51 protein-coding genes are annotated in these 51,757 nt (G+C 63.6%); 33 read left to right on the top strand and 18 right to left on the bottom strand.

Annotated elements, in window-relative coordinates; translation table 11 throughout:
* Nucleotides 1-483: 483 nt before the first annotated feature.
* The 15 genes from VSX60_RS14410 to VSX60_RS14480 all read right to left on the bottom strand — a co-directional run bounded on the left by VSX60_RS14410 (nt 484) and on the right by VSX60_RS14480 (nt 17,706).
* Nucleotides 484-2,418: a hypothetical protein gene (locus tag VSX60_RS14410; protein WP_327624919.1), complete on the bottom strand. Its 1,935-nt coding sequence runs from the start codon at nt 2,416-2,418 to the stop codon at nt 484-486.
* Nucleotides 2,419-2,448: 30 nt separating this feature from the next.
* Complete coding sequence (locus VSX60_RS14415) at nt 2,449-3,351, bottom strand: ABC transporter permease (RefSeq protein WP_327624920.1); 903 nt, start codon at nt 3,349-3,351, stop codon at nt 2,449-2,451.
* 112 nt (nt 3,352-3,463) lie between these two features.
* Nucleotides 3,464-5,362 (bottom strand): sugar ABC transporter ATP-binding protein, encoded by a 1,899-nt coding sequence (locus VSX60_RS14420; protein ID WP_327624922.1) that lies wholly within the window; start codon nt 5,360-5,362, stop codon nt 3,464-3,466.
* 89 nt (nt 5,363-5,451) lie between these two features.
* Entirely contained in the window at nt 5,452-6,438 is a 987-nt protein-coding gene (locus VSX60_RS14425) for a substrate-binding domain-containing protein (protein WP_327624923.1), read from the bottom strand.
* A gap of 49 nt (nt 6,439-6,487) precedes the next feature.
* Nucleotides 6,488-7,285, bottom strand: a complete 798-nt coding sequence (locus VSX60_RS14430) for a FadR/GntR family transcriptional regulator (protein ID WP_327624924.1) — start codon at nt 7,283-7,285, stop codon at nt 6,488-6,490.
* A gap of 130 nt (nt 7,286-7,415) precedes the next feature.
* Nucleotides 7,416-7,940, bottom strand: a complete 525-nt coding sequence (locus VSX60_RS14435; RefSeq protein ID WP_327624925.1) for a DUF4760 domain-containing protein — start codon at nt 7,938-7,940, stop codon at nt 7,416-7,418.
* 152 nt (nt 7,941-8,092) lie between these two features.
* Entirely contained in the window at nt 8,093-8,968 is an 876-nt protein-coding gene (locus VSX60_RS14440) for an IS1 family transposase (RefSeq protein WP_327624926.1), read from the bottom strand.
* A gap of 44 nt (nt 8,969-9,012) precedes the next feature.
* Entirely contained in the window at nt 9,013-10,086 is a 1,074-nt protein-coding gene (locus VSX60_RS14445) for an XRE family transcriptional regulator (protein ID WP_327624927.1), read from the bottom strand.
* A gap of 5 nt (nt 10,087-10,091) precedes the next feature.
* A complete protein-coding gene (locus tag VSX60_RS14450; RefSeq protein ID WP_327624928.1) occupies nt 10,092-10,736 on the bottom strand; it encodes a hypothetical protein in 645 nt (214 codons plus the stop codon).
* A gap of 61 nt (nt 10,737-10,797) precedes the next feature.
* Nucleotides 10,798-11,034 carry an RNA-binding protein gene (locus VSX60_RS14455; RefSeq protein WP_327624930.1) on the bottom strand — a complete coding sequence of 79 codons (237 nt, stop codon included), beginning with the start codon at nt 11,032-11,034 and terminating at the stop codon, nt 10,798-10,800.
* An 831-nt stretch (nt 11,035-11,865) separates the two neighbouring features.
* Nucleotides 11,866-13,809: a putative bifunctional diguanylate cyclase/phosphodiesterase gene (locus VSX60_RS14460; protein WP_327624931.1), complete on the bottom strand. Its 1,944-nt coding sequence runs from the start codon at nt 13,807-13,809 to the stop codon at nt 11,866-11,868.
* 24 nt (nt 13,810-13,833) lie between these two features.
* On the bottom strand, nt 13,834-14,304 hold the full coding sequence (locus VSX60_RS14465; RefSeq protein WP_327624980.1) for a molybdopterin-dependent oxidoreductase: 471 nt from the start codon (nt 14,302-14,304) through the stop codon (nt 13,834-13,836).
* Nucleotides 14,305-15,278: 974 nt separating this feature from the next.
* A complete protein-coding gene (locus VSX60_RS14470) occupies nt 15,279-15,668 on the bottom strand; it encodes a hypothetical protein (protein ID WP_327624933.1) in 390 nt (129 codons plus the stop codon).
* Between the two features lie 67 nt (nt 15,669-15,735).
* Nucleotides 15,736-17,184: a DUF6880 family protein gene (locus VSX60_RS14475; protein WP_327624935.1), complete on the bottom strand. Its 1,449-nt coding sequence runs from the start codon at nt 17,182-17,184 to the stop codon at nt 15,736-15,738.
* 183 nt (nt 17,185-17,367) lie between these two features.
* Nucleotides 17,368-17,706 carry a hypothetical protein gene (locus VSX60_RS14480; protein ID WP_327624937.1) on the bottom strand — a complete coding sequence of 113 codons (339 nt, stop codon included), beginning with the start codon at nt 17,704-17,706 and terminating at the stop codon, nt 17,368-17,370.
* A gap of 298 nt (nt 17,707-18,004) precedes the next feature.
* Between VSX60_RS14480 and VSX60_RS14485 the strand changes: the two genes are divergently transcribed.
* The 7 genes from VSX60_RS14485 to VSX60_RS14515 all read left to right on the top strand — a co-directional run bounded on the left by VSX60_RS14485 (nt 18,005) and on the right by VSX60_RS14515 (nt 25,366).
* Nucleotides 18,005-18,952 carry a PHP domain-containing protein gene (locus tag VSX60_RS14485; protein ID WP_327624938.1) on the top strand — a complete coding sequence of 316 codons (948 nt, stop codon included), beginning with the start codon at nt 18,005-18,007 and terminating at the stop codon, nt 18,950-18,952.
* Nucleotides 18,953-19,215: 263 nt separating this feature from the next.
* Entirely contained in the window at nt 19,216-20,349 is a 1,134-nt protein-coding gene (locus VSX60_RS14490; RefSeq protein ID WP_327624939.1) for an extracellular solute-binding protein, read from the top strand.
* Between the two features lie 54 nt (nt 20,350-20,403).
* A complete protein-coding gene (locus VSX60_RS14495) occupies nt 20,404-21,303 on the top strand; it encodes a lysophospholipid acyltransferase family protein (protein ID WP_327624940.1) in 900 nt (299 codons plus the stop codon).
* A gap of 75 nt (nt 21,304-21,378) precedes the next feature.
* Complete coding sequence (locus VSX60_RS14500; RefSeq protein WP_327624942.1) at nt 21,379-22,503, top strand: ABC transporter ATP-binding protein; 1,125 nt, start codon at nt 21,379-21,381, stop codon at nt 22,501-22,503.
* Nucleotides 22,504-22,528: 25 nt separating this feature from the next.
* Nucleotides 22,529-23,746, top strand: coding sequence for an ABC transporter permease (locus VSX60_RS14505; protein ID WP_327624943.1), 1,218 nt, complete (start codon nt 22,529-22,531; stop codon nt 23,744-23,746).
* Entirely contained in the window at nt 23,743-24,612 is an 870-nt protein-coding gene (locus VSX60_RS14510) for an ABC transporter permease (RefSeq protein WP_327624944.1), read from the top strand. The genes VSX60_RS14505 and VSX60_RS14510 overlap by 4 nt, the downstream gene beginning before the upstream one ends.
* Before the next feature lie 22 nt (nt 24,613-24,634).
* On the top strand, nt 24,635-25,366 hold the full coding sequence (locus tag VSX60_RS14515) for a hypothetical protein (RefSeq protein WP_327624945.1): 732 nt from the start codon (nt 24,635-24,637) through the stop codon (nt 25,364-25,366).
* Here the strand turns inward: VSX60_RS14515 and VSX60_RS14520 are convergent.
* On the bottom strand, nt 25,314-25,904 hold the full coding sequence (locus VSX60_RS14520; protein WP_327624946.1) for a tetratricopeptide repeat protein: 591 nt from the start codon (nt 25,902-25,904) through the stop codon (nt 25,314-25,316). The genes VSX60_RS14515 and VSX60_RS14520 overlap by 53 nt on opposite strands.
* Before the next feature lie 199 nt (nt 25,905-26,103).
* On the opposite strand from VSX60_RS14520, the gene VSX60_RS14525 reads away from it, so the two are divergent.
* The 9 genes from VSX60_RS14525 (at nt 26,104) to VSX60_RS14565 (ending at nt 35,339) form a co-directional block, all read left to right on the top strand.
* Entirely contained in the window at nt 26,104-27,645 is a 1,542-nt protein-coding gene (locus VSX60_RS14525) for a putative bifunctional diguanylate cyclase/phosphodiesterase (protein ID WP_327624947.1), read from the top strand.
* Nucleotides 27,646-27,663: 18 nt separating this feature from the next.
* A complete protein-coding gene (locus VSX60_RS14530; protein WP_327624948.1) occupies nt 27,664-27,819 on the top strand; it encodes a hypothetical protein in 156 nt (51 codons plus the stop codon).
* Between the two features lie 45 nt (nt 27,820-27,864).
* On the top strand, nt 27,865-29,445 hold the full coding sequence (locus VSX60_RS14535; protein ID WP_327624949.1) for an ABC transporter substrate-binding protein: 1,581 nt from the start codon (nt 27,865-27,867) through the stop codon (nt 29,443-29,445).
* Between the two features lie 154 nt (nt 29,446-29,599).
* Nucleotides 29,600-30,493 (top strand): ABC transporter ATP-binding protein, encoded by an 894-nt coding sequence (locus VSX60_RS14540; RefSeq protein WP_327624950.1) that lies wholly within the window; start codon nt 29,600-29,602, stop codon nt 30,491-30,493.
* A gap of 20 nt (nt 30,494-30,513) precedes the next feature.
* A complete protein-coding gene (locus VSX60_RS14545) occupies nt 30,514-31,350 on the top strand; it encodes an ATP-binding cassette domain-containing protein (RefSeq protein WP_327624951.1) in 837 nt (278 codons plus the stop codon).
* The gene (locus VSX60_RS14550; RefSeq protein ID WP_327624952.1) at nt 31,347-32,087 is read left to right on the top strand and encodes a glycerophosphodiester phosphodiesterase; all 741 of its coding nucleotides are present in this window, start codon (nt 31,347-31,349) and stop codon (nt 32,085-32,087) included. Before VSX60_RS14545 ends, VSX60_RS14550 begins: the two co-directional genes overlap by 4 nt.
* Nucleotides 32,084-33,505 (top strand): alkaline phosphatase family protein, encoded by a 1,422-nt coding sequence (locus VSX60_RS14555; protein WP_327624953.1) that lies wholly within the window; start codon nt 32,084-32,086, stop codon nt 33,503-33,505. Before VSX60_RS14550 ends, VSX60_RS14555 begins: the two co-directional genes overlap by 4 nt.
* The gene (locus VSX60_RS14560) at nt 33,502-34,440 is read left to right on the top strand and encodes an ABC transporter permease (RefSeq protein WP_327624954.1); all 939 of its coding nucleotides are present in this window, start codon (nt 33,502-33,504) and stop codon (nt 34,438-34,440) included. Before VSX60_RS14555 ends, VSX60_RS14560 begins: the two co-directional genes overlap by 4 nt.
* A gap of 77 nt (nt 34,441-34,517) precedes the next feature.
* On the top strand, nt 34,518-35,339 hold the full coding sequence (locus VSX60_RS14565) for an ABC transporter permease (RefSeq protein ID WP_327624955.1): 822 nt from the start codon (nt 34,518-34,520) through the stop codon (nt 35,337-35,339).
* A 107-nt stretch (nt 35,340-35,446) separates the two neighbouring features.
* On the opposite strand, the gene VSX60_RS14570 is transcribed toward VSX60_RS14565, so the two are convergent.
* Nucleotides 35,447-36,346, bottom strand: coding sequence for a MurR/RpiR family transcriptional regulator (locus tag VSX60_RS14570; RefSeq protein ID WP_327624956.1), 900 nt, complete (start codon nt 36,344-36,346; stop codon nt 35,447-35,449).
* Entirely contained in the window at nt 36,347-37,075 is a 729-nt protein-coding gene (locus tag VSX60_RS14575; RefSeq protein WP_327624981.1) for an HAD-IIA family hydrolase, read from the bottom strand.
* A 155-nt stretch (nt 37,076-37,230) separates the two neighbouring features.
* Here VSX60_RS14575 and VSX60_RS14580 point away from each other — a divergent pair, with 155 nt between their 5' ends.
* The 17 genes from VSX60_RS14580 to VSX60_RS14660 all read left to right on the top strand — a co-directional run bounded on the left by VSX60_RS14580 (nt 37,231) and on the right by VSX60_RS14660 (nt 51,642).
* The gene (locus tag VSX60_RS14580) at nt 37,231-38,157 is read left to right on the top strand and encodes an ABC transporter permease (protein ID WP_327624957.1); all 927 of its coding nucleotides are present in this window, start codon (nt 37,231-37,233) and stop codon (nt 38,155-38,157) included.
* Nucleotides 38,158-38,170: 13 nt separating this feature from the next.
* Nucleotides 38,171-39,088, top strand: a complete 918-nt coding sequence (locus VSX60_RS14585) for an ABC transporter permease (RefSeq protein WP_327624958.1) — start codon at nt 38,171-38,173, stop codon at nt 39,086-39,088.
* 99 nt (nt 39,089-39,187) lie between these two features.
* The gene (locus VSX60_RS14590) at nt 39,188-40,741 is read left to right on the top strand and encodes an ABC transporter substrate-binding protein (RefSeq protein WP_327624959.1); all 1,554 of its coding nucleotides are present in this window, start codon (nt 39,188-39,190) and stop codon (nt 40,739-40,741) included.
* Between the two features lie 69 nt (nt 40,742-40,810).
* Nucleotides 40,811-41,698: a metallophosphoesterase family protein gene (locus tag VSX60_RS14595; protein ID WP_327624960.1), complete on the top strand. Its 888-nt coding sequence runs from the start codon at nt 40,811-40,813 to the stop codon at nt 41,696-41,698.
* Nucleotides 41,695-43,500: an ABC transporter ATP-binding protein gene (locus VSX60_RS14600; RefSeq protein ID WP_327624961.1), complete on the top strand. Its 1,806-nt coding sequence runs from the start codon at nt 41,695-41,697 to the stop codon at nt 43,498-43,500. Before VSX60_RS14595 ends, VSX60_RS14600 begins: the two co-directional genes overlap by 4 nt.
* A 77-nt stretch (nt 43,501-43,577) precedes the next feature.
* Entirely contained in the window at nt 43,578-43,919 is a 342-nt protein-coding gene (locus VSX60_RS14605; RefSeq protein WP_327624982.1) for an ArsR/SmtB family transcription factor, read from the top strand.
* A complete protein-coding gene (locus VSX60_RS14610; RefSeq protein WP_327624962.1) occupies nt 43,916-44,440 on the top strand; it encodes an arsenate reductase ArsC in 525 nt (174 codons plus the stop codon). The genes VSX60_RS14605 and VSX60_RS14610 overlap by 4 nt, the downstream gene beginning before the upstream one ends.
* Nucleotides 44,441-44,451: 11 nt before the next feature.
* Nucleotides 44,452-45,138, top strand: coding sequence for an MIP/aquaporin family protein (locus VSX60_RS14615; protein WP_327624963.1), 687 nt, complete (start codon nt 44,452-44,454; stop codon nt 45,136-45,138).
* Nucleotides 45,139-45,160: 22 nt separating this feature from the next.
* Entirely contained in the window at nt 45,161-45,583 is a 423-nt protein-coding gene (gene arsC, locus VSX60_RS14620; RefSeq protein WP_327624964.1) for an arsenate reductase (glutaredoxin), read from the top strand.
* Nucleotides 45,576-46,310 (top strand): arsenical resistance protein ArsH, encoded by a 735-nt coding sequence (gene arsH / locus VSX60_RS14625; protein ID WP_327624965.1) that lies wholly within the window; start codon nt 45,576-45,578, stop codon nt 46,308-46,310. Before arsC ends, arsH begins: the two co-directional genes overlap by 8 nt.
* Before the next feature lie 187 nt (nt 46,311-46,497).
* A complete protein-coding gene (gene phnG, locus VSX60_RS14630) occupies nt 46,498-46,914 on the top strand; it encodes a phosphonate C-P lyase system protein PhnG (RefSeq protein ID WP_327624983.1) in 417 nt (138 codons plus the stop codon).
* Nucleotides 46,914-47,531, top strand: a complete 618-nt coding sequence (phnH, locus tag VSX60_RS14635) for a phosphonate C-P lyase system protein PhnH (RefSeq protein WP_327624966.1) — start codon at nt 46,914-46,916, stop codon at nt 47,529-47,531. The genes phnG and phnH overlap by 1 nt, the downstream gene beginning before the upstream one ends.
* Nucleotides 47,532-47,534: 3 nt before the next feature.
* Complete coding sequence (locus VSX60_RS14640; protein WP_327624967.1) at nt 47,535-48,647, top strand: carbon-phosphorus lyase complex subunit PhnI; 1,113 nt, start codon at nt 47,535-47,537, stop codon at nt 48,645-48,647.
* Nucleotides 48,644-49,519 (top strand): alpha-D-ribose 1-methylphosphonate 5-phosphate C-P-lyase PhnJ, encoded by an 876-nt coding sequence (locus VSX60_RS14645; RefSeq protein WP_327624968.1) that lies wholly within the window; start codon nt 48,644-48,646, stop codon nt 49,517-49,519. The genes VSX60_RS14640 and VSX60_RS14645 overlap by 4 nt, the downstream gene beginning before the upstream one ends.
* Nucleotides 49,516-50,292 (top strand): phosphonate C-P lyase system protein PhnK, encoded by a 777-nt coding sequence (phnK, locus tag VSX60_RS14650; protein ID WP_327624969.1) that lies wholly within the window; start codon nt 49,516-49,518, stop codon nt 50,290-50,292. The genes VSX60_RS14645 and phnK overlap by 4 nt, the downstream gene beginning before the upstream one ends.
* Before the next feature lie 4 nt (nt 50,293-50,296).
* Nucleotides 50,297-51,019, top strand: coding sequence for a phosphonate C-P lyase system protein PhnL (gene phnL, locus VSX60_RS14655; protein ID WP_327624970.1), 723 nt, complete (start codon nt 50,297-50,299; stop codon nt 51,017-51,019).
* A gap of 8 nt (nt 51,020-51,027) precedes the next feature.
* Nucleotides 51,028-51,642: a DapH/DapD/GlmU-related protein gene (locus VSX60_RS14660; RefSeq protein WP_327624971.1), complete on the top strand. Its 615-nt coding sequence runs from the start codon at nt 51,028-51,030 to the stop codon at nt 51,640-51,642.
* Nucleotides 51,643-51,757 lie beyond the last annotated feature (115 nt).

Consider the following 51,757-nt stretch of genomic DNA (forward strand, 5'->3'; position numbering starts at 1 on the left):
TTCCGCCTGGGTCTCTTGCTCATCGTCTCTCCTGATCTCGGCCATCCTGGCCGCCTTCAGGCAGACAATCCACTCAGCACGCTGTCCAATTTTCCCGAGCCACCTCTGAGTGCGGTCTGACGAAGGTCGCGTTCGAGCCTGAGCAGAGATTGGCGAGATGCAGCAGGCCGGAGTGGAGGCTCAAGTTTGAATATCCACCTGCACCGGCCGGCCTCGGCGATAAGCCGTCAGCTACACTACGCTACGGGACACGACCTCGGCACGGGGCTTTAGTGGGTCAGTTTGAAATCTGCACCCTGCTTTTTTATGAACCGTGCTTTTCCGGTTTATGAACCGTGCTTTTCCGAGCGCAGTTGCACGATCCGGTCCCTGGCCACACGATCGAACATGAGTACGAACGCTTGGTTTGGGCAGCATTCAATTGAGCCAATCCGAGTGCGGCATTGCCACGGGTCCGCCCGCCGGGGGCGAATGCGGCATGCGTCAGGCCGTCACGACCCGCGCGACAGCGAAGGCGCCAAGCCTCAGTTCCCGGCCCGAGGCCGGTCTCAATTCCGCCAGACATCCCGGTGATCCGGCCGCCTCCACAAACCGATCGGCATCCAGAAGCGCCACTTCAGCCATATCCGTCGGCAGTGCGACGATCTGTTCCTGTGCGGTCAGGTTCGCCAGGAGCATGTTTGTCCGACCGTCGACGATGGCGGCGACGGCTTCGACAGCCGTCGGTTCGGATGAGGTGACCGCTCGCATGGGCCAGGCGGACATGTCCGCCAGCGCACGCTGAACGTGAAACGCGGGAAACACGCCGCCGGATTCTTCGAAAAACGGTTGTGGCCAAGGCTGCTTCGCCGCAACGACGCCATGGGGGCCGGTCGTGCCACCGAACGCAACGGCGCTTGCGCCGCCCCTCGCAAACCGGGCGAAATAGCCGACGATGAAGGCTGCCCCCAACAGGCCGCGCTGGCGCGGGTCGGCCTCGTTCATCGCCCGGCGGATGTTCCGGGGGTTCTCCATGGGCGCTGCGCCATAGGGATTCATGCGCATACCGATGGCGCTTGGCCCAACGCTCACCGGTCTGTCGCCAGCGATCGCGCGCGCGCTCGCGACAACGAACGGCAGCGCCTCGAGGCTTTCCATCAGGGTCCGATCGTCGCCCGCATGGACGATGGCCGACGTCGTGAAGCCGACGAGATCGATATCCGTCAGCGGCGGACGCTTGCGATTGAGTTCGGTGAAGAAGGAGAACATGCCGCCGCCGATCCGGGCATTCGGAAACGCCTTGCGAGCAGCCTTGAACAACGCGTCGGCAGGCGGTGCCGGCGGCCACGGACTGCCAGGCAACGTGCCCTTCAGATCGGCGGCCGGCGAGAGCCGCACGACCTGGAAAGGCGAGCCGATCGCCGCCACCGCCCGGCCGAGCGCGGCGACTTCGTCGGCAAAGTCGTCAATTTCGGCGATCACTGTTTCCAGCCAGGGCTCCGCCCCCAGCGCCTTAGCGATGTCAGCAGCCGCCTTCAGGTCCGCCGCGTCACCGGTTCGCGGGTCGTGATGGTAGACGAGGTAGTTGGGTGAAAGCCCCGTCAGCTTGTCCAGTGCCTCACGCGTGGCGGCGATCTCCGCACGCTGGAGGCCCACTCCGACCTTCGGCAGCGTCGCGCCGCCTTCCCCGAAGACGATCGACACGTTCTTGTCGCCGCTGGCGGCGGCACTCCCGACGTCACCCTCGACGGTCAGCGTCACCGACTGTTCCAGGCGATCGCCCGGCGCCAATCTGTAGGGCCAGGGCCGGGCGAGCGGGCGCACATAGGTCTTGTAGGAAGCGTCCGTCCAGTTGCGCTGGTCCTCCATCTCAAAGGTGTCACCTTCCATGCGGCAGGTGACTTTAAGGCCGGACACCGGCTCGTGGGTCAGCGTCCGCAAATCCATCATCGACTGCAATGGGTCGATGATCTCGGGAAAGCGGCCCTCTTCGATCGTGCCGTCGACATGTTCGATGGTCACCGGCCGGCCGGCGACACCGTCGAGCGGATGCAGGACGACGAAGCCGGTCCGGTTGGTCAGGAAGTCGGACGCGGCCTCGCCTTCCCCTGAGAACGTCAGCGAGCGCGGCGTGCCGACGATGCGTGCCCGGTAGCGGAAGGTCTGGTCCGCATCGCCCACGCTCGCCGCGTATGTCACTTCGAAGCGATCGCCCGACACCTCGACCGCGAGATTCTCGATCGTGGCGTTATAGGTCCCCCAGTTGCGGTCGCGCACGATGAAGGAGATGGCTCGGATGATCTCGATTCCGGCAAAGCGGATATGACGCAGATTGCCGGCGTCGAGCTCCGCCGATAGTTCGCCCGCCTTCAGGATACGAGGCTCGGCAACGATCTCCTCGGTGCCGAAGAGGCGCACGCTGCGGCTGGGTTGCGTCATTGTTTCTCCCCTTCCCTTTCTTTGTCCGCATCAACGGTCCGCACGACTGCTCACCAGACGCTCGGCCAGTAGCGCGAGAATGATGATCGAGCCGATGGCCGATCCCTGCCAGAACGGCGAGACGCCGAGCAGGTTGAGGCCATTGCGGATCATTACCATGATGACCACGCCGATCAGCGTGCCGATGATCGAGCCACGGCCGCCGTAGAGGCTAGCACCACCGATGACGACCGCCGCGATGGCGTCGAGTTCCATGAGATTGCCGGCGAGCGGGTCGGCCGACAGCAGCTGGGCGATCGAGAACGTGATCGCCACGGCCGCGAAGGCGCCCGAGATCACGTAGGGAAGCACGGAATAGAACAGGACGCTGAGGCCGGCCGCTCTAGCGGCTTCGCGGTTCGAGCCGATCGCGTAGATCGTGCGCCCGCCCTTCGTGTAGGTCAGATACAGCCAGGCAAGAAGATACATCGCGGCCAGAAAAACCACGTTGGCCGGCACTCCCAGGATCGACGTGTAGACGATCGAAGAGAGATCGGAAGGAATGCCGGAGATCGCCGTCTGGCCGGACAGGATATACGCAAGGCTCCGGCCAATCGCCATGATGCCGAGAGTGACGACGAAGGCGGCGAGGCCGAAATAGGCGATAAGCAGACCGGATATGAGGCCAATGCCAGCCCCCGAAGCCACGGCCATGAGCATCGCGACCGGGATCGGATAGTCCTTGAGTGCCAGACCCAGCACAATGCCCGTCAAGCCAGCGACCGATCCGACGGAAAGGTCTATGCCGCCCGTCAGGATCACGAATGTCATGCCGATCGATACCAGGCCAATCACGACCGATTGGTCGAGAATATTGAAAATATTTGTCTGGGTGAGAAAGTAGGGCGACGCGAGCGACAAGCCGCCGGCAATCAGGAGGGCAAGCCCGAGCATGCGAAGCTCCAGTCGCTTGAATATCCGGGACGCGATCGCTCCCACGCCAATGGCGCGACGATCCGTTTTCGCCCTCATCGCCCGATCCGGGAGCGCCGCAGTTTTGACCTGCTCAGTCATTGAGACTTCCGATCCGTTGTCTGATGTCTTCGGTCGAATGGCCATCGGCCGATCCACCCACCGTGAGCCCGACCCAACCGAGATCGTGCCCCCGATGGCTTCGGATCGGCACTGTGAGCGTGGAACGCCGACCGTCGGCCTCGGTTACGAACCCTTGCCCTCGCATCTCGAGCCCCCTGGGAATGGCGCTCTGTGTGAGGCGTAGTGCCTCGCCCGATGAAAAGCCCGGCGATGCGTCGTCGTTCGCGACCACGGAATTGAGGCAGATTAGGCTATCGTCATCAATCAGGGCCCAGAAGCCGACACCGCCATGATCGGACGCGATCTCGTCCAGCAACGCCGTGTTGCGCCGCATGGAGGTGCGTGGAGCGGCGAGAAGGGTCAGCTTCTCCTCGTCGAGCATGGTGCTCGGCACGTCGGCGATGGAGTAACCGTCGCTGATCACGACGATCCGCGTCGAGACCCCAAGGAGTTCCTCGAAATCGGAGGATATGACCACAACGCCAACCCCCTCGGACGCGATCCGCTGCAACAACGCGTAGATGGCCTGGCGTGTGCCGATATCGACGCCCTTCGTCGGCTCGTCGAGGATCAGCACCTTCGGTTCCAGAAGCAGCCAGCGTGCGATGATGATCTTCTGCTGCATCCCTCCGGAGAAGTTGAGCATGCTGGCATCAAGCAAGCGGTGGGCCGGCAGGTCGAGCAGTCGCAGGAGCTCGTCGATCTTGTCCTGGCGCTTGGCATAGCCCAGCCCAAATCCGCGATGTGCGCCGAGATGGGCCAGAAGCAGGTTTTCACGGACCGATAGGTCCGGCACGATGTTCTGAACCCGGCGATCCTCCGGCACAAACCCTATTCCGGCGCGCACCGCCTGCGCCGGGCGGCGGAAATTCACCTTATTGCCCGCCAGCCACATCTCGCCGCCTGTACGCGCCCTCAGGCCGAAAATCGCCTCTGCCGCCTCCGAGCGGCCGGCGCCGACGAGGCCACCGAGACCGAGAATCTCACCCTTTCGCACGGCAAAGGAAACGCCGCGCACGACCGGCGGCGCGGCAATATTCTTCACCTCGAAGACAACCGATGCCGCCTCGGCGTCCGGCGAGGGGATCCGCTCCGCGTAAATGGCTCCAAGCTCGCGACCGACCATCAGGCGGATGATATCTGCCTGGCTGAGCGACGTGGTCTCGCGGCCGGAAGCCACCGTCGCGCCCTCTCGCATCACGGTGACGCGGTCCGTGACGGCGAGAACTTCCTCGAGCCGATGCGAAACGAAGATCAGCGAGCGGCCGCTCTCCTTCAGCCGCGCCATGACGTCGAAAAGACGTTCGACCTCCCCTGCGCTCAAGGAGGCGGTCGGCTCGTCGAAGATGATCAATTCCGCATCGAGCGCCAAGGCTTTGCCGATCTCGACAAGCTGGCGTTGCGCGGTCGAAAGCCGGCGAACTTCGGTGTCGAGCGGCAACGAGCCGCCTTGGCCGAGATCGTCCAGGATGGCAGCCGCCCGTTTCCGCATGCCGGCATGGGACAAGAAGCCGGCGGTGCCTAGTTCGGGCAGAAAGATGTTCTCCAGGACCGTTAGGTCCGCGGCGAGCGTCGTCTCCTGCATGACGATCGCGATCCCGGCGGTCAGGGCATCACGGGTCGAGCGGAGCGACAGCTGCCGGCCCTTGTAGGAAACGCGCCCGGCTTCCGGACGCACATGGCCCGAAATCACCTTCGACAGCGTCGACTTGCCGGCCCCGTTCGCGCCGAGCAGCGCGTGGATCTCGCCATAGCGCAGTTCGAACGAAGCTCCCGCGAGCGCACGGGTGCGGCCGAAGGCCTTCTCGATACCGGAGACCTCGAGAAGCGTCGCAGTAGCGGGGACGCTGGCGGTGGTTGGAAGAGTCATCGATTCATGGTCCCGCCGAGAACAGCTGGCCAGCGAGGGAGGACGATCTTTCCGCCCTCCCCCGATCGGCCATGAAACGCGCTATGCGATCATTCCATCTCGTTGGCGAACACGGTTTCCTTCACTGTCGGCAAGACCTCGTCGATGTTCTTCGAGGTCACGACGAGGATCGGCACGGTGATCTCCTTCTCGGGCGTGCCGCCATCCAGATGCTCAAACAGCGCTTCCGCGGACTTCTGGCCCATGAGGTAAGGCTGCTGCATGCCCGATGCGACGATATCGCCGGACTTCAGCAGGTCGACGAAATCGGGAATGCCGTCGAAAGCCGCGACGAGCACCTCGCCCTGCCGGCGGGCCGCCTTGATGGCACGTAAGGCGCCGATCGCCGGCTGATCCGTTTGAACGAAGAGCCCTCGCATCTCGGGATTGGCGGTTTGCATGTCCTGAACAAATCGGAAGGTCTCGTCGGCGGTGTAGGACTGCATCTGCTGGAGACCGGCTTCCTCGCCTGTGACGCCCCCCTCCTTCAGTCCATCCTTGAACCCTTTCGTGCGAGCCTGGCCATTCTTGCGGGCCTGCGAGATGGCGACGATTCCGACTGAATCGCCTTCCCAACCCTTTTCCTTCATCGCCTCGGCGAGCGCTTCCCCGACGCCCTTCGCGCCCTCGTAATTATCCGAGATGATGAAGGAAACGTATTCGCCTTCGTTCGTGCCGATGTCGGCGATCACGACGGGGATATTCTTGGATGCGGCCAGTTGCAGAACGCTCGGCGCGGTCGAGGAATCGGTCGGCGAGATCACGATGCCGGCGACGTCGCGGGCGATCGCGTCCTGAGCATTCTGGAGCTGGGTCTGCGCATTGTTGCGCGAGTCCAGCGCCTGGAACCCGTAGCCTTTCTCCTTGGCGACGGACTCCACTCCCTTCGATAGATAGCGCCAGAACGGCAGGTCGAGTCCCGGCGTCAAATAGACGATCTCCTTCGATTGCGCCGCTGCCGGCAGCGTCGAAGACAGGCCGGTCGTGGCAAGCAAGCCAAAGGCCGCGAGCGCCTTAATAAAATTCCGCTTCAGCATGATGTTCCTCCCTATCGACTCCACCTTTGCCGGGAGCCATCGGCTTTCGTCATCTCCTCCGCGACGAATTTTCCACGTCGGCAGAACCGGCGCGAGTACGTATCGTGCCGACAAGACCGGCAAGACTGTTCGCCGTCGTGCGATAGATTCGATCGAGGTGCACCTCGAAGGCGCTCACTACTGCGTCCCGATCCCGCGCGTGGAGCGCGGCGACGATCGCCTGATGGTCGGCGTAGCTCCGCAATATCGCGCCCTCTTCGGCGACAGCCTTGCGGCGATGCTCCATCATGTAACCGTAGAGATTGCCGACGAAATCGGCCAGAACCGGGTTCCCACAGCAGCGGTAGATCGCCAGATGAAACTCCCGATCGATGATCAGAAACCTGACCGGGTCATCCGCCGCTTTGCGCTGCGCTTTCAGAGATTCATCCAAAAACGACAGGGTTGTATCGTCGACACGCTCCGAAGCACTGGCGACGACGTGACGCTCGACGATCCAGCGCGAAGCGTGAATGTCCTCGACATTGTAGCTGTTGATCAGCTTCGCTTCCCGAAGGCCGACGAAATCGGTCCCGACATCGTCGGAAATGACCTTTGTCCGGGAGCCATGGACGACCGCCAACAATCCCTTTGTCGCCAGAATCTGGATCCCGCTCCGAACGGTTTCCCGGCTTACCTGCAACGCCGCGGCGAGATCGCGTTCGCTCGGAAGATCATCGCCGACCTTGAGGATGCCAGAGGCGATCAACGCTGCAATCTTGGCGGCGACGACGTCTCTCACGCTTTGGCGGACAATCGCCTCGCGCAGCTCGGGAGCATTTTCGAGAAGGAAGTCCGTCAGAGACATAATCGATCACACGACTGATTGTCTGGTCCGGTCACCAAACCAGTCTTCGACTGTCGCCTTTCACTGACATCCTGTCAAGGAATCGCGCTGATAGGTAGTGTCTCAGTTTGAAATTGGATGCGGTAATGGGTCAGTCACGTTCCGCATCTAGCTTCCCGTAGAACGGACGACCGCGAACCCGCTCGATGGCTCGGGTGAACTTATTCGGTGGCTTTTTGTGCCAGCGCCGATGAACCCACTCTAGATGCTCGTAAATCGTCATCCGTTTCCTCCCATCGCGGAGGTGCCATATGTAAGCTTCGCAACAGGTATAAAGGGAAATATACGTCCCACGCTCGCTGTCCTTTACGAGTTTTTCGTCGAAATCCCCGTTGCGGAGACCGGCGGAAACAAATTCGTAATGGTTCAAAATATCGCGGAAATTGGCACGGAGATCCTCATCTGCCCCATTCATAATGTCGGGTGGGCATGTGCCCGCTTTCAGGTGCGGCGCGATTTTCGCGCGCGCGTCAAGGAAACGTGCATTGAAATTAGTCTGCAGAATCACATTAATTGTATGTTGCTTTTTCGCTAGCGTGCGCGCACGCCGCGCCGCATAAAGCCAGCCTGTCGTCGCAAGAGCGGCACCGATGAGAATTGCGTATTCAGGTGTCATTAATTTTTTTTCAATGGCAATGATTTACGTGTTTGCATATGTGTAGGCGTGAACCTACGGTGATCATCAGACCGATGGAGGTCAATATGACAAGAGAAAACGATCCAGGTTTCTGATTTGCAAAACCCCGCCAATCGGCGGGGTTTTCGCTTTTAGTCCTTCTTCTTATAAGACCCGCGCCGTTCCGGCTTCGGAGCAACCGCGTCCATCGCTTCGGCAAAATCCGTCATCGACCACAGGGTATCGGAAATTCCAGCGGCCATCGCTGGCGACATTTTCAGCGTCTTGTGAATGCAGATGAAATTATACCAGACGGTGTAGAGCGAGACCATGTGCATGTGGTTCTCGAACTTTTTCGAGAAGGCGTTCGTCAGCCGCGTGAACCGGCGCATTTGCATCCGCATGGTGAGGTTCTGGCGTTCCACATAGGACGTGCTGACGTGGGCAATGTCGGGATCGCCTTCGATCCGGTCCTTGCGCGCTCCGATGCACTCGGCAGGGCTGTAGCGGCGTTGAGGGCCTTCCGGCGCCTTGCCGTACAGCTTCACCAGCATCGCGTAATCAACGTCGGCTCCGAATGCCCCTTCAACCGCCTCAAGGTACGCCCGATGGCCGTCCGTGGTGAGCTGGACGCGATTGGCGAGACGGTCGCGAAGATCGTCCATGAACGCCATTGCATATTCGCTGTCGCGACCGCCGACGAGATAGGACACGATCAGCTTGCTATCCGCGTCCAGCGCCGTCCACGTCCAAGTGTCGCCAGCCTCTTCCGGGGCCGACTTCGCCGTGCGGACGTTCTTCGCCTTGGCATAGGTGAAGGACCAAATCTCGTCGCACTGAATACGTGAGGCGGTGACACCCCGGACCTTTTCGTCATGGAAGGTCGCGGCGAATTTGCCCGCGTCCACAAGCAGCTTAGACACTGTGTTGATGGACACGTCGCAGACGCGAGAGATCGAACGCATGGACGATCCCTCGCACAGCATGTTGAGGATTTGGACTCGGGTTTTGAGGGGCAACTTGTTCATGCCCCTAATATGTGAACTTATATGCTTAGTGTCAAGCATATTGTTCATTTCACCGCGCGAAGTGGCGGGTTGACTCTTGCTGATTCTGGCGCGCTTTCCTTAGTCGCAATTCCGAATAACAAGCTGTTCAGTTCGCGCTCTGGAATATGCAACTTGCTTGCCAATCGAGCTAAGGGGATGCCGCGCTTCCACAAGTCAGTCAGCACTTTCTCCCAAATCTGCGAAGACTCCCGCTCCATTGGATTTGGTTCTTTGTCTCGCCCGTTTTTTGCTAGTGAGATGCAATAGCTACGGTAATGCCAATCCGTAATTCTCCCCATTTTGTGAAGCGTATAAGCCAGCGCTGCGGCGGAGACCCCCCAACGCCGCTTCTTATGTATGATGTCATGAAGAGACCTGACCCTCGGGATTTCTGCGAGTAGATCCTCTTTTGGCATGAGAAACGCGGATGCAAACGTGTCGGCTTCTGACTCTGCACTTGCGTGTGACGACCCCGTGTGACGATGCAGCAATAGGTGCCCCAACTCGTGAGCTGCATCAAACCTACTGCGTTCTGCCGTCTTCAACGTGTTGAGAAATATATATGGCTTATCGTTTCGCCAAAGTGAGTATGCGTCCAGATGACGAGTTCCCTCGGTCAGCGAAAAAACCCGAATCCCGTGTTGCTCCAAGAGGTTCAGAAAGTTCCCTATTGGGCGCAGCCCAATTCCCCAATCAGCGCGTAGACTTAGGGCAGCCTTCGCAGGCGAAACACTTTTGACTTCCGTTGTCAGATTGCTGCGGGGCACAGAGTATTCGCTCGTGATGAAATCATCCAACACAAATGCCAGCGCTCCCGCTGCCATTGCCGAATTACGCGAAGATGCTGTTAGTGACCGAAGCGATCTAAAGCTCACACCGTTTGGGTTTGGATATTCCAGCGATGTCTTGTCTTCAAAAAATTCTTCAGGATAGCCTGAAAATGCGAGCAATTTGTCGACGCTGGCAGTCGGCAAATCGTAATCGCCTTTCTCAAAGCGTTGAAGGGTTTTTCTATCTACCCCGAGTTCGTTTGCGAATCCAATTTTTGTCAGTCCATGCCGAAGCCGGACCAACTCCAATCTCTCTGGATTTAACATAGCGATTACGTGGTTTTACGAGTGATTGGAATATCGACAGTTTCCGTTGGCTCGCCACGGTTACTTTCGCCGGTTCGTTCTGACCAGTCTTCCGCACCTGTCAGCAAAACGATTCGTTTGCTGAACGATGTGTACTGGCTCTTCTCAAACCCTATCGGAAACGACAGTTCCGCACGCAAGGGCTCGCCGTCCTCTGAATAGATTCCGAGAACAAGCGTTGTGACCTCGCGATCATCCTGGAAAGCGGGCGCCACCAATCCGGGCAGCCATCCGGTTCCATTGCACCTAACTTTCGTGCCGGATGCAGCCCCCTTGCTGGTGCGATTAGTCGGCGTCTTCAACAGATTGCCCGCGTTCTCATCGAAATTGCACGGGATCACACGAAGTGAAAGAGCGGGGTTCATAATCCCAGGTTGGTTGTCGGTTTCATCGTAAACCCAATCTTCGCCGCAGAATTGCTCCCGTAAGCCACGAGCTGCCTTTGCGTTGACCGTTACCAGTTTGAAGCCTTTTGGATCGTTGCCCGTGCAAAGCGCCCGCTCGCTATCGGCGTATCTGACGACCTCAGCCAGCTTATCAAAATCAAGATGCAAGGCATCCAGTTCTGTCTTACGAGCCTCTTCAGCAACTATCAGGATTTCTTCGGCCATGATTCGTTTGTCCCATTTTCGCTCATCATATGATGCGGGAAAATGGGACAAAGATCAAGCCCTACTTGCTCCACCGTTTTGCCGCCGCCTTCCGCGCAATCTCCACCCGCCGCTCCGGCGTCATATTTTTCGCCCGAGCTGCGCCGCCCTTGCGGCCCATTTCCTGCGCGGCCTTATCCTTGCCGTCGTCGGTAGTGTCATAGTTTTCATTTTCCTCGCCAGTCGCGATCTGCATCACGCGAACAGCGTTGCCAATCACGTCGGCGGGGCGCTTTTCGCCTTTAGGTCCGGTCGGCATTAGTCATCCTTCAGTGCGCCGGCACATGAGGCGCACCCTTTCTGGTCAAAGGGAATCGGAGCCCCGCAATAACCGCAAACGCGGCCCTGCCGCTCTGCGGCAGCAATGCGCCTCTCTTCCTCGACAAGCCGACGTTCTTTTTCCTGTCCCATCGCGACCTCCTAACTGAATGCTTTACGGTAAGCATATAGGAGACGGGCGGCCGGCGCGATAAGGGGCGGCTCAAATTTCAGATTTCAAACTGAGACACTACCCGCTGATACCTCGGACGGTGCTGCTCGGTTACCGGAGGCTCGCCGATGTGCTTCCTTCCATCCCTACTGACACCAGGCCGTTCGTCATCGGGGGCGTCCCCCATGTCCACGGGCACTGGGAAGGCCGCCTGCCTGCCGGATTTCGACCGTTTTCCGTCCGGGATCCGCCGCTTGCCGGCACCCTGAACGGTCAGAAGACTAGCCTTCTCCGCCATCGATGATCTCCATCCTTGCGCCCTGGGTCCCTGCCCTGCGTGACCGTATCGGCCAGATCCCATGGTGGTCGTCGATCAAAAATGCATGGACATGTCTTGTCGACGCATGACGATGCGGATGGCGGCGCCGAGCCTGAGCCGCCTCCTTCGTTGCCTTCGCGACCTTCTCAGCGTTGGGCCGTCATAATCCGTGCGAAGGGGAACCTGTGCTTCCATGAGGAACCACCGTTTGCCATGATGGATTCAGACTTTCCGCGATTTTGGGAATCCCGGAAGAGTCAGCTTTCGCTCCCGTGGGCATCAGTTGATGCGTTTGTCACGTCTTCGATCTGATCGATCAGTTCGGCTTCGAAGCTGCGAAATCAAGCGGCAGATCGGCTGCCAGCCTGCGATCTCGGACGATCCAACTCGATTTGCGAGGCGGGCTTCGGTCGGCCGAAATAGTAGCCTTGAACCTCAATGCATCCTACGGCCTTGAGTGCCAAATACTCGTCTTCCGTCTCGACGCCCTCGGCGGTCGTGGTCATGCCGAGGCTGGAGCCGAGTCCGGCCACCAAACGGACGATGGCCAAGCTGTCAGCGGAGGTCGATAAGCCGCGCACGAACGACTGATCGATCTTGATCTTGTCGAAGGGGAAACTGTGCAGATAACTCAGCGAGGAATAGCCGGTGCCGAAATCATCCATCGCGATCCGGACGCCAAGTCCACGGAGCTGGTGCAGGATGGCGACATTCCGGTCACTACGATCGAGCAGCACGGTCTCGGTGATTTCCAGTTCAAGCCGGCTGGGGGCCAAGCCCGAGGCGGCAAGGGCGCTGACCACTGTTTGCACCAGGGCCCGATCGCGGAACTGCACCGGCGACAGATTAACGGCGATCCTGATCTCGGAAGGCCAGGAGGCCGCTTCGGCGCAGGCCTGCCGCAACACCCATTCGCCGAGCTGAACGATCAATCCGACATCCTCCGCAAGGGGAATGAACTCGGCAGGTGGAATCATGCCGCGTTCCGGATGACGCCAGCGCATCAGGGCCTCGAAGCCACAGATAGCGTCGCGGGCGACCTCAATGACCGGCTGGTAGAAAACCTCCAACTCGCCATTGCCGAGCGCATTACGCAGTTCCGCTTCAAGCGACTTGCGGGTGTGCAGGTCTTCTTCCATCTTCGGCTCGAAGAAGCGAAAGATTCCCCGGCCATCGCCCTTGGCTTGGTAAAGAGCGAGATCGGCCTGTTTGAGAAGTTGTCCCGGCTCGGCGGAACGGTCTCTTAATTCGGCGATGCCGATGCTTACCGCGATGGTGAACTCGACGCCGTCAATAGCGAAGGGCGCACTGATGGCGGCGATCAGGCGCGAGGCGAGACCGGCGCAGTCGCGGGTCTCGCGCGAGGGCGGCAAAAGGATCGCGAACTCGTCGCCACCGAGCCGAGCGACGAGATTGTCATCGCCAATGTTCCTTCGCAGCCGATCGGCCACCGCCTTCAGCACCTCGTCGCCGAAGAGGTGACCGTGCGTATCGTTGATGTCCTTGAAACAGTCGAGATCGAGGAACATGATCGTCAACGACGACGCACCACAATTGGCGTGGTTCAAACAGGCTTCCAGCTCGTCATTGAACCGAAGGCGGTTGGCGAGACCGGTCAGCGGATCATGACGCGCCATGTGGACGATCTTCAGTTGGTCCTGCCGGAGCTTGGTGTCGGAGCGTGCCAGCAGGCGGTTGCTCCATAAGAGCAAGAGGATCAGGGCGATGCCACAGAGGATCAGACCGGCAGCAAGGCCGGTGAACAAGCGGTGGAGGCGCCGAAGCTCGCCCTGATCCTCTGCAATGCGCCTGTCGCCGGTCTGCCGGGCATCGGAAGCAAGCGAGGCCAGTTCCGCATGGAGGGGTGTCAACAGCCGATTGAGCGCGAGGACCGTGCCGGGCTCGCCCAACCGACCCAGAATCGGCTCCGCCGCACTCAGCGTTTCTTCGAGCCGGCCCAGAACACGGACGTTCTCAGGGTCGCGTCGAATGAACCCTTCAGCCTCGCCATTATTGAGAATATCCAGGCGGCCGAGGAGGATGTCGGCGCGGAGTCTGACCTCGTCCGCGTCGATGCCGCTGCCAAGGATCGCGGACTCCGCAACGCGCTGTTGCAGACGCGTAAACTCGACGAGCGCCTGATTGACCGACCAGACGACGTTATAGCGAGAAACCTCTTGGAGCGCCCGCTGTCGTTCGGCAATCAGGTACGAGATGTAGGCGGTCGCCAGGACGAAGCAGCCGACCGTCACCGCCAGCAGCGCTTGGATGAGACGCAGCCTCATATTCCGACCTTCGAATATGATGATTTATTCGACAATGAGCTTGGCGAGTTGCCAGGCCGATCGGCCATAATAGGTCTGGCTCTGGAGTTCCTTGTCACTATCGTAGGGATAAACGATGAACAGCGGTCCCTTGTCCCGCACCGACATATATTCGCCGTCCCGCTTCAAGGCGAGAATGGCGCCATACTTTTCGAAGTCCTCCAGCGGGATGTCGGTGCTGTAGTCGTTCAACGCAACCGCTTTGACATTTGTACCCTCGGCACCGACCAGTTCCATCAGCTTTGCCAGCGGGACGCCCTCGAAGGTGACCGGCTGGGTGTACCAAGGCGTCATGGTTTTGAAGGAGACGGTGCCGAGCGTTTCCAGCATCGCACGATCAAAGACGGCGGTATCTCCTTTATTAGTCGTATCGATCTTGCCCGATATCCACAGGATCGCCTTGCCCGTTGGATCAGCGAGCTCGCCGGCGTGGGTGGTATGAGAGGTGAACGCCATCAAAACGCCGAGCAGGGTGGCGGACAAGAGCGAGGCGTTCTTTACAAGCGGAACCATGGTTCATCTCCGTAAATTGCATCGAACTCACAGTCGCCCAGCGCGCCTAATATCGGCTTAAGAAATTGCCTGTAATTTCAGAGACTTATTCCCGGCGACGCGTGATGTGACTGGTTGCGATTTTTTCATTGACAGGGCCTTACCCCGGTTCCCGGCAAAGAGCGATGGCGCGAAGATCAGCGAGCAAATGTCCGTAGGAGAGCTCAGGGCCTCGCGCGGTGAGCGACCAACGGGCGGGCGGCGCGCATTTGCTGGGGCTGGCCGGCTTTTGGGGCACCGATATCTCGCCGGATTTGCCAGCGTGCCCGACGAGGTCCATGTCGTCATGGCACTCGTCAGTGCGGATAGCACAGCGAGAAGCCCCTCTACGTGTGGCCACCCGTTGGTGTTTGATCGCGGAAGGCCTTTCACTGCCCGGCCTATCCAATGGCGCAGTCGCTAGCCAGCCAAAGCAATTTTGCGGAACTCAAGCGCGAGTGGCCCGCTATAGCACCTTCAGCTGCCGGCTTGAGCGTGAGGTGGACGATCGATGCGCGTATTCGATAGCTATGAGTGGACGGACGACGAGGCACACCGGATTTTCGAGGACATCAAGCAGACGGTAAACGAGATATGGCGTAAAGCGGCAAGCGACGCCCGAAATCAGCCATCAGAAAGGGTTGTCGAAATCGGACGTAAAGCCTTTAGAGCGGCAAAGCCGTATTTGGATGACGCGAATGCTTTGAGGAAGATCCATGCGCGGCCGAGATCCTAACCGGGCGCAGCCGGGGCAATGATAACGGATGGCTCCTTCTGTTCGCTCTTACATTATCGCCGCGGTCCGGCGGTATCGAAATGTTCGACGATCGCGCGGACGAAACGCGGGCGGTTCGCTTTCCCCAACCGGAAAAGCGCCGGCTCTCGAATAGGGTCGAAAATCAAGGATCCGCGATCTCGCCCAACATTAGGGAGCAAGAGAAAGGGTCGGGATGGCCGTGGTTTCGCGGCGGATCCGCGGCGAGTTGCGGGTCAGAATACCGCACAGCCAGCGCGCCTCGACCAAGATGCTGATTGTCGGCGCCTTGTCCGGCGGGGATGATTTTGCGGCGTGGCAGAAGAGAGATCTGCCGATTCCTATTGAGGATCGGCTGATCGGCCTGCAACGGCCCGATGGATACCGACCGCGATGAGCCAAGGCAGATTTCGACGATCTCGATAGCCCCGCAAGCCTGTTGTTCGGCGACTGCGAGACCACCCGCGTGTCGTCGGACGCTGGCAGGTTTGCCGGTGGCGGGCCGGACCATCGCGCCGATGTTGACAATCCCCATTCCTGCCGATCCTGCGCGTCCGGGAAGACAGAGGATCCACGGACCGCAGTCAGCTGCGAAGCGGCAGTCAGGGCATCTTTGTCCAGAACGACGTCTTGCGGCCATGCTCTGACTTCAGTCGCGCGACATAGGCCTCGTGAGTTTCGAGTTCGCCGAATGACTCGATCCCCGCCGCAAGGCCCGCGCATTCGGTTAGATGCCGCGCCGCATGCCGATATCGCTTCACCCTTGCCCGTTCGAGAGCAAAGTTGATCATCGCTCGCAGCAGCCTTGTTGCCGCCAGCGGATATTTTCCGGCCAGCGCATCCGCCGCCGGGGTCAAAAGCTCGTAGTGGTCCCCGTTCCACTCGCGCCCGGGCTGCAACACCAGCGCCGCGGCCGTGTCGAGCGCCGGCCAGTTGAGAAAGAACACCAGGGCCTCGTGGCCGTCGGGATGGGCGAGCGCATGCGCCAGAGCCCGGTCCTCGGCCTCGACGTCATCGAAGTCGGGCAGTTGCTTGAGATAAGCACGCAGATGCCTGACGCTGAGCCTGCGCTCGAAGCATGCCCATCGAAACGCTTGCGCCTCGTCGGCCCGGCCAAGCGCCTCCATCACGGCAAGGCGGGTTTCTTCCCATTCATACGGAATCCAGCCCAGCCGGTCCGATCGCCGATCGTCGACCCGATTGATCGCCGTCCATGCCTCGTTCGCTCGCCCGGCCTCAAGAAGACGTTGCGCGATCTCGGCGGCGACTGCCGGGACAGTCCGCGCCGCCTCGCTCTGCTGGGCGATAAACGCGTCGACGTCGCCCTGCGCGTCCGCGATCGCTTCCAGGGCAAGGCGAACGGTGCTGTCATGCCGGCGCGCTTCGATCTCGTCGGCATAGACCGGGCCACCACTCCCCCATCCGATCACCTGCCGTTCCAAATCATTCCCCGGCCGATCGGGCGGCGTCTGGGAGAACGCAACGAGGCGCGCCTTCAGATGATCGAGACCTGTCTGTCCAAGACTTGGCGCCAGCACCGCGATCAATTCGTCATATTGCCCGTAGTCGTTTTCGAGGAGCGCCTCGAAAGCCTGGTCGGCCAACCGTGTGGAATCGGCGCCAGCGGCTTTGGCGAGGTTGCCGAGATCGTCGCACGCCCCGTGGAATATCCCGATCACCGTCCCGCTGCTGTCGTCGCACCGGCCGAATACCGGGGTCGCCAACGCCAGAAACCGCCACATCAGGTCAAGGGCCTCGGCGGGATCGGATTTGCCGACCTCGTCGACGATGGCGCGTCGCTGTATTTCCAGGTCGCCGACCAGGGCCTTTCGCTGTTGCCAACCGACGAGGGACCGCGAGCGCGCGATTGTCATCAAGCGATTGCGCACTTGTCGCGCGACCTCGCCTGCTCCTTGCGCCCCGGCCAGTTCCAGGCGAAGCCGCCGCTTGGCGCTCGCGCTGCCGGTGCTGATCTCGATCAACAGGCTCGCGAGCCGCTCGGCACCGAGGGCTTCAAGGTTCTTTGCGTTCAGCGTGGTCTTCGATGCCATGTCGGTCTCGTCTTCTGGCTTGGCTTGCGGAATGACGTAACCCTGCGTCGATCGCAAGGCCGGATGCAGATCGCGCGGATCTCCCATCCAGCGACGAGCCCGCAACGCACGGCGATCGCATGTCCGATATGAATGGCAAAAGAAGGAAGTGCCCCAGACGTCCCCTTGATCATGTTCCGGAAGTCAGCGTCTCAAGCCGCTGTATTCATTTACACATGGCCGCAGGACCATCCCTTTGTTTTCAGTCGCTACGCCCTCCGCGTTACCGGCCGTTTCGGCCATGGGCAACCAACGGCGATGCCGCGTCCGCCTCACTACTGGCAGTGTCGATGGCACCTTGACGTCTCGGCGGAAGCCGAGCCGGCGTCTTTCAATAACAAAGTCATTGCCGGCGGGAAGCCGGTGGGCGGGGTCAGTTCCCGCGCTTTCGCAGGCATCTTCCGAGAAGGCCGTCGCCATCGCTGCGGCGAAGATCGTCTTCTTGTCGCCGCCGTGGTTGTTCGCCCACTGATTGTCGATCATCTCGCGGGCAACATCCGCCTACATTTCCTTCCAGACGCGGTCGAAATAACTCGCGGCCGTCGGGGCGCCAGCACGCCGTCACCATGCAGCATCCTGCCTGCTCGATCATCGGATACACCAAGGTCGACAGACAGTTGCTGAACCAAGCCGTCGCTCGTCGCATAGGGGAGCAGGCGCTACTTGCGCCATGGAACCAGATCATCGGCCTATCGCCGTGATCCTCGACGAGCGCAACCGTAGAAGATGTAGGACGCCATAAGCCAACAACCATCACCTGACTGTCATCTTGCTCTGCGAAATGGTCCTCACACTCTGGAGACCCCCAATGAGCAGCTTCTTTTCGGCCCCCGGCAAATTTTACCGCGGCAACCTGCATACCCATTCGAACAAATCCGATGGGGTGCTCGACCCGATAGAGGTCTGCCGCCGTTACAAGGCTGAGGGGTATGATTTCCTGGCACTGACCGATCATTTCGTCGGGACTTATGGCTATCCGATCACCGACACGACCGGGTTCCGCGACCAAGAATTCACCACCATCCTCGGGGCTGAGATTCATTCGGGTGCGATGCTGAACGGCGAGTTGTGGCATCTGGTGGCCGTGGGGTTGCCCGCGGATTTCACCCCACCCGACGCGCCGCATTTCCATCCGGTCGAGGGGATGGAAAGTGCTACGGATCTGGCTGCGCGTGCCCGCACCGCGGGGGCTTTTGTGGCCATCGCACATCCCCAATGGTCAGGTCTGACGATGGAAGACGCCCGCAGCATCGCGGCCGCCCATGCGGTCGAGGTCTATAACCACGGCTGCGCCGTGGGGTGCGACCGGCCGGACGGATTTCACATGCTGGACTTGTTACTGTCCGAGGGGCGCAAGCTGAACCTCATCGCGACCGATGACGCGCATTTCTCGGAACCCGACCATTTCGGCGGCTGGGTCATGGTCAAGGCCGCGGCAAACACGCCCGAGGCGCTGTTGACCGCGTTGAAGGACGGGAGCTTCTATTCCAGCCAGGGGCCCGAAATCCGCGACATCACTGTTGGCGCCGACGGGGTCGAGGTCGCCTGTTCGGCGGCGGCAGCCATCATTGTTCAGGGGCATGGGTCAGCGTCCTTGGCTTTGCACGGCAATACGATGACGCGCGGGGTGGTGCCGCTCGATCGCTTCCGAGCGTCGCCCTGGATTCGTGTGACGGTGACGGACCGCGCGGGCAAACGGGCCTGGTCGAACCCGATCTGGATATCATAGCGCGACGGGACTCTGTGGCAGTCATCCTAGAGGAGGCAACAATCCATCTGTTGCTGGCCTCCGGCATCTCGGGCCCCCGCCGTCTGATCCCAGACTATCAGCGGTGGAACGGCGCCCACGGCACGCCTATCCGTTCAAGCTGGCGATCATCGCGGACCAAGGCGCCGCCGGCTGTCGTCCAACTGTCATCGTTCCGTCGCGGGTCCTTCATGGGTGGGGACTATCACGGCGCCAGCTTCAACCATGGTAAGGATTGCCGTTCGATGATCACCCGTCGCTCCGTGCTCAAGAGCACCCTCGCCGCTTCGGCGGTGCTCGCCGCGCCCGCCGTCATGCGCTCTCCCGCCTTCGGCCAGTCGTCCGGCAGCGTGAACGTCTTCGTCTGGGGCGATTACATCCAGCCCAACATGATCGAGAAGTTCCAGGCCGACACCGGTATCACGATGAACGTGTCGACCTACGGCTCCAACGACGAAGCCGAACAGAAGCTGAAGGCCGCCGGCGGCAAGGGCTTCGACGTCATCTTCCCGAGCGTGACCAACGTCGCCAACTACCAGGACGGCGACCAGTTCATCCTGCAGCCGCTCGACGAGAGCCGCATCGAGACCGGAAACCTCATCCCCTCCATGTATCGCGATTCGATCCAGCTCGGCGCCGTGCAGCGTGGCGAGCGCGTGGCGATCCCCTTCAACTGGGGCACCGAGGCGGTCACGTTCGACGCTTCCGTCTTCACCGACGTCACTGACGCCGATGTCTCCTACGGTCAACTTTGGGACGAGCGTGCGAAGGACCGTGCCGCTTTCCGCCAGAAGTCGGTGATGGTCGGCACCGGGCTCTATCTCGACGCCATCGGCGAGGTTCAGTCGAACCGGATGCTCGACATGTACAAGTCCGAAGAGGACATGCGGCGGGTGCTCGACGCGGTCGCGGAATACGTCATCGCCAACAAGCAGAATTTCGGCGCCTTCTGGAACAATGCAACCGAAGCGCTCAACGCGTTCCAGCAGGCCGGCTGCGTCGTCGGCCAGACTTGGGATTCGACCGGCCTTCTCCTCAACCGCGACAATGCCAACCTGAAATACCGCATGCCCAAGGAAGGCGGCATCACCTGGATGGATTCCATGGCGATCCCGTCGGGCGCCGAGAACCTAGACCAGGCCTACGCCTTCCTCAACGCCATGCTCGAGCCCGAGATGGCCGGTCTGATGAGCATGAACACCGGCTACAACTCCTGCGTCGAGGGGGCGGCGGCCAACGCCGGCGAGGTTTATGCCCGCCAGTTCGCCGAGGTCTACAACGCGGACAATCTGGCCAACCTTTGGTGGTGGCAGGCCGACACACCCTACTTCGCGCCCGTGCGGCAGGAATATGTCGACCGCATTACCAATGCGGTCTGAGCCAGGATCGGAAGCCTCGTGGGCCCTTCCCGCCCGCGAGGCTTGCAACGCGCCATGACATCCGAATTCTCCTATGCCAGCAGCGTGCGAGGGCCTTTCAAGCGGGCCCTGGCGCACGGTGTGGAATATGTCAGCGGTCAACACCGGCTGGCGCGTATTTACGCGTTCTACCGCCGTGGCCCATCCGGCCGCAATTTTTGGGACGACGCGCTTCGGCACCTGAAGGTCAGCGTCGAGATCGGCGGACTGGGGTTGAGCGCCATTCCGCGCGAGGGGCCGGTCGTCTTCGTGGCCAATCATCCCTATGGTGCGCTCGACGGCATCGCGCTCGCCTGGGCGGCCGGCTGCGTGCGCTCAGACGCCAGGATCCTGGCGCACAATGCGCTCGTTCGCATCCCGGAAACGCGCGAGCACCTCTTCCCCATCGATTTCACCGGCACCCGTGAGGCCGAGCGGACGAACGTGGCCAGCCGCGGCGCCGCGCTGGCGCACCTGAAAGCCGGCGGCGCCGTCATCGTCTTTCCCGCCGGCGCGGTGATGACAACGCCGACGCCGCTCGCCACCCGGGCCGAGGATCTGCCCTGGGGACCGCTGACCGCGCGGTTGATCGCGCGTTCGGGCGCAACCGTCGTACCGGACTTCTTCCCGGGCCAGAACAGCAGACTGTTCCAGATCGCCAGCCACATCTCCGCGACGGTCCGTACGGCGCTGCTCTACCGCGAGACCCTGCGCCATCGTGGCAGGCGGATCGCGATGCATGTGGGTGCGCCGATCTCCGTAGCGGAGCTGCGTGCGGAGCCCCACGCCGGTGCGCTGATGGCGCTCCTGCGAGCTCGCACCTTCGCCCTGACCGATGCGTCGCGCGGGCGCCCCGCCGATCACGGTCCTGATGGCAACGCGGGCCGGCTCGCTGCTGCGCTTGCACCGCGCCGGATAGGAATCAGTAGCCCGTGATCAGAACGTCATATCCCTGTGTCAGGCTTCGCCGTCCGGCACCGCTACGAATGGAACCATGCTCGTGAGAGTTCAGTGAGCGATCTCAAGTCCGCCCGCGGACAAAGCGTCCGCCTTAAAGACGTGGCGATGGTGTTCGACGGTTTCACCGCCGTCCAATCCACGGATCTGACCATCGAGGCGGGCGAGTTCTTCTCGATCCTCGGGCCGTCGGGTTGCGGGAAGACGACTTTGCTGCGCATTGTCTCGGGCTTCCAGGCGGCGACGTCCGGCGCCGTCGAGATCGGCGGACGGCCGGTCGACCACCTCGCGGCCAACCGACGCCCCACGGCGATGATCTTCCAGAATCTCGCCCTCTTCCCTCTGATGTCCGTATGGGAAAATATCGCCTTCGGGCTGGCCGCGCGGGGCATCGGAAAGCGTGAGCAGCGGACCCGCGCCGAAGAACTCCTTGCGCTGGTCGCGCTTGAAGGCCAGGCCGACAAGCGTCCGGCGCAACTTTCCGGCGGTCAACGCCAGCGCGTCGCCGTGGCTCGTGCGCTGGCCGTCGAGCCCTCGGTGCTCTGTCTGGACGAGCCCTTGTCGGCGCTCGACCTGAAGCTGCGCCAGCACATGCGGGCCGAATTGCGTGCCATCCAGAAGCGCACCGGCGTCACATTCATCTATATCACCCACGATCAGGGGGAGGCGCTATCCATGTCCGACCGTCTGGCGGTGATGAACGCCGGGCGGATCGAACAGGTCGGCGCCGCCAGCGACATCTACGACCGGCCGGCCACGCCCTTCGTCGCGTCTTTTGTCGGCGAGCAGAACGTCTTTCGCGGTCGCGTGGCCGAGGTGCGGGACAATATGGCCTATGTCGAAGGCATCGAAGGGCGCTTCCTCGGACGCAACGTATCGGGGCTCAAGACTGGGGATGCGGCCATGCTGTTAGTGCGCCCGGAGCGGACCGGTCTCGTCAATGGCGGCCCCGCCCCCGGCAACCTGATCGAGGCGCGGATCGAGCGACGCGAGTTGGAAGGACCCTATCTCAACATCGTGGCGCGCGGACGCGGCGAGCGTTCGATCGTGCTGCATCTGGCCAATGACGGGCGCGTGGTCGACACGAACGGATCCGCCCGTATCGGCTTTGCGTGCGAGGACGCTTTGGTGATGGCCGACGACGCCGAGGCCTTGAGCGCCGCGCAGGTGGACGACTGATGCAAGCGCCGAGAAAGACCCGCTGATGCGCTCGCTCACCCGCTCCCTAGGTTGGCCGTTGACCACGCTCGTCGTCGGCCTCGTGGCGGTCTGGATCGCCGGCATGATCGCCTTGCCGCTCGCCACGATGGTCGAGCGCGCTTTCGTGTTTCAGGACCGGGCCGACGATCTGACCGTCATGGGCACGCGCATCAACCGCCTCACGCGAGACGTGGCGACCATCGAACTCGACGTCAAAATGCTGGAGCGCGAGGCAGCGAACGCCGCAACGGAGGAGGCTGCGGCGGATTCCGGCTTTCCGGCCCCCTCGATCTCCGGTCCATCGGCATTGGCGCCCACCCTGACGCCGAGCATCACCCCAACGCCGTCAGCGCCGGGGACAACCTCGGAACTCGGGCCAAAGGACATCGCCGCCGAAATCGCTTCGCTTAGTGCCCGGAAAAGGGAAATCGCGAACGACATCGCCACTTTGAAGCAGGAAGAGGAGCGGCTGCGGATCGAAAAGGCGAACGCGTCGCGCTATTCGCTCCAGAACTTCTCCACCATCAGCCCGATCCATGCCGAGGTCTTCTTCTCCACGCTCGGCTATGCGTCGCTCGTGACGGTGCTGGCTTTCCTGATCTGCTACCCCGTCGCCTATGCAGCCGCCACGGCGAAGACCGCCAACAAGCTCGCGTTGCTTCTTTTGCTGCTGGTGATCCCTTACGCGATCAACGAGTTGCTCCGCACCTTCGCCTGGGTGATGATCCTGGAGCGCGAGGGCGTTCTGAACACCCTCCTCTCAGCGCTCGGTCTCTTCGCACCCGGCGAAGGCCCGCGTTGGGTGGCCTCGAACGGCGCCGTGTTCACCGTCATGATCTACACCTACCTCCTCTTCATGGTCTTCCCGCTCTACAACACGCTCGACACGCTCGACAAAAACCAGGTCGAGGCCGCGCGGGATCTGGGTGCCTCGGCCTGGCAGCTTCATACGCGCGTGGTGATACCGCACGCCAAGCCGGGCATCGCGATGGGCGCGATCATGGTCTTCATGCTCTCGGCAGGCTCCATTGCCGTGCCGGACGTGATCGGGCGCGGCATGCATCCGGACTGGTTCACCCAGATCATCTATCGGCGCTTCTTCGAGTCGGCCAACTGGAACCAGGGATCGGCTTACTCGCTGATGCTGCTCGGCGCCTGCGTCGTCTTCGTCCTGACCGTGATGGCCACCTTCCGGGTGAACATCCGGGACGTAGCGCGATGACGACGGCCGAAACACTCCGTCCCGCCACACCGGTCGCCGGCGGGAGCCGCACGCGCAGGGACTGGTCCGACGCGGTGCTGAACGTCTATCTTCTCTTCTTCTTCGCGGTCCTGTTCGCGCCCTTGATCATCATGGTCGTCGCCGCGTTCAACGACTACCCCTCCCCTTCGATCGCGCCGTGGCGAGGCTTCACCTTGCGCTGGTTCGCGGCGGTGCCGCAAGACGCGCGAATCGTGCGCGGGCTTTGGCATTCGCTGCTCATCGCGAGCGGCGTCATCGCCATCGCGATCCCGCTCGGGCTGAGCGGCGCTTTGCTTCTGTCGCGTCTCCAATCGCGCGCCAGCGGCATCCTGTACACCGCGCTGGTCTCGCCGGTGATGACACCCGGCATCGTCCTCGGCATTACCACGATGGTCTTCTGGCGCGACGTCTTCGGCGTCGAAGCGGGGCTGTTCACGGCCATGATCGCGCAGGCCAGCTTCATCGCATCCTACTGCATGCTTTTGTTGATGGCCCGCCTGTCGCGCCAGGACCGCACGCTGGAGGACGCCGCCGCCGATCTCGGCGCCACGCCCTTCTATACCTTGCGGCGAATTACGCTGCCTTTCCTCGCGCCCACCATCGCGACCGCGGCGGTGATCGCCTTTCTGCAATCGATCGAGAACTATCCGACCACCTTCTTCTCGATCGGTTCCTCCTGGACGCTGGTGACGGAAATCGGCAGCCGTATGCGCTTCGGCCTGTCGCCGATGATCAACGCGATCGGCGTGATCTTCATCGTCGTTACCGTGGCCAGCGCTCTCGTCTGGGCCGCTCTGCGGGCGCGCGAATCTCGCGCCACGGTCCGGACGCCGGCGCGCAGCTGATGCCTGTGGTAGCGAGGCGTCCATGAAGATCGATCTGCGGTGCCTGCCGGGCTGGGAGGCGCGTCTGCCCAAGCCCGTGCTCGCCCGCTCCAATCTACCCGACTGGCTGAAGGCCATGCCGCGCGAAGCGCCGAGCGGCGTGCTCGGCGGGATGATGGTCCGCACGCTCAAGCAGTGCCCGCCCTTCATCGACGCCATGCAGGCCGGCATTCTTTTTCCACTGGTCGCGGATTTGCATGTGGTGGACGGCCAGTTCACCTGGGACAGCGGCCTGCCCGCCAGCCCCGTTTCGCGGCTCACCCGTTCGCCCATCGGCGTCCATGTGCCGGAACAGACGGTGGGCGCGCCCTTCCACGACCCCGACGCCTTCGCCGTCAAGTTCACCAACGCCTGGACGGTCACACTCCCGGAAGGCTGGTCGCTGCTGATCCAGCATCCGATCAACCGTGAGGAGCTGCCCTTCCGCACGCTGGCCGGCTGGGTCGATGCCTATCCGGGCGGCATGATCCACTTCCCGGCGTTGTGGACCGCCCCAGGGTTCACGGGCACGCTGCCCAAGGGCACGCCCGTCGCGCAGGCGATACCGGTGCGCCGCGAAGCCCTGGAGCTCGACTTCGGCGAGATGTCGGACGCGGACGTTGCGCGCCACGCCGCGCTGCAGGACGAGTTGCAGTCGCAGCCCGGCCTCTATCGCAAGCGGTTCAGAGCCGGGTCGGGTCCAGCGGCAGACGACCCCGAGGTCCTTGAGCCCTGAGCTTGAGCAGTTGCGGGCGAAGCGTCGGCCCGTCGAGCGCCGCCATCGCAGCCTCGAACGCCTCCATCGCACCGGCATCGCGCAAGGCCTCGGCGCGCAACAGACCGGCGCGCGCGCCATCGACGCCCTCAAGCACCGCGGCGGCTTCCTCGGCCAGCCCGAGCCGAAGACAGGCGGCGGCAAGATTCGTGGCAACGTCCGCGTCGCCGGGATGTCGCGACAGATAAAGGCGGGATGCATCGGCGGAGGTTGCCCATTCACCGGTCTCCAGCGTGCAGGCGGCAAGTTCGAAAAGCGCCTTCGTATCGTCGGGCCGCAGCGCAATGGCCCGTTTCGCCGCCGCCGCGCCCTCACCGGCCCGGCCCGCCAGCCGGCATACCAAGGCCAGATTGTAGTGCAGCGCGCGGTCCTCGGGATGGTCCCGCGCCGCGGCCCCGAGCGCATCGGCCGCGTCGCGCCAGTTGCCGGCCGCGATCGCGATCTGCGCGAGGCGTCTGGGATCCGTGCGTCTCGGCGCGGGCGTACGATTTGAAGTCATCGGGGGATAGTAAGCACCATGCGTGGCTTTGCCCAGTCGCCGTCCGGGTTCAGGCATCGGCCGATCTGCGACGCCGATCTCGCGCTGACGTGAGCCCCATCGAGAGCATACTGTCACTGAATCTTCATATTCCGTTCACGCGATCTTACCAATTGCCGCCGGAAAAGATGGGCATGGCCATTTCCGAGGATAGTTCGCCTTGACCAGCTTCAAAGATCCCCGTTCCACCATGCGTCTGAGCTATGTCTCTCTGGTCGCTTCGCTGCTGGCGACAATGTCTCTGGTCGGGTTGGGGCTGGCCAGTGCGTCGTTCCAGGAGGGATGGCTCCCTCAACTGCTCATGGCTGCGGTGCTCGCTGTCCTGACTGCCTTGTTCTGGGCCGGTCGGCTGCATCGCCTCGTCGTTAAGCTCTTCCGCCATATGCAAACAAGCGAGATCGAGCAGGCGCGCGCCCATGACCGGGATGTGGCGACCGGCGTTCTGACCCGGCGGGTCTTCATCGCCTCCTGCGAGCGGTGCTTGAAATCACTGGCGCCGGCGACCGGATACGCGCTGATCCTCGTCGACATGGACCATCTCAAGCAGATCAACGATGCCTATGGCCATGATATGGGCGACGCGGCCCTGCGCCATCTGACCACCGTGGCCGAACAGGTCGTGCCGTCGGCGATCCTCGGCCGGGTTGGCGGTGATGAATTCGCCCTTCTGACCGAATGCGGCAAGCCGGAAGCTGCCAGGCAATTGGCGGGACGTTTCCTCACCGAACTTGACCGCACCGTCTATCACGCGGGACGCCCGTTGAACCTGTCCGCGTCGATCGGCATCGCGTTCGCTCCTGACGACAGCTCGTTCTTTGGGGAATTGATGCATTTCGCCGATCTGGCGCTTTACGAAAGCAAGCGCAACGGCCGAGCCCAGGCAACGTTGTTCGAGACCGAAATGCTGCGCGATCAGAAGCAGAACCGGTTCATCGAACGCGAGCTTCGCGCCGCTATCCTGCTCAACGAACTCGAACTCGCCTATCAGCCCATCGTTACCGGAGACGGCGCGCTGTATGGCTGCGAGGCGCTGGTGCGCTGGCGCCACCCGGCGCGCGGGATCATCGCCCCGATGGACTTCATCCCGATCGCCGAACAATCGCTGCTCATCGATCTTCTCGGCGAATGGGTGTTCCGTCAGGCCTGCCGCGACGGGCTTGCCGCCGAACCGCTGATCATCGGGGTCAATTTCTCCGCCAGCCAGTTGAAACGCGACGACGTGGTGTCGATGGTGGAGCGGGTTCTGTTCGAAACAGGAATGCCGGCCCGCCGCGTCGTCATCGAGATCACCGAATCGGTCGCGATGAACGCCAACGAGAATGTCCTTCGACGACTGCGCGCCCTCCGCGCCCTGGGGCTACGGATATCCCTCGACGACTTCGGCACCGGCTATAGCGGCTTTTCCTACCTGCGTTCGTTTCCGATCGATTCGATCAAGATCGACCGCAGCTTCGTCACCAAGCTCGGCGCCAGCGAGGCCGACGACGTCCTCATCACCGCGCTGGCCAGCGTTGCCAACGCGATGGGCCTGAGCATCGTCGCCGAAGGCATCGAGACCGAAGAGCAGATGCTGCTCGCCCGCATGGCCGGCTGCAAACTCCTGCAAGGCTATCACATCGCCCGGCCGCAGTCCTGGTCCGCGATCGAAGGCATGCTGGCCGGTGCGCCGCCGACGGAGGCCGCGGACTCGGCCGCGGCCTGAGTTCACCGCGGAGTATCGATGAGCGTTGTCATCACGCCGTCGGTCAGCCTGCCGGGCGCCACCTTCCGGATCGGGTCGTTCCCACTCGGAAAAGCCCAGGCGGCGAAGCCGACGATTGCTTCCCATAATGCTCCCACGCTCACCCAGCACGTCACTGTCATCAAAGCTTTTTAGTCGCCGTCTATTTGGTCTCCATTCTCCAGAACCGAAGGACGCAGAATGGTTACCCGAACGATTTCCACGATTGTCGCCGCGGGGCTTGCTGCCGCCAGCATGTTCGCGCCGAATGCCCCGAAGGCCGAGGAACGCCCAGCCATCGTCGTCGCCGTCGCCGACAATCCGCCGACCCTCGAGCCCGGCAAGGAGATGTCGAACGTCGGCACCCGCGTCGTCTATTCCGTCTTCGATACGCTGATCCGGCGCGACTTCCTGTCGTCCGACGATGCGGGAGGCGCCAAGCTGGTTCCGTCGCTGGCGGCCAGTTGGAAGCGCATTGACGACCGCACGCTGGAAGTCAAACTGCGCGACGACGTCACCTTTCACAACGGCGCCAAGCTCACAGCCGACGACATCGTCTTCACCTTTTCTCCCGAGCGTCTGACCGGCCCAAAATCCCCGCTGCCGCAGGGTCGCGCCTATTTCGGCGTACTCGAAAAGGTCGAGGCGATCGATCCGCTGTCGGTCCGCTTCACGACGAAAGCTCCCGATCCGCTGCTTGAGCAGCGGCTCGCCTCCTGGGCATCGTGGATCGTCAACAAGAAGGACTGGCTGGAGAAGGCGAAGGGCGAGGCGTTTGCCCGCTTCCCGATCGGGACCGGCCCCTACAAGCTGGATGAATACAGGGCTGACGAATATATCCGTTTCACCGCGTTCGACGACTATTTCGGCGGCAAGCCCACAGCGGCCTCCGTCACCTTCCGCAAGGTGCCCGAGCCTGCGGCGCGCGTCGCGGGTCTCGTCAGCGGCGAGTTCGACATCGTCACCAATGTCGCTCCCGATCAGATTGCCCAGATCAACTCTTATGATGACATCGAGACGCGCAGTGTCGTTCTCGCGAACTCGCATGTCCTCGTCTACAACACCGACCATCCGGTCTTGAAGGACAAGCGTGTCCGCCAGGCCCTCAATCTCGCCATCGACCGCAAGTTGCTGGTTGACGCCCTCTGGGACGGCAAGGCTGTGGTTCCGAACGGCCATCAGTATCCGGAATACGGCGACATGTACCAGGCCGACCGGCCGGGCTTTGCCTACGATCCGGAAAAAGCCCGTCAGCTTCTCGAGGAGGCTGGCTACAACGGCGAGACGATCGTCTACAGCACCGAACCGAACTACTACCTCAATGCGCTTCCGGCAGCCCAGGCGATCCTGGAAATGTGGAAAGCGGTCGGGATCAATGCGGAGCTCAACGTCGCCGAGGATATCGACAACCTGCCCAACGACGATCTGATGGTACGCAACTGGTCGAACTCGACCCGTTATCCGGACCCGGTGGGTGCGCTCTGGAATAGCTGGGGATCCTACGGCTCGGCACAGAAGACCTGGCAGAGCTGGGCTCCGGAGGAGTTCAACAAGATCGGACGCGAACTCGAAACGACGAGCGAGCACGCGAAACGCTTCACCCTCGCCAAGCAGTTGATGGACAGCTGGGAAGACGACGCGCCCGGCACAATCCTGTACCAGCCACTGGAAACCTACGGGGTGCGCAAGTCGCTGAAATGGCAGCCCTACACGTTCTACTACATGGATCTTCGGCCCTATAATCTGGTCGACGAGGCGAGCGCCGCGCGTGCGACCCAGTGAGCACGGGAGGGGGGGGGGGCCCCCGGGGGCCCGGGGGGGCGGGGGCGCCGGCGGCGCTCCCTCCCCCGATCTCCGTTCCGACGCTGGCCAAAAGACCGTTCTGCGCGTCTCCGGCCTGACGGTCGGAACGGACAATGTCGATCTGGTGATCGACGTGTCGTTCAGCATCGAACGGGGCGAGACCCTGTGCCTCGTCGGCGAGAGCGGCTGCGGCAAAAGTGTCACCTGCCTGGCGGCGATGGGTTTGCATTCGGAACCGGTTCGCCGCAAGGCGGGGTCCGTCGCTCTCTTCGACGAGACGCTCAGCGAGATGACCGAGCGCCAACTCGCCCCTATTCGTGGGCGCGATGTCGCGATGATCTTCCAGGATCCGGCGGCGTCTCTCAATCCGGTCCAGCGCGTCGGCCGGCAGGTGGCCGAAGTGCTGGTGGTCCATCGCTCGCTTTCCTGGCGCGCCGCGCACGAGCAGGCGATCGCCCTGCTCGGCGAGGTCGGAATTCTCCATCCGGCCGACCGGGCGGACGCCTATCCCCATCAGCTTTCCGGCGGCATGTGTCAGCGGGTGATGATCGCGATGGCGCTTGCCTGCCGGCCGAAGCTGATCATCGCAGACGAAGCGACAACCGCGCTCGACGTTACGACCCAGGCCCAAATCCTTCGCTTGATGAGGACGCTGCAGCGGGAGACAGGAACGGCAATGATCTTCGTCACCCACGACCTCAGCGTGGTGGCCGAGATCGCCGATCGGGTCGCCGTCATGTATTCGGGACGTATCGTCGAAAGCGCCTCCGCCGACGAGCTCTTCGACCATCCCGCTCATCCCTACACGCGCGGCCTGATGGATTGCCGGCTCGACGCGCATGCGCCCGTAGCCGACCGGCTGCGCGCCATCGAGGGCACCGTGCCCGGCCCGGCGGCGCGGCCAGCCGGCTGCGCGTTTCGCACCCGCTGCTCCAAGGCCAGGGCGGTCTGCGCCGAGACGCCGCAACTGCGCTGGCGCGCCGGGTCACAGGCCGTCGCATGCCATTTCCCCGAGTCACTCCAGTGAACACGCCTGAGTCGCTTGCGGTGAATCAAGTCGTTCGGATTTACGGTCGCGAGCCGGGCTGGTTGCGGCCCGGCAACCAGCTTCGCGCCGTCGACGACGTATCGTTCAGCCTGCGGCCACGAGAGACGCTCGGCGTCGTCGGAGAAAGCGGAAGCGGCAAGTCTACCCTGGGGCGGATCGCCGCCGGCATCGAGGCGCCGAATGCCGGAACTGTCCGCTTCCGGGGCCAGCCCTATGCCCCGATCGGTTCGCGCAAATGGCGCCACCAACGCCGGGCTGTCCAGGTCATCTTTCAAAATCCGTCACGGGCGCTTGATCCGCGCCTGGCGATCGGAGTCCAGATTCACCAAGCGATGTCCGCGCATCGGCTGTTCGACGAAGCGGGCAGAAAAAGACGGGTCGAGGAAATGCTCGCCCTGGTCGGCCTACCTGGGCTCGCCCATCGCTATCCCCATCAGTTGTCGGGAGGGCAGTTGCAGCGGAGTGTCATCGCGAGGGCTTTGGTGCTGGAACCCGAGATCGTCGTTTGCGACGAGGCGGTCAGCGCTCTCGACGTCTCCGTGCAGGCCCAGATCATCAACCTCTTGAAGGATCTGCAGGCCGCCCTCGGCCTCGCCTATCTATTCATCTCGCACGATCTCGGCGTGGTGCGGAATGTCAGCCACCGGATCGCCGTCATGCAGCGGGGCCGCGTGGTGGAAATGGGAGAAGCGGGCGCGGTCTTCGCGTCCCCCCAACATCCATATACCCGTGCGCTTCTCGCCGCGATGCCGGCCGCCTCGCCCGCCGAACGCCGCATCCGCGACGCCGCGTCGGCCGTCCGCGCCAATTCCAGCGCAGCGGAGAACCCACTGTGACCGCATCCGCCAGACCGCTGCTTGTCGCCCATCGCGGCTATTCCGCCATCTATCGAGAAAACTCGCCGGAGGCTTGGCGAAAGGCTGCGGAAGCCGGTGCCGACGTCGTCGAAGCTGACGTCCGCTTCACGGCAGACGGCGTCGCGGTATGCTGTCACGACAGCGATCTGTCGCGTCTGACCGGGCGGCCGGCGGCAATCGCCGAGACGGATGCGGCAATCCTGGCCACCATCGAGGCCGACGGGATGCCCGCGGCGCCAACCCTCGAAGCTCTCTTTGCCGAACTTCCGGCCGACAAGGCCGTCTTGCTCGACGTCAAGGACGAACGCCCGCAGGCGATCGACCGCCTTCTCGCAATCCTGGCGACGTTCGCGTCCGCCCCTATCTTTCTCGGTCTTCACAGGATCGAGACGCTTCGTAGGGTTCGGCGGCATTCCGACCAGCCGGTGGTCGGTCTGATCGACAACTCCCGGGACGCGGACGCGTTCTTCGAGGCCGGCGGCGACATCCTGCGGCTGTGGGAAGCCGATGCTCTCCCCGGCGTCATCGAGACCGCGGCGAAGCGGGCGCATCCGATCTGGGTGACAACCGGCCATCGCGACACCGGTCGACGGGTCGGCGACTTCGACGCCGACGTTCTGCGCCGCTTGGCCGGCGAAGGTGTAGCGGCCTTTCTCGTCAATGATCCCCTCGCCGCCCGCGCGGCAATCTCTGCGATATCCAGGAGCCCCGCATGAACCACGGCAGCACGCTCATCGTCTGTTTCGACGGTTTGCGCCGCGATCGGACGACGCCGGACCGGATGCCCAACCTCCATCGTTTCATGGCGGAGGGCGTCGACATGGTGAACAGCCGCAGCGTTTTCCCAAGCGAGACGCGGGTCGCCGTCTCCAGCGTGGTGACCGGGTCTTCCCCCGGTTCTCACGGTCTGGTGGCTAACCAGTTCTTTCATCGTGAAGTGGCTGGCGACGCTCTGTTCCGCACCGCCCGTCACCAGGACCTCCAACGGGCCGACGCTCGCGGCGTGCTGATCGACCGCGAGAGCCTCGGCGAGCGCCTGGCTCGCGCCGGCCGGCGCTATGCCGTCGTCAGCACCGCCTCGCCCGGCGCCACCTGGATGATGAACCATCGCGCCGCCACGCTCGGCCAGCCGGTCTTCTCCGTCTACTCCGGCGTCGGGTCCGACGCGATCGCCGATTCGGCCTCCGCCCGCTTCGGTCCGGTGCCGGAAGCCGCAACCCCCAACACGCCTCGCATCGACTATGCCTGCCGTGTCTTGACGGAGCTGATCTATCCGGACTATCGGCCCGATCTCGCTTTGCTCTGGTTCTCCGATCCCGATATCACCGCGCATGGTTTCGGGGTCGACGCCGTGCAGACCGTCGCCGCCCAGCGCGGTTGCGACGACGCCTTCGCGCGTCTTCTATCGTGGTGGCGGCGCGGCGACGGACCGCAGAACATTCTGGTCATGTCGGATCACGGCCAGATCACAGGGGAGCGCCAGATCGACCTGGCATCCGCTCTCCCGGGGCATGAGGGGGAACTGGCCCCAGGATATTTTTCCAGCCTGCATCTGCGTGACGCCGGCCCGGCCGCGATCGCCAGCTCGGTGGAAATGCTCGCGCAACAGCCCTTTATCGGGCTGATCTTCGCCACCATTCCGGGCGACCCGGCGGCGAGCGTTCCCGGCGCCCTTCCGGCGTCGCTGTTGGGCGGCGGGCATCCCCGCGCGGCGCCCGTCAGCTTCACGCTGAAAGCGACGGCCGGTGCCGGGGGGATGGAATCCTGCCTGTTTACCAGTGGCATAAAGCCTGGCGGGGGCATGCATGGCGGCCTTGCCCGCCGCGAATTGTCCACCGTTCTGGCCGCGTTCGGCCCGGCCTTTCGCGCGAAGAGCCGATCGCCGATCCCCTGTTGGCTTCCGGACCTCGCGCCGACGCTCCTGACGGTGCTCGGCCTGTCGAGCGAGGGAATGGACGGGCGCGTCCTCGCCGAAACGCTGGCGGGCGATGCGGGCGGCCCGCCCGACGTATCCCGCCGCGCATTGCAGGCAACCATCGGAACACACAGCCAGGGCGTCGAGCAATGGCTGGTCGACGGGAAGGCGATCACCGATTTCGGTTGGTCGGCCACGGCAGATGAAACGCCGACATGAGCATTCGATTCATTCTCGCCAAACTGCTGCGCGGTCTCGTCACACTCTTGCTCGCGGTAACCTTCGTGTTCGTGGTCCTTCGGCTGTCCGGCGATCCCGTCACCCAGATGTTGCCGGACGACGTGCCTGCTTCCGTCATCGCCGAATATCGGCGGATGTGGGGTCTCGACCGCCCGCTTCCGGAGCAATACCTACGCTACGTGCTCGCTCTGCTGCAGGGCGATTTCGGCTTTTCGTTCCGCGACAACCGTCCCGCCTTGGATGTGGTGATGGAGCGGGTCCCGGAAACCATGCGCCTCGGCTTTGCGGCATTCGCGATCACCGTGATCATGGGCATGGCGGCGGGCATCCTCGCCGCCCTTCGGCGCGGCACCGGCACCGATCACGCGACGATGGGCTTCACGATCCTGGCGCACAGCATGCCGAACTTCTTTCTCGGAATTCTGCTCATCCTGCTGTTTGCCATGAGCCTTCGCGTCTTGCCAAGTTCCGGCAACGCGACATGGTGGCACCTGATCATGCCGGCTGTCACACTCGGCGCCAGCCATGCCGCGTCGGTGGCGCGGTTTACCCGATCTTCGCTTCTGGAAGTGCTCCATCAGCCCTTCATGCGGACCGCCCGTGCCAAGGGGCTGACGCTGCAGCGCCGCGTCGCGATACATGCCCTGCCCAACGCGGCGATTCCGGTCGTCACCGTGCTCGGCCTGCGACTGGGCGGACTCATCGGCGGCGCGGTGGTCGTCGAATCGGTCTTCGCCTGGCCCGGAATCGGCCTGCTCCTGGTCAACGCGGTCGGCCAGCGCGATCTGGCGGTCGTCCAGGCGATCGTTCTGTTGATCGCGCTGACCATGGTGATCATCAATTTTCTGGTCGATATCACCTACGGCTGGCTCGATCCGCGGATCGAAGGCATGCAAGGAAGGGCGACGCGATGACTGTGGCGACCCCATCCGAAACGGTCACCCAGAATGCGCCAAGCCGCCCTCGGTTTCCGCGACGCCGTGGCGTGCCGATGGCCATCTGTCTTAGCGCCGTCTGGCTTGTGCTGATCTTCGTCGTCGCGCTCGGCGCCGACGTCATCGCGCCATTCGGCTATGTCGACCAGAGCCTTCTCAACCGCCTGAAGCCGCCGGCCTTCCTCGGCGGCGATCCAGCCCATTTTCTTGGCACGGACGGATTGGGCCGCGATGTCCTCAGCCGGCTGATCTACGCGATACGCACGAGCGTCCTGATCGCCTTCTTCGGTACGCTGATCGGCGCGAGCGTCGGGACGCTCATCGGCTTTCTCGCGGCGCATTTTCGCGGATGGGTCGAGGACGCGGTCATGGTGCTGGTCGACTTCCAGGCCAGCATGCCCTTCCTGATCATCGCGCTCGCCGTTCTGGCCTTTCTCGGCAACAGCTTCTGGCTGTTCCTCGTAGTCGTCGGCCTCTATGGCTGGGAAACTTATGCGCGCCTTGCCCGCAGCCTGGTGCTCCAGGCGAATGTCCAGGGATATGCCTTCGCGATCCGCACGCTCGGGGTTCACCCGGTCCATATCTATGTTCGCCATGTCCTGCCGAACATCCTCAGCATCCTGGTCGTCCAGGTGACGCTGAATTTCCCGGAACTCATCCTGCTCGAGACGTCGCTGAGCTTTCTCGGGCTCGGCGTTCAGCCACCGCAGACCAGCCTCGGCCTGATGCTGGGGGAAGGGCGAAACTATCTGGCCACGGCATGGTGGATGGGCATTCCCGCCGGCATCGTGATCTTTCTGACCACGCTGTCGGTCAGCCTCGTCGGCGACTGGCTGCGCGACCGGCTCGATCCGACTCTCCAGGTGGCGGATAGCTGATTTATCACGGATTTTCAGTCTGCCGGGTATCGATCCCCTCTGCTCGAACGCCGCTTTCGACATGGACCGCAAGCGGGCACTCCCTTCCGAAAAAGCGCCCTCGCCGCTTAAACCCGCTTGACGGACAACACGTCGAATGTCCGGGCGATGGTGGCCACCGAGCGGTCGTAATCGGCGAGCGCGAGGGCGGCGATCAGAGCGTCGATGATCGCCAGCTGGGCGATCCGGCTGGTCATGGCTTCGGTGCGGAACTCGGTCTCGCGGGCCAGCGTGTGCAGCACGATATCGGCATGGGCGAGCAGCGGCGACTTGCCGAAATTCGTTACGCAGATGGTGGTCGCGCCGGCTTCCTTCGCCAGCCGGGTCGCGGTCAGGGTCTCCACCGTGCTGCCTGAATGCGAGATGGTAATCACCGCCGTCGCGGGATCGCACAGGGAGGCGGTAATCGCCTGAACATGACTATCGACACTGGCGTGCGAGGGAATCCCGATGCGAAGGAGGCGGTAGTTCGCGTCCTCCGCCACAGTCGCCGCGCTGCCGATACCGAACACCTCAACGCGCTTCGCCGCACGGATCGCGTCCACCGCCGCCTGCATCGCTCCGACGTCGAGCGCCCTCTGCGTATCCTGCAGCGCCTGAAGATCCGACTTGAAGACCTTGTCGATAACGGTCGCGAGCCTGTCGCCGCGCGAGAGATCCTCATGGATGAACTGAACCGGCTGAACGAGCTCGCGCGCTAGTGCGATCTTGACCTGCTGGAAACCCCGCGCGCCGATCTGCTGGCAGAGCCCGACCACGCTGCCCTCGCTGGCGGCTGTGCCTTCCGCGACCTCGGTCACCGACATGTGGATGACGTCGGCCGCGTTTGCGCGGATGAAATCGGCAATGCGGCCGGCCGTGGGAGGCAGGCTGGCCCGGATCGCGGCGAGACGATCGAGCACGCCGCCGAACGCCTCGCTCCGACCGGCAGGGCTTTTCTCCGCGTGCTTGCGCGCTGCATCGCTCATTCAGGCCGTCTCCTGCATATTCAGGAAGAGAGCGGGTCCGAGGTCGCCCGGCCGAACCCGCAGGAACCGCATTCCCAAACGCCGCGCTCCGGCGCCATCGGTCGCCGGGTTGTCGCCGATCATCAGCGCCTTCGTCGGCGCCACGCCGAGCCGCTCGCAGCCGAGCCTGAACAATAGCGATTCGGGTTTGCCGACGACATGGTAGTCGTCGCGGCCGGCGCAGGCCAGTATCGCGGCGGCGAGCGCGCCGGCTTCGGGAACCGGTTGGCCATCAGGACCCCGGTGGCTGCCGTCGGGACAGGCCACGTAGAGCTCGGCGCCGCTGGATACCGCAGTCGCGGCGGACGCCAGCTTGCGGTAGGAAAAGCGCGTGTCCCGCCCGACCAGGACGACGTCGCAGCGCTCCGTGGCCGGACGGAGCCCCCGCTTTCGGGCGTAACGGTGCAGGGCCCGGCTCCCGAGAAGCAACACCCGCGCCCCCGGACAGTCCCGCGCCACGCGGTCCACCGCCGCGGTGCCCGCGAGCACGATATGCTCCGGCCCGACCGGCAGGCCGATCCGACGCAGCCGCCGCGACAGGTCCCCTGGCGTGTGCTCGGCATTGTTCGAGACGATCGCGAATTGCCCTTCGAGCCGGTCCAGAAGCCAGGCCGCGCCGGGCAACGCCACGCCGCCGGTCACCAAAGTTCCATCGAGATCCAGCAGATAGCCTTCAAGCCCCTCAACCATTGGCGACACGGCAAACCCTTTTCCATTGGTTCCAAGGCAAAGATGTATTGATGAAATCTCAGTGTCAATATGAAATCTCATTGAGATAGCTTCATCTACCTGTCACAGAACGTCTCTAGGACTCCGATCGAACCTTTCGAAACCGGAGCCCCGCCGTGCTTGGATATGCCCTGACGCGCATCGTTCGAATGGCGATCACGATCCTTGTCATCGTCACCGGCGTGTTCTTCGCGACCCGCCTGTCGGGCAACGCCGTCGACTTCATCGCCGGGGAGGGTCTGGGGGCCGACGACCGGGCGAAGTTGATCGCATATTACGGCCTCGATTCCTCGCTCTGGGAGCAATACCGGCGCTATCTCTACTCCTTCGCGGACGGCAATTTCGGCATCTCCTTCATCGAGCGCCGGCCGGTCTCGACAATCGTCATGGAGCGCATCGGCCCCTCGCTGCAGCTCCTGTTCGGCGCCATCGCGCTCACCCTGATCGTGGCGGTGCCGGCGGGCATCGTCGCGGCGATCCACCGCAAGTCCTGGATCGGCTCCGCGGTGACGAGCATGGCCTTCCTCGGCTATGCAATCCCCAACTTCATCCTCGCCATCCTGCTGATCCTGACGCTGAGCTTCTGGCTCGGCTGGTTGCCGAGTTCAGGCTCGGGCACATGGGCGCATTTCGTGATGCCGTTGATCGTGCTCTCCGCCGCCCTGATCGCGAGCCTTACCCGATTCACCCGCAACGCCATGCTCGACGTCCTGAGCCAGGATTATCTGCGCACCGCCCGCGCCAAAGGCTTGCCCGAGCGCACGGTGATCTTCAAGCACGCGCTGCGCAACGCGCTCATCACCATCTTGTCGGTGCTCGGCCTCCAGATCGCCGGGCTCGCCGCCGCCGGCAACGTCGTCGTGGAGTCGATCTTCGACTGGCACGGCATCGGCGAGATGCTGGTTAGCGCGGCGCTGCGCCGCGACTACCCGGTGCTCCAGTTCGGCGTTCTTTCCGTCGCCGTCGCCGTCATCCTGATCAACACGATCGTCGACATGGCCTATGCCGCCGCCGACCCGCGGGTCCGGCTATCCAATGCATGAACGGGAGGCGACGATGACGCAGACCTTCGTTGAGATCGGGCGCACCATGGACAAGGGCTCGCGCCGCACGCGGATGGCCGGGGCCGTCGGCGATCTGTGGGACGACACCAACTGGATCGTCCGGATTGCGGCGCTGCTGGGTCTCGTCCTGCTTGTCCTGGCGATCTTCGCGCCTGTGCTGGCGCCTTACGATCCCGTCGCCCAGAGCCTTCTATCCAGGCTCGGGCCACCGCTCGGCTTCGAGGGTGCCAAGGCGGGACACTGGCTCGGGACCGACGAACTGGGTCGCGACGTCCTCTCGCGCTCGCTCTATGGTCTGCGGCTTACCCTCGGCGTGGCGTTCCTGGGCGCGGTGATCGGCATGCTCATCGGCGGCACGCTCGGCCTGGCTGCTGGTCTTCTTCGCGGCTTCGTCGACGACCTCGTCATGGGGCTGGTCGACATCCAGATCGCGGTGCCGTTCACGCTGATCGCGCTGTTGGCCGTCGCGATCCTGGGCGGCGACCTGCAGGTGCTCGTTGTGGTACTCGGAATCGCCTATTGGGAACAATATGCGCGCATCACCCGCGGCGAGGTGCTGAGGCTGCGGGAGATGCCTTTTATCGAAGCCGCCCAGGCCTCGGGAGCCAGCGGCACGCGCATCGCTCTCAAGCACGTGCTGCCGAACCTGATGTCCCCGCTGGTGGTGATCTTTACCGTCAACATCTCCAACATCGTCCTGCTGGAATCGACCCTGTCCTTTCTGGGGCTGGGGCTGCGGCCACCGACGGCAACCCTCGGCTCCATGGTCGGCATGGGACGTGACTACATGCCGAGCGCGCCGTGGATCGTCGCAATCCCGGCCATCCTGATCCTGCTCATCACCTTCGTCATCCAGATGCTGGGCGACTGGCTGCGCGATCACACAGACGTGCGCCTGCGCGACCGCTAGCCCGGCTCCGCCAACAACCAGAGGGCGGATTCAACCGCCCCGCGTATTTCGCATGGCGCTTACGCCGAAACCCCAACAACCGTCGGAGGCTTTCCCAATATGCTTCGCAACACACTCATGGCAACGGTGGCGCTGGCCGCCCTCGTGGGCGGCGCACACGCCGCCGAACTGAAGGTAGGGGCGGCAAACGTCCCCGCGACGCTCGATCCCGGCAAGGACCACTCCAATTCGGGCTCGCAATTCTACTACAACAGCTTCGATACGCTGATCGAGAAGGATCATACGACCGGCGAGCCGAAGTTCCTGCCGGGACTCGCCACCAGTTGGCAGATGGTCGACGACACGACCATGGAGTTCAAGCTTCGCCAGGACGTGACCTTCCAGAATGGCGAGGAGATGACGGCAGATGACGTGGTCTTCTCCTTCAATCGCATGTTGCAGGCTACCTTCCCGCCCTACCAGGTGCGGTCCAAGGACCGGCTGAGCAATTTCGAAAGCGCGGAGAAGATCGACGATTACACGGTGCGCGTCCACGCGCGCCGCGCCGAGCCGCTCTGGGAAACGCTCATCAACATGCAGCAGCTGATGATCGTCCCGGAGGACTACATCAAGGCGCTCTCCGGAGACCCCGCGGTCGCCGAGGACAGCGACTACGAGGCCTTCTCGCTCGCGCCCATCGGCACGGGTCCCTACAAGATCGCCGAATTCGTTCCCGAGCAGCGGCTGGTCTGGGAGCGCTATGACGGCTTCTGGGGCGATGCCGCACCGTTCGAGAAGGTGACGGTTCGCCGTATACCCGAGATGGCGACGCGGATCACCGCGCTGAAGAACGGCGAGGTCGACCTGATCACCAACCTGCCGCCAGACCAGCTCCAATTGGTCGAGTCCGACCCAGATCTGAAGGTGGAAGGCATGGTGACGCCGCTGTTCCACGTTCTCATCTACAACACCCAGAACGAGACGATGGCGAACCCGAAGCTGCGTCAGGCGCTCAACTACGCGATCGACCGCGACACGCTGAACGAAGCGCTGTGGCTGGGCAAGGCGGTCGTGCCCTCGACCCACACCATGGAGGAATTCGGGCCGCTCTACATGCCAGACCTCGAAACCTTCAAATACGATCTGGAGAAGGCCAAGACGCTATTGGCCGAGAGCGGTTACGACGGGGAGACGATCCGCATCGACACCTCGGCCAGCTACTACACGAACGGGCTCCTCGCGATGCAGGCGATCGCCGAGATGTGGAGCCAGATCGGGGTGAAAACCGAGATCAACGTCAACGATGCCTGGACCGGCGGCGACCCGACGATGAACGCCCGCAATTGGTCGAACCCGATGTATTTCGCCGATCCGTTCGGCTCGTTCGGCGTCATGTGGGCGCCGGGTGGCCCGGCCGAAGGCGAAGGCCGCTTCAAGACCGACGCGGACTATGCCGAAAAGTGGGAACGCTTCCGCTTCTCCTCGAAAGTCGAGGAGCGCCGTCAGGCCTATGGCGAGCTGATGGAGCGCATCAAGCAGGATCCACCCTTCCTGGTGCTTTACCGGCCCTATGAGAGCTGGGGCATGCGCAAGGACGTCGACTGGGCGCCGATGCCCGGTCACATCCCCTATGTGCTCGACTTCCGGGCCGGCTCGATCGGCGTCCAGAGCTGATTTTCCGACAATGTGTCCGGGCGCCGCGGTGGCGTCCGGACGGTAATCCGCGTTCTCAAGGGAGCCAGCATGGATCCGCTACGCCTCTGCCTCGTCGCCGACATTCATCACGGCGAGGATCATTTCACCAAGAAGGGCAGCCAGGCCTTACCGCTGCTCGGCGAGTTCGCCCGCTTCGCCAACGACGCCCGCCCCAGCGCCGTCATCGACCTCGGCGACCGCATCTCCGATGTCGATCGCGAGACGGACAGCCGGCTGGAGCGCGAGGTCGCCGAAGGCTTCCGGGCCGTCAACGCCCCGGTTTTCCATCTTTGCGGCAACCACGACCGCGCCTTCCTCAGTGTCGCGGAGAACGCCGAGATCCTCGGCCAGTCTCTCGCCAGCCAAACCATCGACCTGGGTGACTGGACGCTTGTTCTCTGGCGGGCCGATTCCCGCATTCACCGTCCCGGTGGGTTCGTCTTGACCGAAGCCGACCTGTTGTGGCTCGCCGCCGTGGTGCGGACCGCCAGCAAGCCCCTGGCAATCGTCAGCCATGTCCCGATCTCCGGCCATTCGCAGGCGGGCAACTACTATTTCGAGCGCAATCCCGATGCGGCGACCTATCCGGGAGGGGCCGAGCGCGCCCGGGCGATCCTCGCCACCGCCCGCGTGCCGGTCGCATGCTTTGCCGGTCATGTGCATTGGAACACCCTGACCCTGGTCGACGGCCAGCCGCATCTGACGCTCCAGTCCCTCACCGAGAGCTTCACGACCCATCCCGAGCCCGCGGGAGCCTTTGCGCTGCTCGAACTGTCGGAAACCATTCACTGGCGGGTCTTCGGCAAGGACAGCTTCGAGGTTCGCCTCGACGCCGCCGAGACTGCCCGCCGATGGATCACGCCGCTGCCGCCCTTCGACGAGCATCCCGAAGTCCGTCTACGCTCGCTGGTCCTGGCCGAGCCAGCACGATCATGATCGCGCGGCCGCTGCTCAGCGTCGAGAATCTTTCGGTCGTGTTCCGCTCGCGACGCTCGAGCGTGGCGGCGGTGCGCCATCTCTCCTTTGACATCGACCCGGGCGAAACACTGGCGATCGTCGGTGAATCTGGCTCCGGCAAGTCCGTCACCGCTCTGTCGTTGATGCGGCTGATCGAGCGCGAGGGTGGCGTGATCACGAGCGGCTCGGCGGTATTGCGCAGGCGCGGCGAGGAGCCCGTCGACCTCCTGGCGCTGGCCGATACCGAGATGCCAGCCATACGCGGCAACGCTGTCTCGATGATCTTCCAGGAACCGATGACCTCCCTCAATCCGGTACTGACCATCGGCGAGCAGATCGGCGAGGTGCTCATGTTCCATCGCAAGATGGGACGCGACGAATCCGGCCGCGCGGCCGCCGATCTGCTCGACCGCGTGCAGATGACTGACCCGAAGGGACGTCTCGCGCAGTATCCGCACGAGCTTTCGGGCGGAATGCGCCAGCGCGTGATGATCGCGATAGCGCTCGCCTGCGAGCCGCTGCTGCTGATCGCCGACGAACCCACCACGGCGCTCGACGTGACCATCCAGGCCGGCATTCTCGATCTCCTCGACCGTCTCCGGGAGGAGACGGGCATGGCTATGATCTTCATCACGCACGACATGGGCGTGGTCGCCGAGATCGCCGATCGGGTGATCGTCATGCGCCATGGCGAGCAGATCGAGGTCGGCCCCGCCGCACAAGTCCTGACCGCGCCCCGCGCCGGCTATACGCGCGCCCTGCTCGAGGCCGTGCCCCGGCTGGGCTCGGGCGCGCCTGTCTACAAGACGGTCGACCCGCGGCCGCATTCCGCACCCTCCTCCCCGGCGCGCAGTTGCGACAAGAACGAAACGGTGCTCGACATCCAGGATCTGGTGACACGGTTTCCCATCCGAAAAGGCCCGTTCCGCCGGCATGTTGCCAACGTCCACGCGGTGGAAGGCGTCAGCCTCGCCCTGAAGCGCGGTGAGACGCTCGGTCTCGTGGGCGAGTCCGGTTCCGGCAAGTCGACGATCGCCCGGTCGATCCTCAAGCTGGTGGCGCCGACGAGCGGACGCATCCTCCTCGAGGGGCGCGACGTGGTGCCACTATCGCCGCGGGCGATGCGCCCGCTGCGACGCGAAGCCCAGATGGTGTTCCAGGATCCGTATGCGAGCCTCAATCCCCGCCTGAACGTGAACGAGCTCGTCACCGAGCCCCTCGTCATCCACGAGATGATGTCGGCCACCGAACGGCGGCAAGCGGCGGCCGAGCTCCTCCGCCGGGTGGGCCTGTCGCCGGATCATCTCGACCGTCATCCCCACCAGTTTTCCGGCGGCCAGCGCCAGCGTCTGTGCATCGCCCGGGCGTTGGCCTGCAGACCGCGACTGATCATCGCGGACGAGCCAGTCTCCGCGCTCGACGTCTCCGTCCAGGCGCAGGTGCTCGACCTCATGCGCGAACTGCAATCGGAACTCGCCATCGCCTATCTCTTCATCTCCCACGATCTCGGCGTGATCGAGCAGATGAGCCATCGCATAGCGGTTCTCGACCGTGGCAGGATCGTCGAGACCGGTCCCACAAACGCAGTCCTGGCCGATCCCGGTCACGCCTATACGCGCGCGCTTCTGGCGTCGGTTCCCTCCATCGACGGCGGCCGGCGGAAAGCCGGGCGCCTCGCCGATCTTCGCGAACGCGAGAGCCCGATCAATGTCGTGGGTTATCGACCGCCACCGCAAGACTTCGAGGAAATTGGGGTGGGGCACTTCGTCGCTTTGAGGTGATAGCCGTGGCTACCGAACGCGTCGTGATGCGCGATATTCCGCTTTCAATTATTCAACCATGCTTGTATGATTGTATAATGATCGATCCCGTTTCTGCTCTTTCCGCCCTTGCCCAGGAGGACCGCCTCTCCGCCTTCCGGCTGCTGGTGAAGCAAGGCCCGCCGGGCCTGCCGTCCGGTGAGATCGCGGAGTTGCTGGCGATCGCGCCCAGCCGGATGAGCTTCCATCTCGCGACGCTGGAACGCGCCGGATTGCTGACGTCGTGGCGTGCCGGGCGAAGGATTTTCTACGCGGCGAGCTATCAGACGATGCGCCAGCTGCTCGCCTTTCTGGTCGCCGATTGCTGCGACGGCCAGCCGGAAATCTGTGGCGACCTGACGCGCCTCGCAGCGGCATGTGAACCGGAGCCGACGGAATGAACCGCACCGAACCCTTCAACATTCTCTTTCTCTGCTCGGGAAACTCCGCCCGCTCGATCCTGGCGGAAGCGATCGTCAACCACGAGGGCGGCGGGCGTTTTCGCGGCTACTCGGCCGGATCCTTTCCGAAGGGCGAGGTGCATCCGTTCACGCTCGATCTCCTCGGGAGGCTCGGCTTTTCGACGAAGGAGCTTCGCTCGAAGTCATGGGACGAGTTCGCCGGTCCGAGGGCCGTGGAGTTCGACTTCATTTTCACCGTGTGCGACGACGCCGCCGAAGAAAGCTGTCCGGTCTGGCCGGGCCACCCGATGAGCGCCCACTGGGGCGTGCCCGATCCCGCGGCAGCGACCGGGACGGAGGCCGAACGGCGGCTTGCCTTCGCCGAGGCGTTCCGGATGCTCGGCAACCGCATCCGCATCTTCATGAGCCTGCCGGTTAACAGCCTCGACCGCGCAGCCCTCCAGACCCGCATGAATGCCATCGGTCGAACGAAGGACGAACCCGCGGACGCCACACCGTGAGCGAGTGGAGCGTGTCCCGGCGCCTGGCGGCGGAAGCGTTCGGCACGGCCATGCTCGTGGCGGCCGTGATCGGCTCCGGGATCATGGCGGAGAGGCTGACGGGCGACGGAGCCCTCACGCTTCTTGGCAATACGATCCCGACCGGCGCGATCCTCGTCTGCCTGATCACCGTGCTCGGGCCGATCTCCGGCGCGCATTTCAATCCCGCCGTCACCCTGGCATTCTGGATGCGGCGTTCGATCGGCCTATCCCTCGCCGCCCCCTATGTCGCCGCCCAGATCGCCGGCGGCCTCATCGGCATGATCGCCGCGCATCTGATGTTCGAGTTGCCTCCGCTGCAGGCCTCGCTAACCGCGCGCACCGGCGCGGGGCAGTGGTGGGCCGAAATCGTCGCGACCTTCGGTCTGGTCGGCATGATCCTCGGCGGCGTCCGCTTCAACGCGCCGGCCATCCCCTGGCTGGTCGGGCTGTACATAACCGCCGCCTACTGGTTCACCGCCTCGACCTCCTTCGCCAATCCGGCCGTGGCCATTGCTCGCGCCTTCACCGACACCTTTTCCGGCATCCAGCCGCTCGACGTGCCGGGCTTCGTCGTCGCGGAACTGGTCGGCGCGATGCTGGCGGTCTGGTTCTTCGGATGGCTGCTATATCCGCCCCCCCGCCCGCTCCGCGCGGCGATGCGCCAATCCCGATCCTGAACCGAACGAACACGAGGGTCGCATGACCATCACCATCTTCCACAACCCCGCCTGCGGCACCTCGCGCAATACGCTTGCCATGATCCGGCAATCGGGCGAGACGCCGGAGGTGATCGAATATCTGAAGACATCGCCAAATCGCGAGCGGCTGGTCGAGCTTCTGGGCGTCATGGGCATGACGCCGCGGGACCTCCTGAGAAAGAAGGGCACGCCCTATGCGGAACTCGGCCTCTACGATCCCTCGCTGTCCGACGCGCAACTCATCGAGGCGATGCTAGCCCATCCGATCCTGATCAACCGGCCGATCGTTGCGAGTGACAAGGGAACGAAGCTCTGCCGCCCGTCCGAAACCGTTCTCGATCTCCTGCCCCATCCAGACATCGGCCCTTTCACCAAGGACGACGGCGAGGTCGTGATCGACGCCGAGGGTCGGCGCGTTGTCTGATACCGTGATCCGCAGCCTCGACGACCTGCCGAACATCGATCCAGACCAACTCAGGGCGATCGATACGGCGCACCTCGCGGGACCGAACGCGCCGCGCCATCCGCCACGCATTCTTCTGCTCTACGGCTCGTTGCGCGCCCGCTCCTATTCGCGCTTCGTCGCCGAGGAATCCGGCCGCCTGCTGCGCTGGTTCGGTTGCGAAACCCGGTTCTTCGATCCAGCCGGCCTGCCGCTTCCCGACAGTGTCGAACCCGATCATCCCAAGGTGAAGGAGCTTCGGGACCTCGCCATCTGGGCCGAGGGGATGGTCTGGTCGAGCCCGGAACGGCATGGCGCGATGACCGGCGTGATGAAAGCGCAGATCGACTGGCTGCCACTGTCGCTCGGCGGCCTCCGCCCGACCCAGGGCAAGACGCTGGCGCTAATGCAGGTCTCGGGCGGCTCACAGAGCTTCAACGCGGTCAACCAGATGCGGATTCTCGGGCGCTGGATGCGGATGGTGACGATTCCCAACCAGTCCTCTGTGCCGAAGGCCTTCGACCAGTTCGACGAGGCGGGCCGAATGCGACCGTCGCCCAATTACGACCGAATCGTCGACGTGACCGAGGAGCTGGTGAAGTTTACCCACACGGTGCGAGCGCGCTCCACCTATCTGACGGATCGCTACTCCGAGCGTGTCGAGAGTGCCGAAGCCGCGTCGATGCGGGTCAATCAACGCTCGCTCTGACACGGCCTCACTCGATGACCGCCGCCGGAACATCGGCCCACTGTCATCGGGACGATACATTCAATCCCTATGGCCGCTCCTCGAAGAGTAAGAGCGGACAGACGGGGATCTGGATTCATTGCAGTATCATAGCGCCGAGACAATCGCCGCCGATTCCGATAGCAGCCTCAGCGGCCGTCGCCGCGCCATGGAAGCCTTCGCGGCGGCCGACCCGTCCGAGTTGGCGGAAGTCTGGCGCGACGTCGCCGGCGACACGCCAGCAACGGCGCTGCGCGCGCCGGAAGCCGGGTTGGTCATGCTGCGCGGCCGGATCGGCGGCGGCGGCGCCCCCTTCAATCTCGGTGAGGCGAGCGTCGCCCGGGCCAGCGTCCGTCTTGTGTCCGGTGAAGTCGGCCACGCAATGGTGCTCGGCCGCGACACCGATCATGCGCGGCTGGCCGCGCTCTTCGACGCCGGCTGGCAGCGCGCCGACTGGCGCGCTGCGATCGAGGCCGGGGTGGTGGAACCGACCTTGCGTCGCAAAGTCGAGGCCGATCGCAAATCCGCCGAGGAGACCGAGGCGACCCGCGTCGATTTCTTCACCATGGTTCGGGGAGACGATTGATGTACCAGGACAGGACGGCCGGCGACGGAGCGGGTCTGGAGGGCGGCTTCGTCGATCCCGTCTTCGACGCACAGGCCGCTTTCGCCCGCGTCATGGACGCCTTCGCGCGCCCCGGCAGGATCATCGATCTCGGCGGCCGAACGCGCCCGCCCTCCCCCGTGCCTCCGGCGGCCGGCGCCTTCCTCGCGACCCTCGCTGACGCCGACACACCGGTCTGGCTCGACGCGGCGGCGCGTAACGACGCGATCGCCGCCTGGCTTTCCTTCCACACCGGTGCGGTGGTCGTCGACGAGATGTGCGAAGCGCGCTTCGCCCTTGTCTGCGACCCGGCGACGATGCCACCGTTGGACGAGTTCGCGCTCGGGACCGACGCCTATCCTGATCGTTCGACCACCTTAATCCTGTCGCTCGAATGTCTGCGCTCGGGGCCGGCGCTTCGCCTGCGCGGCCCTGGAATCGAGACTGAGGCGGAAGCTGCGCCGAAGGGACTGCCGGCCGCCTTCCTCGGCCAATGGGCGGCGAATGGGCGGCTTTATCCCCGCGGCATCGACATCCTGATGGTCGCCGCCGATGAGGCATGCGCCCTGCCGCGCACCACCAAGATCGAGGAGCGCTGAGCCATGTATGTCGCCGTCAAGGGTGGCGAAGCCGCGATCGGCAACGCCCATCGCCTGCTCGCCGACCGCCGCCGGGGCGACCGGAGCGTTCCCGCGCTGACGCTCGAGCAGATTGCCGGACAGCTTGCGCTCGCCGTCGACCGGGCAATGGCGGAAGGCTCGCTCTACGATCCGGACCTGGCCGCAATGGCGATCCGCCAGTCGCGCGGCGATCTGATCGAGGCGATCTTCCTGATCCGCGCCTACCGCACCACGCTGCCGCGCTTCGGCGCATCGCGGCCGGTCGACACCGGCGCCATGCGGATCGAGCGGCGAATCTCGGCGACCTACAAGGACATGCCGGGCGGCCAGCTGCTGGGGCCGACCTTCGACTATACCCATCGGCTGATCGATCCCGCGATGGCAACGGACGAGCCGGTGGCGTCGGGAAAGCGCCGTGCCCGCAGCGACGATCCCTGTCCGCGGGTCACGGACATTCTCGGCCGCGACGGGTTGATCGAGCCCGATGGCGAATTGCCGGTGGACGAGCCGGGCGATCTCACCCGCGAGCCGATGGAGTTTCCCGCCGGCCGCGATCTGCGGCTGCAGGCCCTTTCACGCGGCGACGAAGGCTTTCTCCTCTCGCTCGCCTATTCCACTCAGCGTGGCTACGCCCGCTCGCATCCCTTCGTCGGCGAAATCCGGATCGGTCTCGTCGACGTCGAGGTCGAGATGCCGGAAGTCGGCTTTGCCGTCACCATCGGCCGGGTGCGCCTAACCGAGTGCCAGATGGTGAACCAGTTCCAGGGATCGTCAAAGGAGCCGCCGCAATTCACCCGCGGCTACGGCCTCGTCTTCGGCCAGTCGGAGCGCAAGGCGATGGCGATGAGCCTCGTCGACCGGGCGCTGCGCGCCGACGAGTTCGGCGAGGAGCGCACGGCGCCTGCCCAGGACGAGGAATTCGTCATTGCCCATTCCGACAATATCCAGGCAACGGGCTTCGTCGAACACCTGAAGCTGCCGCATTACGTCGATTTCCAGGCCGAACTCGACCTCGTCCGGCGCATGCGCCGCGAGCAGGCAAGCGCGGGCGACAGCCAAGAGGCGCGGTCGATCAACTGCGATGCAGCCGAATGACGACCGCGATACCCACCTACAATTTCGCCTATCTGGACGAACAGACGAAGCGGATGATCCGCCGTGCGATCCTCAAGGCCATCGCTATCCCCGGCTATCAGGTGCCATTCGCCTCGCGCGAGATGCCGATGCCCTATGGCTGGGGCACCGGCGGCGTCCAGGTCACCGCCTCGATCCTCGGCCCCGACGACATTCTCAAGGTCATCGACCAGGGAGCGGACGACACCACCAACGCGGTGTCGATCCGCTCCTTCTTCGAAAAGACCGCCGGCATCGCGACGACTACGAAGACCACCGAGGCAACGGTCATCCAGACCCGCCACCGTATTCCGGAAACGGCGCTTACCGCTGGGCAGACCCTCGTCTTCCAGGTGCCGATCCCCGAGCCGCTGCGCTTCCTGGAACCGCGCGAGACCGAGACAAGGGTGATGCACGCGCTGGAGGAATACGGGCTGATGCACGTCAAGCTCTACGAGGACATCGCCCGGCACGGCCATATCGCGACGACCTACGCCTACCCGGTGAAGGTCGAGGGTCGCTACGTGATGGACCCGTCGCCGATCCCGAAATTCGACAATCCGAAGCTGCACCGCTCGCCGGCACTGCAGCTGTTCGGGGCCGGGCGCGAGAAGCGAATCTACGCGCTGCCGCCCTTCTCCGACGTCGTCAGCCTCGATTTCGAGGATCATCCGTTCCGGGTCCAGAGCTTCGAGCGTCCCTGTGCGCTCTGCGGCGGTGAAGGCGTCTATCTCGACGAGGTGGTCATGGACGACAAAGGCGGCCGGATGTTCGTCTGCTCCGACACCGATCACTGCGAAACGCGTCGCGAGGCCGGGTTCACAGGCGCGGAAACGGCGGAGGCCGCGGAATGAGCGAGACCCCGATCCTCACCGTCCACCATCTCACCAAGCTCTATGGCGCGCGGGCTGGCTGCGAAGACGTGTCCTTCGACGTCTTTCCCGGCGAGGTCGTCGCCATCGTCGGCGAGTCCGGTTCCGGCAAGACGACTCTGCTCAACTGCATCTCGACCCGGTTGGCGTCGACATCCGGCACCGTCTCCTATGCGATGCGCGACGGGATGATGCGCGATCTGGCATCCTTGAGCGAGGCCGAGCGCCGTTTCCTGATGCGCACCGACTGGGGTTTCGTCCACCAGCACGCGGCCGACGGCCTTCGGATGCGGGTTTCGGCTGGCGCCAATGTCGGCGAGCGGCTGATGGCGGTCGGCGAACGCCATTACGGCCATATTCGCGAAACCGCCACCGACTGGCTCGGCCGGGTCGAGATCGCCGAGGATCGCATCGACGATCGGCCGGTCGCCTTTTCCGGGGGCATGCGGCAGCGCCTGCAGATCGCGCGCAATCTGGTGACGCGCCCGCGTCTGGTCTTCATGGACGAGCCGACGGGCGGTCTCGATGTCTCGGTCCAGGCGCGGCTTCTCGACCTCCTGCGCTCACTGGTCGCGGAGATGGGACTGTCGGTGGTGATCGTCACCCACGACCTCGCCGTCGCGCGGCTACTGTCCCAGCGCATGATCGTCATGCAGGGCGGCCGGATCATCGAGGCGGGGCTGACCGACCGCGTGCTCGACGATCCGCACCATGCCTATACCCAGCTCCTCGTCGCCTCGATTCCGGAAAGCTGACACGATGCCTGGTTCCTCCCCTTCGATCCTGTCCGTCCGCGACGTCGAGAAATCCTTCACGATGCATCTGCGCGGCGGGGTCCAACTGCCCGTCGTCCGGGGCGCCGCCTTTGCGGTCGCGGCCGGCGAGTGTGTCGTTCTCGGCGGCCCGTCCGGCGTCGGCAAGTCCTCGATCCTGAGAATGGTCTACGGCAATTACTCGATCGACACGGGGGCAATCCTGCTCAGCGATCCGGAGTCCGGCGCCACGGTCGATCTTGCGGCCGGCGATCCCCGGACCGTGCTGGAACAGCGCCGGTCGGTCGTCGGCTATGTCAGCCAATTCCTGCGGGCGATCCCGCGTGTTCCCGCAATCGATGTCGTGGCCGAACCGCTGGTCGCGCGCGGCGTTGCGCCGGAAGCCGCCCGCGAGAAGGCGCGAGCGCTGCTCAGCCGCCTCAACCTTCCCGACACTCTGTTCGACTTGCCGCCGGCGACCTTTTCGGGCGGCGAGAAGCAGCGCGTCAACATCGCCCGCGGCTTCATCACCGACCATCCGCTGCTGCTGCTAGACGAGCCGACGGCTTCGCTCGACGCTAAGAACCGGGACGTGGTCTGCCAGATGATCGAGGCCAAGAAGGCGGCCGGCGTGGCGATCCTCGGCATCTTCCACGACGAGGGCGTCCGCGACAGGATCGCGACGCGCATCATCGACGTCTCGACCTTTTCGGCCCGCCAGACGGCTTGAGACATCCCATGGCGAAGCTCTCCGAAATGCCGCTGGTTCATGCCAGCGCAGCGGTCGAAGCATCGACGCTGGGCCGCTACACCGAGATCGCCGAGCGCTGTCAGGTGTCGGAAACGCAGTTGGGTGACTATTCCTACATGATGCGCGATTGCGACATCTGGTGTGCCGTCATCGGCAAGTTCGTCAACATCGCCTCCGCCGTTCGCGTCAACGCCACCAACCATCCGATCGGCCGGGCGAGCCTGCATCACTTCACCTACCGGGCGGGCGACTATTTCGACGGCGAGGCGAACGAGGCGGAATTCTTCGCCTGGCGGCGGGAAGGCGCCGTGACCATCGGCAGCGACGTCTGGATCGGCCATGGCGCGACGATCTTGCCGGGAGTGACGATCGGCAACGGCGCCGTCATCGGCGCCGGCGCGGTGGTCGCCAAGGAGGTCACGCCATACACGATCGTCGGCGGCGTGCCGGCCCGCCAGATTCGCCCGCGCTTCGCTCCGGGGATCGGCGAGCGCATGGACGCTCTCGCCTGGTGGGACTGGCCGCACCAGAAGCTGCGGGCAGCGCTCGCCGACTTTCGCGCCCTCGACGCCGAAGCATTTCTCGACAGACACGGCGGTTAACAGAAGGCCCTCGACCCGGCACGGCGACACCGTCATCCAACCGTTACGCAAGTGTCATCCCGCTCTCATGAAAGACGCCTAGGAATCCGACCGTCAAACCAGAGCGTTGGGGGGG

The organism is Aurantimonas sp. A3-2-R12, from assembly GCF_036016755.1.
GTDB classification, from domain to species: domain Bacteria; phylum Pseudomonadota; class Alphaproteobacteria; order Rhizobiales; family Rhizobiaceae; genus Aurantimonas; species Aurantimonas coralicida_A.

Bases quoted from the DNA above. Each gene is read 5' to 3' on its own strand.
- phnH (WP_327624966.1), top strand. From the start codon at position 46,914: ATGTACCAGGACAGGACGGCCGGCGACGGAGCGGGTCTGGAGGGCGGC.
- VSX60_RS14645 (WP_327624968.1), top strand. From the start codon at position 48,644: ATGACGACCGCGATACCCACCTACAATTTCGCCTATCTGGACGAACAG.
- VSX60_RS14490 (WP_327624939.1), top strand. From the start codon at position 19,216: ATGATCACCCGTCGCTCCGTGCTCAAGAGCACCCTCGCCGCTTCGGCG.
- VSX60_RS14435 (WP_327624925.1), bottom strand. From the start codon at position 7,940: ATGACACCTGAATACGCAATTCTCATCGGTGCCGCTCTTGCGACGACA.
- phnG (WP_327624983.1), top strand. From the start codon at position 46,498: ATGGAAGCCTTCGCGGCGGCCGACCCGTCCGAGTTGGCGGAAGTCTGG.
- VSX60_RS14560 (WP_327624954.1), top strand. From the start codon at position 33,502: ATGAGCATTCGATTCATTCTCGCCAAACTGCTGCGCGGTCTCGTCACA.
- VSX60_RS14460 (WP_327624931.1), bottom strand. From the start codon at position 13,809: ATGAGGCTGCGTCTCATCCAAGCGCTGCTGGCGGTGACGGTCGGCTGC.
- VSX60_RS14450 (WP_327624928.1), bottom strand. From the start codon at position 10,736: ATGGCCGAAGAAATCCTGATAGTTGCTGAAGAGGCTCGTAAGACAGAA.
- VSX60_RS14480 (WP_327624937.1), bottom strand. From the start codon at position 17,706: ATGATCGACAATCAGTGGGCGAACAACCACGGCGGCGACAAGAAGACG.
- VSX60_RS14520 (WP_327624946.1), bottom strand. From the start codon at position 25,904: ATGACTTCAAATCGTACGCCCGCGCCGAGACGCACGGATCCCAGACGC.
- VSX60_RS14565 (WP_327624955.1), top strand. From the start codon at position 34,518: ATGGCCATCTGTCTTAGCGCCGTCTGGCTTGTGCTGATCTTCGTCGTC.
- VSX60_RS14590 (WP_327624959.1), top strand. From the start codon at position 39,188: ATGCTTCGCAACACACTCATGGCAACGGTGGCGCTGGCCGCCCTCGTG.
- VSX60_RS14535 (WP_327624949.1), top strand. From the start codon at position 27,865: ATGGTTACCCGAACGATTTCCACGATTGTCGCCGCGGGGCTTGCTGCC.
- VSX60_RS14495 (WP_327624940.1), top strand. From the start codon at position 20,404: ATGACATCCGAATTCTCCTATGCCAGCAGCGTGCGAGGGCCTTTCAAG.
- VSX60_RS14445 (WP_327624927.1), bottom strand. From the start codon at position 10,086: ATGTTAAATCCAGAGAGATTGGAGTTGGTCCGGCTTCGGCATGGACTG.
- VSX60_RS14410 (WP_327624919.1), bottom strand. From the start codon at position 2,418: ATGACGCAACCCAGCCGCAGCGTGCGCCTCTTCGGCACCGAGGAGATC.
- VSX60_RS14600 (WP_327624961.1), top strand. From the start codon at position 41,695: ATGATCGCGCGGCCGCTGCTCAGCGTCGAGAATCTTTCGGTCGTGTTC.
- VSX60_RS14555 (WP_327624953.1), top strand. From the start codon at position 32,084: ATGAACCACGGCAGCACGCTCATCGTCTGTTTCGACGGTTTGCGCCGC.
- phnK (WP_327624969.1), top strand. From the start codon at position 49,516: ATGAGCGAGACCCCGATCCTCACCGTCCACCATCTCACCAAGCTCTAT.
- VSX60_RS14465 (WP_327624980.1), bottom strand. From the start codon at position 14,304: ATGGCGTTCACCTCTCATACCACCCACGCCGGCGAGCTCGCTGATCCA.
- VSX60_RS14515 (WP_327624945.1), top strand. From the start codon at position 24,635: ATGAAGATCGATCTGCGGTGCCTGCCGGGCTGGGAGGCGCGTCTGCCC.
- VSX60_RS14640 (WP_327624967.1), top strand. From the start codon at position 47,535: ATGTATGTCGCCGTCAAGGGTGGCGAAGCCGCGATCGGCAACGCCCAT.
- VSX60_RS14660 (WP_327624971.1), top strand. From the start codon at position 51,028: ATGGCGAAGCTCTCCGAAATGCCGCTGGTTCATGCCAGCGCAGCGGTC.
- VSX60_RS14415 (WP_327624920.1), bottom strand. From the start codon at position 3,351: ATGCTCGGGCTTGCCCTCCTGATTGCCGGCGGCTTGTCGCTCGCGTCG.
- VSX60_RS14575 (WP_327624981.1), bottom strand. From the start codon at position 37,075: ATGGTTGAGGGGCTTGAAGGCTATCTGCTGGATCTCGATGGAACTTTG.
- VSX60_RS14595 (WP_327624960.1), top strand. From the start codon at position 40,811: ATGGATCCGCTACGCCTCTGCCTCGTCGCCGACATTCATCACGGCGAG.
- VSX60_RS14425 (WP_327624923.1), bottom strand. From the start codon at position 6,438: ATGCTGAAGCGGAATTTTATTAAGGCGCTCGCGGCCTTTGGCTTGCTT.
- arsC (WP_327624964.1), top strand. From the start codon at position 45,161: ATGACCATCACCATCTTCCACAACCCCGCCTGCGGCACCTCGCGCAAT.
- VSX60_RS14585 (WP_327624958.1), top strand. From the start codon at position 38,171: ATGACGCAGACCTTCGTTGAGATCGGGCGCACCATGGACAAGGGCTCG.
- VSX60_RS14605 (WP_327624982.1), top strand. From the start codon at position 43,578: ATGATCGATCCCGTTTCTGCTCTTTCCGCCCTTGCCCAGGAGGACCGC.
- VSX60_RS14505 (WP_327624943.1), top strand. From the start codon at position 22,529: ATGCGCTCGCTCACCCGCTCCCTAGGTTGGCCGTTGACCACGCTCGTC.
- VSX60_RS14570 (WP_327624956.1), bottom strand. From the start codon at position 36,346: ATGAGCGATGCAGCGCGCAAGCACGCGGAGAAAAGCCCTGCCGGTCGG.
- VSX60_RS14470 (WP_327624933.1), bottom strand. From the start codon at position 15,668: ATGGGGATTGTCAACATCGGCGCGATGGTCCGGCCCGCCACCGGCAAA.
- VSX60_RS14475 (WP_327624935.1), bottom strand. From the start codon at position 17,184: ATGGCATCGAAGACCACGCTGAACGCAAAGAACCTTGAAGCCCTCGGT.
- VSX60_RS14485 (WP_327624938.1), top strand. From the start codon at position 18,005: ATGGTCCTCACACTCTGGAGACCCCCAATGAGCAGCTTCTTTTCGGCC.
- VSX60_RS14455 (WP_327624930.1), bottom strand. From the start codon at position 11,034: ATGCCGACCGGACCTAAAGGCGAAAAGCGCCCCGCCGACGTGATTGGC.
- VSX60_RS14530 (WP_327624948.1), top strand. From the start codon at position 27,664: ATGAGCGTTGTCATCACGCCGTCGGTCAGCCTGCCGGGCGCCACCTTC.
- VSX60_RS14430 (WP_327624924.1), bottom strand. From the start codon at position 7,285: ATGTCTCTGACGGACTTCCTTCTCGAAAATGCTCCCGAGCTGCGCGAG.
- VSX60_RS14510 (WP_327624944.1), top strand. From the start codon at position 23,743: ATGACGACGGCCGAAACACTCCGTCCCGCCACACCGGTCGCCGGCGGG.
- phnL (WP_327624970.1), top strand. From the start codon at position 50,297: ATGCCTGGTTCCTCCCCTTCGATCCTGTCCGTCCGCGACGTCGAGAAA.
- VSX60_RS14610 (WP_327624962.1), top strand. From the start codon at position 43,916: ATGAACCGCACCGAACCCTTCAACATTCTCTTTCTCTGCTCGGGAAAC.
- VSX60_RS14440 (WP_327624926.1), bottom strand. From the start codon at position 8,968: ATGAACAAGTTGCCCCTCAAAACCCGAGTCCAAATCCTCAACATGCTG.
- VSX60_RS14420 (WP_327624922.1), bottom strand. From the start codon at position 5,362: ATGACTCTTCCAACCACCGCCAGCGTCCCCGCTACTGCGACGCTTCTC.